The sequence below is a fragment of the Streptomyces puniciscabiei genome (genome assembly GCF_006715785.1).
Classification (GTDB): Bacteria; Actinomycetota; Actinomycetes; order Streptomycetales; family Streptomycetaceae; genus Streptomyces; species Streptomyces puniciscabiei.
The window spans coordinates 4,292,501-4,350,171 of the sequence record NZ_VFNX01000001.1; the positions used below are offsets into that span (position 1 = coordinate 4,292,501).

General features: G+C 71.7%; 49 protein-coding genes and 1 pseudogene (2 of these 50 running past the window's edge). 28 read left to right on the forward strand and 22 right to left on the reverse strand.

The annotated features are described in order from the left end of the window. Nucleotides 1-229 carry the start of a hypothetical protein gene (locus FB563_RS19835; RefSeq protein ID WP_142218822.1) on the reverse strand. The gene continues 233 nt to the left of window position 1, outside the view, so the window shows 229 of its 462 coding nt (coding positions 1-229); it begins with the start codon at nt 227-229; the stop codon falls past the left edge of the window. Between FB563_RS19835 and FB563_RS19840 the strand changes: the two genes are divergently transcribed. From FB563_RS19840 to FB563_RS19855, 4 genes are all read left to right on the forward strand, one after another. Next, nucleotides 228-1,151 (forward strand): serine hydrolase, encoded by a 924-nt coding sequence (locus FB563_RS19840; protein ID WP_055709989.1) that lies wholly within the window; start codon nt 228-230, stop codon nt 1,149-1,151. The genes FB563_RS19835 and FB563_RS19840 overlap by 2 nt on opposite strands. Nucleotides 1,152-1,394: 243 nt before the next feature. Continuing rightward, nucleotides 1,395-2,453: an esterase-like activity of phytase family protein gene (locus FB563_RS19845; RefSeq protein ID WP_142218823.1), complete on the forward strand. Its 1,059-nt coding sequence runs from the start codon at nt 1,395-1,397 to the stop codon at nt 2,451-2,453. 60 nt (nt 2,454-2,513) lie between these two features. Beyond that, the gene (locus tag FB563_RS19850; RefSeq protein ID WP_055710134.1) at nt 2,514-6,233 is read left to right on the forward strand and encodes an ABC transporter ATP-binding protein; all 3,720 of its coding nucleotides are present in this window, start codon (nt 2,514-2,516) and stop codon (nt 6,231-6,233) included. Nucleotides 6,234-6,369: 136 nt separating this feature from the next. After that, on the forward strand, nt 6,370-6,774 hold the full coding sequence (locus FB563_RS19855; protein WP_055710133.1) for a hypothetical protein: 405 nt from the start codon (nt 6,370-6,372) through the stop codon (nt 6,772-6,774). Here the strand turns inward: FB563_RS19855 and FB563_RS42995 are convergent. Next, the gene (locus tag FB563_RS42995) at nt 6,749-6,892 is read right to left on the reverse strand and encodes a hypothetical protein (protein ID WP_159045627.1); all 144 of its coding nucleotides are present in this window, start codon (nt 6,890-6,892) and stop codon (nt 6,749-6,751) included. The genes FB563_RS19855 and FB563_RS42995 overlap by 26 nt on opposite strands. Before the next feature lie 360 nt (nt 6,893-7,252). On the opposite strand from FB563_RS42995, the gene FB563_RS19860 reads away from it, so the two are divergent. Together FB563_RS19860 and FB563_RS19865 are read left to right on the forward strand one after the other, a co-directional pair. Beyond that, nucleotides 7,253-9,082 (forward strand): glycoside hydrolase family 3 protein, encoded by a 1,830-nt coding sequence (locus FB563_RS19860; protein WP_055710132.1) that lies wholly within the window; start codon nt 7,253-7,255, stop codon nt 9,080-9,082. Between the two features lie 111 nt (nt 9,083-9,193). Beyond that, complete coding sequence (locus FB563_RS19865; RefSeq protein WP_142218824.1) at nt 9,194-9,811, forward strand: hypothetical protein; 618 nt, start codon at nt 9,194-9,196, stop codon at nt 9,809-9,811. Nucleotides 9,812-9,849: 38 nt separating this feature from the next. Here FB563_RS19865 and FB563_RS19870 read toward each other — a convergent pair whose 3' ends face one another. The 3 genes from FB563_RS19870 to FB563_RS19880 form a co-directional block, all read right to left on the reverse strand. Beyond that, nucleotides 9,850-11,115 (reverse strand): MFS transporter, encoded by a 1,266-nt coding sequence (locus tag FB563_RS19870; RefSeq protein ID WP_055708642.1) that lies wholly within the window; start codon nt 11,113-11,115, stop codon nt 9,850-9,852. A gap of 183 nt (nt 11,116-11,298) precedes the next feature. Then, complete coding sequence (locus tag FB563_RS19875; protein ID WP_055708641.1) at nt 11,299-12,099, reverse strand: sugar phosphate isomerase/epimerase family protein; 801 nt, start codon at nt 12,097-12,099, stop codon at nt 11,299-11,301. A gap of 62 nt (nt 12,100-12,161) precedes the next feature. Further along, nucleotides 12,162-13,094 carry a bifunctional helix-turn-helix transcriptional regulator/GNAT family N-acetyltransferase gene (locus tag FB563_RS19880; RefSeq protein ID WP_055708640.1) on the reverse strand — a complete coding sequence of 311 codons (933 nt, stop codon included), beginning with the start codon at nt 13,092-13,094 and terminating at the stop codon, nt 12,162-12,164. A 387-nt stretch (nt 13,095-13,481) separates the two neighbouring features. Between FB563_RS19880 and FB563_RS19885 the strand changes: the two genes are divergently transcribed. Together FB563_RS19885 and FB563_RS19890 are read left to right on the forward strand one after the other, a co-directional pair. Beyond that, on the forward strand, nt 13,482-13,784 hold the full coding sequence (locus FB563_RS19885) for a hypothetical protein (RefSeq protein ID WP_142218825.1): 303 nt from the start codon (nt 13,482-13,484) through the stop codon (nt 13,782-13,784). A 141-nt stretch (nt 13,785-13,925) separates the two neighbouring features. Continuing rightward, nucleotides 13,926-15,158: an FAD-dependent monooxygenase gene (locus tag FB563_RS19890; protein ID WP_055709572.1), complete on the forward strand. Its 1,233-nt coding sequence runs from the start codon at nt 13,926-13,928 to the stop codon at nt 15,156-15,158. Nucleotides 15,159-15,319: 161 nt separating this feature from the next. On the opposite strand, the gene FB563_RS19895 is transcribed toward FB563_RS19890, so the two are convergent. Further along, nucleotides 15,320-16,378: a LacI family DNA-binding transcriptional regulator gene (locus tag FB563_RS19895; protein WP_055709571.1), complete on the reverse strand. Its 1,059-nt coding sequence runs from the start codon at nt 16,376-16,378 to the stop codon at nt 15,320-15,322. Between the two features lie 223 nt (nt 16,379-16,601). Between FB563_RS19895 and FB563_RS19900 the strand changes: the two genes are divergently transcribed. Genes FB563_RS19900 through FB563_RS19910 form a run of 3 tightly spaced genes read left to right on the forward strand, consistent with a single transcriptional unit; the run spans nt 16,602 to nt 19,737 of the window. Beyond that, a complete protein-coding gene (locus FB563_RS19900) occupies nt 16,602-17,753 on the forward strand; it encodes a Gfo/Idh/MocA family protein (RefSeq protein WP_055709570.1) in 1,152 nt (383 codons plus the stop codon). Further along, complete coding sequence (locus FB563_RS19905; RefSeq protein ID WP_055709569.1) at nt 17,750-18,901, forward strand: dihydrodipicolinate synthase family protein; 1,152 nt, start codon at nt 17,750-17,752, stop codon at nt 18,899-18,901. Before FB563_RS19900 ends, FB563_RS19905 begins: the two co-directional genes overlap by 4 nt. Then, on the forward strand, nt 18,898-19,737 hold the full coding sequence (locus FB563_RS19910) for a sugar phosphate isomerase/epimerase family protein (protein ID WP_055709568.1): 840 nt from the start codon (nt 18,898-18,900) through the stop codon (nt 19,735-19,737). The genes FB563_RS19905 and FB563_RS19910 overlap by 4 nt, the downstream gene beginning before the upstream one ends. A gap of 3 nt (nt 19,738-19,740) precedes the next feature. Here the strand turns inward: FB563_RS19910 and FB563_RS45475 are convergent. From FB563_RS45475 to FB563_RS19935, 6 genes and pseudogenes are all read right to left on the reverse strand, one after another. After that, nucleotides 19,741-19,821, reverse strand: a pseudogene (locus FB563_RS45475) (DUF1062 domain-containing protein); the annotation flags it as partial. A 363-nt stretch (nt 19,822-20,184) separates the two neighbouring features. Continuing rightward, entirely contained in the window at nt 20,185-20,565 is a 381-nt protein-coding gene (gene rbsD, locus FB563_RS19915; protein WP_055709567.1) for a D-ribose pyranase, read from the reverse strand. Then, on the reverse strand, nt 20,562-21,464 hold the full coding sequence (locus FB563_RS19920; protein ID WP_055709566.1) for a ribokinase: 903 nt from the start codon (nt 21,462-21,464) through the stop codon (nt 20,562-20,564). The genes rbsD and FB563_RS19920 overlap by 4 nt, the downstream gene beginning before the upstream one ends. A 123-nt stretch (nt 21,465-21,587) precedes the next feature. After that, nucleotides 21,588-23,543, reverse strand: coding sequence for an ABC transporter permease/substrate-binding protein (locus FB563_RS19925; RefSeq protein WP_055709565.1), 1,956 nt, complete (start codon nt 23,541-23,543; stop codon nt 21,588-21,590). Beyond that, nucleotides 23,533-25,053, reverse strand: coding sequence for a sugar ABC transporter ATP-binding protein (locus FB563_RS19930; RefSeq protein WP_142218826.1), 1,521 nt, complete (start codon nt 25,051-25,053; stop codon nt 23,533-23,535). The genes FB563_RS19925 and FB563_RS19930 overlap by 11 nt, the downstream gene beginning before the upstream one ends. Continuing rightward, complete coding sequence (locus FB563_RS19935; RefSeq protein WP_142218827.1) at nt 25,050-26,099, reverse strand: LacI family DNA-binding transcriptional regulator; 1,050 nt, start codon at nt 26,097-26,099, stop codon at nt 25,050-25,052. Before FB563_RS19935 ends, FB563_RS19930 begins: the two co-directional genes overlap by 4 nt. A 265-nt stretch (nt 26,100-26,364) precedes the next feature. On the opposite strand from FB563_RS19935, the gene recD2 reads away from it, so the two are divergent. Both recD2 and FB563_RS19945 read left to right on the forward strand, forming a co-directional pair. After that, nucleotides 26,365-28,623 carry an SF1B family DNA helicase RecD2 gene (gene recD2, locus FB563_RS19940; protein ID WP_055709286.1) on the forward strand — a complete coding sequence of 753 codons (2,259 nt, stop codon included), beginning with the start codon at nt 26,365-26,367 and terminating at the stop codon, nt 28,621-28,623. A 240-nt stretch (nt 28,624-28,863) separates the two neighbouring features. Further along, nucleotides 28,864-30,153 carry a citrate synthase gene (locus FB563_RS19945; protein ID WP_055709285.1) on the forward strand — a complete coding sequence of 430 codons (1,290 nt, stop codon included), beginning with the start codon at nt 28,864-28,866 and terminating at the stop codon, nt 30,151-30,153. A 642-nt stretch (nt 30,154-30,795) separates the two neighbouring features. Here FB563_RS19945 and FB563_RS19950 read toward each other — a convergent pair. From FB563_RS19950 to FB563_RS19965, 4 genes are all read right to left on the reverse strand, one after another. Then, nucleotides 30,796-33,084, reverse strand: coding sequence for a heavy metal translocating P-type ATPase (locus FB563_RS19950; RefSeq protein WP_055709284.1), 2,289 nt, complete (start codon nt 33,082-33,084; stop codon nt 30,796-30,798). Nucleotides 33,085-33,174: 90 nt separating this feature from the next. Next, a complete protein-coding gene (locus FB563_RS19955) occupies nt 33,175-33,414 on the reverse strand; it encodes a heavy-metal-associated domain-containing protein (RefSeq protein WP_055709283.1) in 240 nt (79 codons plus the stop codon). Nucleotides 33,415-33,502: 88 nt separating this feature from the next. Further along, nucleotides 33,503-34,441: a PrsW family intramembrane metalloprotease gene (locus FB563_RS19960; RefSeq protein WP_055709282.1), complete on the reverse strand. Its 939-nt coding sequence runs from the start codon at nt 34,439-34,441 to the stop codon at nt 33,503-33,505. Nucleotides 34,442-34,518: 77 nt separating this feature from the next. Further along, entirely contained in the window at nt 34,519-35,163 is a 645-nt protein-coding gene (locus FB563_RS19965) for a TetR/AcrR family transcriptional regulator (protein WP_055709281.1), read from the reverse strand. A gap of 165 nt (nt 35,164-35,328) precedes the next feature. On the opposite strand from FB563_RS19965, the gene FB563_RS19970 reads away from it, so the two are divergent. Both FB563_RS19970 and FB563_RS19975 read left to right on the forward strand, forming a co-directional pair. Beyond that, complete coding sequence (locus tag FB563_RS19970) at nt 35,329-37,590, forward strand: MMPL family transporter (RefSeq protein ID WP_079049038.1); 2,262 nt, start codon at nt 35,329-35,331, stop codon at nt 37,588-37,590. Between the two features lie 20 nt (nt 37,591-37,610). Further along, nucleotides 37,611-38,654, forward strand: coding sequence for a zinc-dependent alcohol dehydrogenase family protein (locus FB563_RS19975; RefSeq protein WP_142218828.1), 1,044 nt, complete (start codon nt 37,611-37,613; stop codon nt 38,652-38,654). On the opposite strand, the gene FB563_RS19980 is transcribed toward FB563_RS19975, so the two are convergent. From FB563_RS19980 to FB563_RS19995, 4 genes are all read right to left on the reverse strand, one after another. Further along, nucleotides 38,635-39,198, reverse strand: coding sequence for a GNAT family N-acetyltransferase (locus FB563_RS19980; RefSeq protein ID WP_055705057.1), 564 nt, complete (start codon nt 39,196-39,198; stop codon nt 38,635-38,637). The genes FB563_RS19975 and FB563_RS19980 overlap by 20 nt on opposite strands. Before the next feature lie 54 nt (nt 39,199-39,252). Continuing rightward, complete coding sequence (locus tag FB563_RS43005) at nt 39,253-39,447, reverse strand: helix-turn-helix transcriptional regulator (protein ID WP_055705056.1); 195 nt, start codon at nt 39,445-39,447, stop codon at nt 39,253-39,255. 348 nt (nt 39,448-39,795) lie between these two features. Continuing rightward, nucleotides 39,796-40,743, reverse strand: coding sequence for a helix-turn-helix domain-containing protein (locus FB563_RS19990; RefSeq protein ID WP_079048638.1), 948 nt, complete (start codon nt 40,741-40,743; stop codon nt 39,796-39,798). Nucleotides 40,744-40,791: 48 nt separating this feature from the next. Further along, the gene (locus FB563_RS19995; protein WP_055705055.1) at nt 40,792-41,709 is read right to left on the reverse strand and encodes a sugar phosphate isomerase/epimerase family protein; all 918 of its coding nucleotides are present in this window, start codon (nt 41,707-41,709) and stop codon (nt 40,792-40,794) included. 125 nt (nt 41,710-41,834) lie between these two features. Between FB563_RS19995 and iolC the strand changes: the two genes are divergently transcribed. The 6 genes from iolC (at nt 41,835) to FB563_RS20025 (ending at nt 49,752) form a co-directional block, all read left to right on the forward strand. After that, complete coding sequence (gene iolC, locus FB563_RS20000; RefSeq protein WP_055705054.1) at nt 41,835-42,785, forward strand: 5-dehydro-2-deoxygluconokinase; 951 nt, start codon at nt 41,835-41,837, stop codon at nt 42,783-42,785. Nucleotides 42,786-42,844: 59 nt separating this feature from the next. Next, the gene (locus tag FB563_RS20005; protein ID WP_055705053.1) at nt 42,845-43,729 is read left to right on the forward strand and encodes a Cgl0159 family (beta/alpha)8-fold protein; all 885 of its coding nucleotides are present in this window, start codon (nt 42,845-42,847) and stop codon (nt 43,727-43,729) included. Between the two features lie 7 nt (nt 43,730-43,736). Next, complete coding sequence (gene iolB / locus FB563_RS20010; protein ID WP_055705052.1) at nt 43,737-44,576, forward strand: 5-deoxy-glucuronate isomerase; 840 nt, start codon at nt 43,737-43,739, stop codon at nt 44,574-44,576. Beyond that, nucleotides 44,573-46,453 (forward strand): 3D-(3,5/4)-trihydroxycyclohexane-1,2-dione acylhydrolase (decyclizing), encoded by a 1,881-nt coding sequence (gene iolD / locus FB563_RS20015; protein WP_055705051.1) that lies wholly within the window; start codon nt 44,573-44,575, stop codon nt 46,451-46,453. The genes iolB and iolD overlap by 4 nt, the downstream gene beginning before the upstream one ends. A gap of 16 nt (nt 46,454-46,469) precedes the next feature. Then, the gene (gene mmsA, locus FB563_RS20020) at nt 46,470-47,972 is read left to right on the forward strand and encodes a CoA-acylating methylmalonate-semialdehyde dehydrogenase (protein ID WP_055705050.1); all 1,503 of its coding nucleotides are present in this window, start codon (nt 46,470-46,472) and stop codon (nt 47,970-47,972) included. Between the two features lie 307 nt (nt 47,973-48,279). Further along, the gene (locus tag FB563_RS20025) at nt 48,280-49,752 is read left to right on the forward strand and encodes an APC family permease (RefSeq protein ID WP_079048637.1); all 1,473 of its coding nucleotides are present in this window, start codon (nt 48,280-48,282) and stop codon (nt 49,750-49,752) included. Here FB563_RS20025 and FB563_RS20030 read toward each other — a convergent pair whose 3' ends face one another. After that, entirely contained in the window at nt 49,753-50,160 is a 408-nt protein-coding gene (locus FB563_RS20030) for a GNAT family N-acetyltransferase (RefSeq protein WP_055705049.1), read from the reverse strand. It lies immediately after the preceding gene. A gap of 115 nt (nt 50,161-50,275) precedes the next feature. On the opposite strand from FB563_RS20030, the gene FB563_RS20035 reads away from it, so the two are divergent. The 6 genes from FB563_RS20035 to FB563_RS20060 all read left to right on the forward strand — a co-directional run bounded on the left by FB563_RS20035 (nt 50,276) and on the right by FB563_RS20060 (nt 55,976). Continuing rightward, nucleotides 50,276-52,924: a CocE/NonD family hydrolase gene (locus tag FB563_RS20035; protein ID WP_055705048.1), complete on the forward strand. Its 2,649-nt coding sequence runs from the start codon at nt 50,276-50,278 to the stop codon at nt 52,922-52,924. Continuing rightward, complete coding sequence (locus tag FB563_RS20040) at nt 52,921-53,775, forward strand: ABC transporter permease (RefSeq protein ID WP_055705047.1); 855 nt, start codon at nt 52,921-52,923, stop codon at nt 53,773-53,775. The genes FB563_RS20035 and FB563_RS20040 overlap by 4 nt, the downstream gene beginning before the upstream one ends. Nucleotides 53,776-54,079: 304 nt before the next feature. Beyond that, nucleotides 54,080-54,373, forward strand: coding sequence for a hypothetical protein (locus FB563_RS20045; protein WP_055705046.1), 294 nt, complete (start codon nt 54,080-54,082; stop codon nt 54,371-54,373). 453 nt (nt 54,374-54,826) lie between these two features. Then, nucleotides 54,827-55,159, forward strand: coding sequence for a hypothetical protein (locus FB563_RS20050; protein WP_055705045.1), 333 nt, complete (start codon nt 54,827-54,829; stop codon nt 55,157-55,159). Between the two features lie 58 nt (nt 55,160-55,217). Then, nucleotides 55,218-55,550 carry a hypothetical protein gene (locus FB563_RS20055; RefSeq protein ID WP_142218829.1) on the forward strand — a complete coding sequence of 111 codons (333 nt, stop codon included), beginning with the start codon at nt 55,218-55,220 and terminating at the stop codon, nt 55,548-55,550. A gap of 93 nt (nt 55,551-55,643) precedes the next feature. Continuing rightward, complete coding sequence (locus tag FB563_RS20060) at nt 55,644-55,976, forward strand: hypothetical protein (RefSeq protein WP_142218830.1); 333 nt, start codon at nt 55,644-55,646, stop codon at nt 55,974-55,976. 142 nt (nt 55,977-56,118) lie between these two features. On the opposite strand, the gene FB563_RS20065 is transcribed toward FB563_RS20060, so the two are convergent. After that, nucleotides 56,119-56,409, reverse strand: a complete 291-nt coding sequence (locus tag FB563_RS20065) for a hypothetical protein (RefSeq protein WP_055705043.1) — start codon at nt 56,407-56,409, stop codon at nt 56,119-56,121. A 285-nt stretch (nt 56,410-56,694) separates the two neighbouring features. On the opposite strand from FB563_RS20065, the gene FB563_RS20070 reads away from it, so the two are divergent. Further along, nucleotides 56,695-57,671: the 5' portion of a glycosyltransferase family 4 protein gene (locus tag FB563_RS20070; protein ID WP_055705042.1), read on the forward strand. It continues 208 nt past the right edge of the window; 977 of the gene's 1,185 nt are visible here — the first part of the coding sequence; it begins with the start codon at nt 56,695-56,697; its stop codon lies beyond the right edge, outside the window.

Below are 57,671 nucleotides of genomic sequence, written 5' to 3' on the forward strand. Positions count from 1 at the left end.
CTCGTGGGTGGTCCCCCGGCCGCCGGTCCTCCGGTGTGCGCAGCCTGGTGTCCTCTCCGGCGGCGAGGCGGAGAACCGCGAGCGCCGCGAACAGCCGTCCCGCCTGGCCGAGTCGGCCCTCCCGCTGTTTCGACATGAGCGAATCATTGCCACGCACCGCACCTCTCGAACTTCCGCCGCCGGAACGCGCGTGCAACTTATCGCCGGCCCCATGCGTCAACTGGTGCATGAATCCCCGGACATCAAGACGTGCCGGCGCGCTCGCCGCCGCGCTCGGCGCCGCCGTGCTCATACCCACCGTGGCCGCCGCAGGCCCCGCCGCCGCGGCCACGCCCACCGTCAGCTGTACGTCCGCGAAGGCGGGCCTCGCCGCCAAGCTGCAGAAGGACATCACGGCCGCGCTCGCGAACCGCAGGAGCACCGTGGCGCTCGGCCTGTACGACCGCAGCACCGACACCACCTGCACCCTGCGCGCCACCAGCTCCTACGACTCGGCCAGCACCGTCAAGGTCACCGTGCTCGCCACGCTGCTGTGGGACGCCAAGAAGCACAACCGCTATCTGACCGACCGTGAGACGTCGCTCGCCAAGGCCATGATCACCCAGTCGGACAACAACGCCACGACCACGCTGTGGAAGCAGCTGGGCATGACGAAGATCAAGGGCTTCCTGGCCGCCGCCGGGATGACGAAGACCGTGCCGGGCGCGAACGGCTACTGGGGCCTGACCCAGGAGAACGTCACCGACGAGCAGAAGCTGCTCAAGCTGATCACCGCCGGCAACAGCGTGCTCAGCGACAACTCCCGCGCCTACATCCTGAAGCTGATGGGCCAGGTCGTCTCCTCGCAGCGCTGGGGCACCCCGGCCGGCGCGCCGTCCACGGTCTCCGTGCACGTCAAGAACGGCTGGCTGCAGCGCGCGACGCACGGCTGGCGGGTGCACAGCCTCGGCACCTTCAACGGCGCCGGGCACGACTACATGATCTCGGTGCTGACCCAGGACAACAGCACCATGGACTACGGCGTCACCACCATCCAGAACGTCGCCAAGGCCATCCACAAGGACATCGTGCCGACCACGGCGGGCACCCAGGTCTACACCCCGACCGGCAAGCCCAGCGAGGCCTTCGTCGCGGTGCCGCCGCAGGGCTGACGCCGCACGAGGCGCTCCACGCGGCGGCCCGCGAGGCGCTCCACGCGGCGGCCCGCGAGGCGCTCCACGCGGGAGCCCACGAGGCGCTCCACGCGGCGGCCCGCGAGGCGCTCCACGCGGGAGCCCACGAGGCGCTCCACGCGGCGGTGCGCGAGGCGGCCCGCGGGGCGGTCACGGGGCGGTCACGAGGCGGTTCACAAGGCGGTCTCCCGCAGGACACCCGCCCGCCCTACGGTGACGGGCATGCGCCTGAGAACCGTACTCGCCTCCCTGACCGCCGGCCTGGCGGCGGCCGCCTCCCTGACCGCCGCCGGGCCCGCGGGCGCCGCCGACTCCACGAGCGGGCACGCCTGTTCGCCGTCCGTCTCCCTCGGCCGCTTCTCCGACGCGCTCGACAAGACGACGTACGACGGCACCTTCGTCGGCAACTTCTCCGCGCTCGCGATGGACCGGGACGGCTCCCTGGCCGCGCTGGAGGACCGGTCCTCCCTGTTCAGCCTGGACCCGACGACCCTCCGGCCGAAGCGAGCCGTTCACCTCGCCGACGAGAAGGGCGCCGACCTCGACTCCGAGGGCCTGGCCGTCGACCGGGACGGCACCCGGCTGATCACCTCCGAGACCGAGCCGTCCGTCCGCCGCTATTCCGCCGACGGCAGGATCCTCGACCGGCTCCCGGTCCCGCCCTCCCTGCTGGTCGCCCCGGCCGGCCGCGCCACCGCCAACCAGACCTTCGAGGGCCTGACCCTGCTGCCCGGTGGCCATACCCTGCTGGCCTCCATGGAGGACGCGATCTCGGGCGACTCGACGGGGATCGTGCGCTTCCAGACCTGGCAGCGGTACCAGGGCCACTTCCGGCTCGGCGCCCAGTTCGCCTACCGCACCGACGCCGGCCTCGGTGTCCCCGAGGTCCAGGCCACGCCCGACGGCCGCCTCCTCGTCCTGGAGCGCGGCTTCACCTCCGGCGTCGGCAACACCGTCCGCCTCTACCTGGCCGACCTCCGCCACGCGACGGACACCAGCGGCATCGAGAACCTGACCGGTCAGCCCTCCGTCCGCCTGATCGGGAAGACCCTGCTGACGGACATGGCCGACTGCCCGAGCCTCGGCGCCACGGCGAAGCAGCCCCAGCCCAACCCCCTGCTCGACAACATCGAAGGCATGACGATCACGGGCCGTGACCGCGCCGGACGCCTGAAGGTCGTGCTGGTGAGCGACGACAACCAGAATCCGGCCCAGACGACCCGGTTCTATTACCTGCGGGTACATGTCCGACCCTGTCGTTCCATTGTTGCGGAGGGATGAAATCCGCTTCCTTTGACGTTGGTGCCTTCCGGTAGAGCAGGTCGACAGGAAGGCACCCGCGTGTCACCGCAACGGGGATGGGCAAGACGGCTCGCGAGCTACGCCTGGCGGTATCCGAAGGACGTCGTCCTCGCCCTCGGCTCGTCCCTGGGCGGCATGGCGGTCATGGCCGTCGTCCCGCTGATCACCAAGGTGATCATCGATGACGTGATCGGGAACCACACCCGCTCCATGGCCCCCTGGGCCGGCGCCCTGATCGGCGCCGCCCTGCTCGTCTACGCCCTCACCTACATCCGCCGCTACTACGGCGGACGCCTCGCCCTCGACGTCCAGCACGACCTGCGGACCGAGATGTACGGCACGATCACCCGGCTCGACGGCCGCCGCCAGGACGAGCTGTCCACGGGGCAGGTCGTCGGCCGGGCCACCAGCGACCTCCAGCTGATCCAGGGCCTGCTCTTCATGCTCCCGATGACCATCGGGAACATCCTGCTCTTCCTGATCTCCCTGGTGATCATGGCGTGGCTGTCGCTGCCGCTGACCCTGGTCGCCCTCGCCGTCGCGCCCGCGCTCGGCTGGATCGCCAGGCGGAGCCGCAGCAAGCTGCACCCCGCCACCTGGTACGCCCAGGCCCAGGCCGCCGCCGTGGCCGGGGTGGTCGACGGCGCCGTCAGCGGCGTACGCGTGGTGAAGGGCTTCGGGCAGGAGGAGCAGGAGACCGGCAAGCTCAGGGAGGTCGGGCGCAAGCTGTTCGCGGGGCGGCTGCGCACGATCCGGCTGAACAGCAAGTACACCCCCGCCCTGCAGGCCGTCCCCGCCCTCGGCCAGGTCGCCATGCTGGCCCTCGGCGGCTGGCTCGCCGTGCGCGGGCACATCACGCTCGGTACCTTCGTCGCCTTCTCCAGCTACCTCGCCCAGCTGGTCGGCCCGGTCCGCATGCTCGCGATGGTGCTCACCGTCGGCCAGCAGGCCCGCGCCGGCACCGAGCGCGTCCTGGAGCTGATCGACACCGAGCCGACGCTGCGGGACGGCACCAAGACCCTCCCCGCCGACGCGCCCGCCACCGTCGAGTTCGACGACGTGTCCTTCGGGTACGACCATGAGCGCCCGGTCCTCCAAGGGCTCAGCTTCGAGATCCGCCCGGGCGAGACCCTGGCCGTCGTCGGCTCCTCAGGCTCCGGCAAGTCCACCCTCTCCCTGCTGCTGCCGCGCTTCTACGACGTCACCCACGGCGCGGTCCTGATCGGCGGCCACGACGTCCGCGAGCTCACCCTGGACAGCCTGCGGTCGGCGATCGGACTGGTCCCCGAGGACTCGTTCCTCTTCTCGGACACCGTGCGCAACAACATCGCGTACGGCCGCCCCGACGCGAGCGAGGAGGAGATCCGCAAGGCCGCCCGCGCCGCCCAGGCGGATCGTTTCATCGCCGAGCTGCCCGAGGGCTACGACACCAAGGTCGGCGAGCAGGGCCTGACCCTGTCCGGCGGCCAGCGCCAGCGCATCGCACTCGCCCGCGCCCTGCTCACCGACCCACGGCTCCTCGTCCTGGACGACGCCACCTCCGCCGTGGACGCCCGCGTGGAGCACGAGATCCACGAGGCGCTGAAGCAGGTGATGGAGGGCCGTACGACCCTGCTCATCGCGCACCGCCGCTCCACCCTCAACCTCGCCGACCGCATCGCCGTGCTGGACGGCGGCCGGCTCGCCGACCTGGGTACCCACGAGGAGCTCCAGGAGCGGTCCGCCCTCTACCGCCGGCTGCTCACCGACCCGGACGAGCTGGGCGGGGTCTCCCCTGGGCACACCGCGCCCGCCGCAGTGCAGGAGGACACCTCCGTCCGCGAGGAGCTGGACGCCGAGTTCGACGCCGAGCGGGGCGTGACCCCCAGGCTGTGGACCGGCGACCGCACTCCGAAGGACCAGGCGCTCAGCGGCACTCCCGCCACGCCGGAACTGCTCGCCCAGGTGGAGGCGTTGCCCCCGGCCACCGACACCCCCGGCGTCGACGAGGCCCGGGCGGTCCTTCCGGAGGACTCCTACGGCCTGCGCCGCCTGCTGCGCGGCTTCGGCCTGCCCCTGCTGCTCAGCCTGCTGCTGGTCGCCGTGGACGCGGGCGCGGGTCTGCTGCTCCCGGTGCTGATACGGCACGGCATCGACGCGGGCGTGACGAAGATGGCCCTCGGTGCGGTCTGGGCGGCCGCCCTGCTCGGCCTGCTGACCGTACTGGTGCAGTGGGCCGCGCAGATCGGCGAGACCCGGATGACCGGCCGTACCGGCGAACGGGTGCTGTACACGCTGCGGCTGAAGATCTTCGCCCAGCTCCAGCGGCTCGGGCTCGACTACTACGAACGCGAGCTGACCGGCCGGATCATGACTCGCATGACAACCGATGTTGACGCTTTGTCGACATTTTTGCAGACGGGCCTCGTCACTGCGTTCGTCTCGGTCGTCACCTTCTTCGGCATCATGGGCGTCCTGCTGGTGATCGACCTCCAGCTCGCCCTGGTGGTCTTCGCCACGCTGCCCCCGCTGATCGTCGCGACCTTCTTCTTCCGCCGGGCGAGCGTGAAGGCGTACGAACTCGCCCGTGAGCGCGTGTCGTTGGTCAACGCCGATCTGCAGGAGTCGGTCGCCGGGCTGCGGATCGTGCAGGCCTTCCGGCGCGAGCGGGACGGCGGGCGGCGGTTCGCCGAGCGCAGCGACAGCTACCGGCGCGCCCGGATCCGGGGGCAGTGGCTGATATCGGTCTACTTCCCGTTCGTGCAGCTGCTGTCGTCCGTCGCCTCGGCCGCCGTGCTGATCGCGGGCGCGGGCCGGGTGGAGGCGGCGACCCTGACGACCGGCGCCCTGGTCGCCTACCTGCTCTACATCGACCTGTTCTTCGCCCCCGTCCAGCAGCTGTCCCAGGTCTTCGACGGCTACCAGCAGGCCACGGTCTCCCTGGGCCGCATCCAGGAACTGCTGCGCGAGCCGACGTCCACCAAGTCGGCGGACGAGCCCCGGGAGGTGCTGTCCCTGCGGGGCGACATCGCCTTCGAGGGCGTGCACTTCGCGTACGGCGCCGACGAGGAGGCCCTGACCGGCATCGACCTGACGATCCCCGCCGGACAGACGGTGGCCTTCGTCGGCGAGACCGGCGCCGGCAAGTCGACCCTCGTCAAGCTGGTCGCGCGGTTCTACGACCCCACCGCGGGGCGGGTCACCGTCGACGGCACGGATCTGCGCGCCCTGGACCTGACGTCGTACCGGCACCGGCTCGGGGTGGTCCCCCAGGAGGCGTACCTCTTCCCCGGTACCGTCCGGGACGCCATCGCCTACGGCCGTCCGGACGCCACCGACGCCGAGGTGGAGGCGGCGGCGCGGGCGGTCGGCGCGCACGAGATGATCGCCACGCTGGAGGGCGGCTATCTGCACGAGGTCGCCGAGCGCGGCCGCAACCTCTCGGCGGGCCAGCGCCAGCTGATCGCGCTCGCCCGCGCCGAACTGGTCGACCCGGACATCCTGTTGCTGGACGAGGCCACGGCCGCCCTGGACCTGGCCACGGAGGCCCAGGTCAACCAGGCCACCGACCGTCTGGCGGGACGGCGTACGACGCTGGTGGTCGCCCACCGGCTGACCACGGCGGCCCGCGCGGACCGGGTGGTGGTGATGGACCACGGCCGGGTCGCGGAGGACGGCACCCACGACGAACTCCTCGCCCGCGACGGGCGGTACGCCGAACTGTGGCGCACCTTCGTCGGCCGCCCCGAACCGGAGGAACCGGTCACGGCCTCCCGCTGAGGCCTCTGTCGCCCCTCCTGCCGAGGCCCCCGCCGACGAGTGTCGCTGACGGCCGTGCAACCATCCGGCATACGTCGTGCGTCCGTACATCAGTACGGCCACAGGGGGATACGACGGTGGTACGGGGAGGACCGAAGTGGACAGTGGTGGGATACGCGGGATACGCAGCCGTCTGGCGCTCGGTGCGGCGGTGCTGGCCGCGAGCGGGATGCTCGGCCTGATGGCCGCCGGCACCGCCCAGGCGAGCACGGTCGCCGGCTGCGCCGGGCGCGAGGTGCGGGCCCTGCCGTTCAGCAGCGGGGTCACCCACGTCTACGAGCGCGACGGGTACGTCTGCGCCGTCACCGTCGCCCGGCATCCCGGCCCCGCCCAGACGATGTCCGTCAGCGTCCAGGCCCGCGGCACCCGCCCGGTCGTCGACACGGGCACCTACCGGCACCACGCGGGGCCGGTGACGGTGCACGCCGGCCACCGCTGCGTATGGATCAAGGGCGCCGTGGGGCCGCACGGGTCGGTCAGCTCGGGGTGGATCCTCTGCTGACGGCGGGTCCGGCCGGCGGCCCGGTCAGCTCGCCCGCGGGAGCCTCGCGAACGCCGCGTGGAACGAAGAGGGCGCGGGCGGTGATGGACTTGGAGCTGGGGATGTCGAGTGCGGGCATGCCCGCATGATGGCCGTTCGTCCGCACCCCGGGCGGTGATGTCCAGGAGCTGGACGCACTCCCGCGGGTTCGGCCGGGCGGGGGAACCCGCAGGGCGCCCGGACCGTCCAACGCGCGAGCTGCCGGACGAGTCTTCCGTGCCGTGGTGTCGGCCCCTCGCGACTGGCCGCGAACGCCGACCCACCCTCTTCGCCACGGCACGGCCGGCAGCCCGCCGCCACCGGCGCGCCCCCCTCCCTGCGCCGGTGGCGGCCCCTCCTGGGGTTACTGTGCACTCCCTTGACGGAAAGAAACTTCCCGGATATTGGTGACTCCTCGGAAGTTTCCTTCAGCGGTACTCCTCCGGAAGGAGCGACGCACGTGCACGACACCAGCACGGGAAACACCGCGCGACCCTCCAGACGCGCCGTCCTCGCCGCGACCGCGGGCCTCACCGCCGCGCTGACCGTACCGACGGCCGCCCGCGCCGCCACGCCCGGCGACGAGAGCCGGCTGCACGCCCTGATCTCCCGGATGACGCTCCAGGAGAAGGTCGGCCAGCTCTTCGTGATGCGGGTCTACGGCCACTCCGCCACCGACCCCGACCAGGCCGACATCGACGCCAACCTCAAGGAGCTCGGTGTCCGCACGGCCGCCGAGCTGATCGCCAGGTACCGCGTCGGCGGCATCATCTACTTCACCTGGGCCCACAACACCCGGGACCCGCACCAGATCGCCGGCCTCTCCGACGGCATCCAGCAGGCCTCCCTGGACCAGCCGCGCGGCCTGCCGGTGCTCATCGCCACCGACCAGGAGCACGGCGCGGTCTGCCGGGTCGGCAAGCCCGCCACCCTCTTCCCCGGCGCCATGGCGATCGGCGCCGGCGGCTCCCGCGCGGACGCGCACACCCTCAGCCGGATCTCCGGCGCGGAGCTGCGCGCGATGGGCATCAACCAGGACTACTCCCCGGACGCCGACGTCAACGTCAACCCGGCCAACCCGGTCATCGGTGTGCGCTCCTTCGGCGCCGACCCGGACGCGGTCGCCGCCCTGGTGGCCGCCGAGGTGAAGGGCTATCAGGCGTCCCGGGTCGCGGCGACCGCCAAGCACTTCCCGGGCCACGGCGACACCGCCACCGACAGCCACACCGGCTTCCCGGTCATCACGCACAGCCGGGAGGTGTGGGAGAAGCTGGACGCCGTGCCCTTCCGGGCCGCGATCGCCGCGGGCATCGACTGCGTCATGACCGCGCACATCCAGTTCCCGGCCCTGGACGACTCCGGTGACCCGGCCACCCTCTCCCGGCCGATCCTCAGCGGCATCCTGCGCGGCGAACTCGGCTACGACGGCGTCGTGATCACCGACTCCCTCGGCATGGAGGGTGTCCGCACCAAGTACGGCGACGACCGGGTACCGGTGCTCGCGCTGAAGGCCGGGGTGGACCAGCTGCTCAATCCGCCGTCCCTCGACGTGGCCTGGAACGCCGTACTGAAGGCCGTCCAGGACGGCGAGCTGACCGAGGCCCGCCTCGACGAATCGATCCTGCGCATCCTGCGCCTGAAGGCCCGGCTCGGCCTCTTCGACGACACGCGCGGTGGCCGTCCGGGCGGCGTCGACCGCACGGTGGGCACCCGGGCACACCTGGCCGCCGCCGACCGGATCGCCGAACGCACCACGACCCTCCTGGTCAACGAGGACCACACCCTCCCCTTCTCCCCGCGCACCGAGCCCCGCCTTCTCGTCGTCGGCGCCGACCCGGCCTCCCCCTCCGGCACCGACGGCCCGCCCACCGCCGTGCTGGCCGCCGCCCTCACCGAGCTGGGCTTCACCGCCACGGCCCTGTCCACCGGCACCGCACCCTCCGCCGCGGCCATCGACCGGGCGGTCACGGCCGCGCAGAACGCGGACGCCGTGGTCGTCGCGACCTACAACGTGACGGCGGGCAACGCCCAACGCACCCTGGTGGAGCGGTTGTCGGCCACGGGCAGGCCGGTCGCGGCACTGGCCGTCCGCAACCCGTACGACGTGGCCCAGTTCCCCGCCCTCAAGGCCTGCCTGACGTCCTACGGCTGGACGGACGTCGAACTGCGCGCCGCCGCACGGGTGATCGCCGGACTCGTGCCCCCGCGCGGCAGGCTGCCGGTGCCGGTGCAGCGGGCCGACGACCCCACGCAGGTGCTGTATCCGATCGGGCACGGGCTGACGTACTAGACGTACGCCACACACCGGGCGCAATACCCCCAACAGGAGGAAAAGGTCCCGGGCGGCTGGCGTGGCGGCTCTGCCAGGGGCCACGCTGGACCGGGGTGTCAGGGGGGTGCCATGCGTGGGAAAGGTGTCGTGACGGCGGTGTGCCTCGCGTGCCTGCTGCCGGCCGCGCTGCTGTCCGGCTGCCGCAGCGGGGCGGGCACCCCCGTCGGTGACGCCCGCCCCACCCCGGCCACGACCGGCGGCTACGGCGCCCAGTTCCTCGCGGTCGGCGAGTGCAGCTCCTTCGGCACCACCAGCTTCACCGAGGTGCCCTGCACGAGCGAGCGGGCGGCGGCCAGGGTCGTCGCCCGCTACGACGGCGCGAGCACCGACGGCCCCCTGTGCCCGGCGACGACCGACTTCGTGCTGCACATCAGCGCCCGGTCCGCGAGCGGCGACGAGGACGGCGACGGCGCGATCCCCCAGGGCTACGCCTGCATGCGCAACCTGGAACCCCCGCACCCCGGCGACCCCGGCGGCGGAGGCGGCCCCCGCACGATCCCCGGCGACTGCGTGTACACCTCCGGCAAGGGCCAGGTCCGCGAGACCCCCTGCGCCGGCACCGGCGCCCACCGCCCGCAGTACCGGATCACCAAGGCGGCAGCGGCGCGGGGGGACTGCCCGGCGTCCACGGCGCTCTACGTCCAACTCGGCGGGAGCGAACCGGTGGGCTGCGCGCGACGGCTGTGACCCCGAGCTGCCCGACCCGGATGCGCGGCTCGGGCAACTCACCCGATGACTGGAGGAGTTGGGGATGGCGCCCCGTCCGGTGCCCGGCCCGGCGCCCGGTCCCGCAGCTCCGGCGTCGTCGCGGCGACCGCGCCCACCGCCAGCAGGCACAGCAGGCCGCCGGTGATCAGCGAGGTCGCGCCGCTGGTCCAGCCGGCGACCAGACCGCCGCGCACATTGCCGAGGCTGGGGCCCGCCTGGCCGACGATCTGCTCGGCCGCCGTGACCCGGCCGAGCAGCGCGTCCGGGGTGCGGGTCTGCACGATCGTGGACCGGGAGACGACCGAGGTGGCGTCCCCGGCGCCCGCGACGGCGAGCAGGGCGAGGCCCGCCCAGGGGTTGGTCGTCAGCCCGAAGAGCACCAGCGCGCCACCCCAGACGGCCGCCGCGCCCAGCATGACCGGACCCGGCCGGCCGAGCCGGGTCACCGCGCCCGACAGGGCGGTGGCCGTGACGCCGCCCACCGCCAGGGCCGACAGGAACAGTCCGAGCGTGCGCGGGTCGTCGCCGAACCGCTCGGCGTCGACCAGCGGGAACAGACTCACCGGGAAGGACAGGACGGTCGCGGCGAGGTCGGTGATCAGCGCGCCCCGCACCACCCGGTGCCCGGCCAGGAACCGCAGCCCGTCCAGCACCCCGTGCAGACCCGTCCGCGACGGCTCGCCCCGCGGTGGCAGCGCGGGCAGCCCGAAGGCGCCGTAGAAGGCGACGCCGAAGCTGAGGGCGTCCAGCAGATAGCAGGTGCCGACGCCCAGCCTGCCCAGCAGCACACCGGCCAGGGCAGGGCCGAGCAGCATCATCGACTGGCCGGTGATCTGGTGCAGCGCCAGACCGGCGGCCACCTGCTCCTCCGGCAGCAGACGCGGCACGAACACCCCGGCCGCCGGGGCACCGAGCGCGCCGAACGCCGACTGCGCGGCGACCAGCGCGAGCACCGCCGCCACCGGGACATGCCCGGTGAAGCCCTGCACGGCCAGCAGCACGGAGCAGGCCGCCTGGCCCACGGTCGCCGTCAGATAGATCCGCCGCCGGTCCGCCCGGTCCACCCAGGCGCCCGCGAACAGCCCGAACACCACCAGAGGCAGCGCCTGCGCGAGCCCGACCGCACCGGTCCACGCCGAGCTGCGGGTCATGCCCCACACCTGGTACATGACCGTCACGATGGTCATGAACCCACCGAGCATGGACACGGCCCGCCCGACCAACAGCCGCCGGAAGAGAGGCGAGGTGCGCAGGGCGCGTACGTCGATGAGCGCTGGAATCACCGGGGGAGGCTAGCCGGGCACCTGAACCCCGGCCACCGAATTAGGAGGCCGGTGCAGCGCCCCGTCAGGGGCGCGGGGCTGTGTTCGATATGCGGCTCCGCCGCGTGGGCGCGACCAGCCACGATGGACCCGCACCCGGCCATGGTCAGCGGTTCCGAGCCAGTAGCCGCCCGTCCACCCCACCTACGCCGCCTCGTCCAGCAGGCGCAGCAAATGCTCCCGCCCCGCCCCCAACAACCCCTCGAGCGGGGCGGCAGCCGCATACCACCGCTTCTCGTACTCCCAGCACAACCACCCGTCCCAGCCGTGCCGGCACAGCACGTCCACGCACTCGGTGAGGGGAAGCACCCCCGAGCCCAGCGGCAGCGGCACCACGTCCTGGGCCGACGCGATGTCCTTCACCTGCACGTACCCCAGATGCGGAGCGAGCGCCGCATACGTGTCGGCGGGCTGCTCGCCGCCCAGCCAGGTGTGCATGACGTCCCACAGCGCCCCCACCTGCCGGTGCCCGACCGGGCCCAGCACCCGGATCGCGTCGGCACCGGTGCGATGCGAGTCATGCGTCTCCAGCAGGATCCGCACGCCCAGCGCGGCCGCGTCCTCCGCGGCGGTGCCGAGCCGCCGGGCGGCCAGCGCGTCGGACTCCTCCAGGGGGAGGTCGGGGTCGGCGCCTGGGAAGACCCGGACGTAGGGCGCGCCCAGGTCGTGGGCGAGGCGGAGGAGGTCCCGGATCTCCGCCAGTACGGGTCCGTCGTCACCCGGCGCGGCGACACGCGCGTACCCGGCGAGGCCCAGCACCTCGACCCCGGCCTCCTTGAACCCGGCCGCGACCGCGGCGCGTTCGGCGGGGGAGAGGCCGGGATGGACCGGCTCCTCCGGGTGGGCGCGCAGTTCGACGCCGTGGTAGCCGTGCGCGGTCGCGAGCGACAGGACCTCAGGGACGGACAGGCCGGGGACACCGAGAGTGGAGAACGCCAGCTTCATGGGCCGGACCCTACTCGTCGCCGGCCCGGTGCGGGACGCTCACCGGTCCGGTGCGTGCCACGTCATTCGCCCGATCCGTGCAGCTCCAGCCGCCAGTCCTGACCCACGAGATCCTTGCCGAAGGAGCGGTGCGGTTTCTCCGCGACGAGGACGAAGCCGTGCCGCTGGTAGATCCGGCGGGCGCCGCTGAGCACGTCGTTGGTCCACAGCACCAGCTCGCGGTAGCCGACCCCCCGCGCGAAGTCGATGACGGCCCGCACCAGCCGGTCGCCGATGCCGTGCCCGCGTGCCTCCGGCTCGACGAGCAGCAGCCGCAGTCGCGCGGTACCGGGCGCGTCGTCCCGTACGCACATCACACAGCCCGCCGGGCGTCCTGCCCGCTCGGCGATCCACACCCGTTCCAGATGCGGGTCGTGGTCCTCGGCGAAGTCGGCGACGATCCGGGCGACCAGTCCCTCGTAGTCGGCGTTCCAGCCGTACTCCGCCGCGTACAGGGCCGCGTTGCGCTGCACGATCCAGCCGAGGTCGCCGGGGCGCGGTTCGCGCAGCTCGACCTCGCCGGAGCGGGCGTCGCCCCCCTCGCCGAGGATGTCCCGGATGGTCCGCATGGCCTCCGCCAGGCGTGGCCGGTCGGCCGGGGCGACGGTGTCGAGCATGGCCCCGACCGTCTCCCTGGCCCGCTCGTCGAGCAGGGCCGCGGCCTCCCGCCCCCGCGCGGTGAGCCGTACCCGCCGCCGGCGTGGATCGCTCTGCGAGGGTCCGCGCTCGAGCAGTCCGGCGTCCTCGAACCTGTTCAGGATCCGGCTCAGGTAGCCCGCGTCCAGGTCGAGCGCGGCGCGCAGATCGGCCGCGTCCAGGTGCGGGGCCTGAGCGAGTTCGTACAGCACCCGGGCTTCGGTGAGGGTGTGCGGGGCGTAGAGATGGCGGCCGTAGTCGAGGGCGCCGATGACGCCCGTGTAGAAGCGGTTGAAGGCGCGGACGTCCTGGACGGTCATGGTCGCCCCCGGATGTTTGACTCAGTCAGAGATGTCGTCCCTCCGAGCCTAGGCGCGCCGCCTGTCCGCGTCCACGGTCCGGGTCGCGGCAGACGAAATGTCCTTACGGCACACGGTCGTTGGACGGAACGGACCAGGGTCCGCTTCTTTGCCTGTTCTTTAGCTGAGGGTCGAATCCTGCTTTTGACTACGTCGGGATCGCGTCGTACGTTGAATGGGAAACGTCACTTATGTCCGTTTTATCCCGGGAAAGTGGCGGTCCGTCGCCGGAACGCGTATCGCGGGCGGCGGGCGGCGCACAGGGCGACGCGCAGGCTCTGGAGCGCACCCGGACGGCCCGTCGAGGCCGCCGGAAAATCAATCACACCCTCCGGAGAGGGGCTCATCATGCGCGCGCACACCACCCGAATCAAGAGAGTGGCCATCGCAGTCTGCTCGGCGCCGATCCTGGCGATCGCGGCCGGAGCCGGAGCTGCCCACGCAGCCACCGCCTCCGCTGCCCCGCAGACCGTCGTCTCGTACCACCAGGACGGCGGCGGCTGGGGCGACGGCGGCGGCTGGGGCTGGGGCGACGGCGGCGGCTGGGGTTGGGGCGACCACGGCGGCTGGGGTTGGGGCGACCACGGCGGCGGCTGGGGTTGGGGCGACGGCGGCGGCTGGGGTTGGGGCGACGGCGGCTGGGGCTGCTGAGCACCAGCGGTGATCGCCACCCCCTGACAACGAAACAAAAGGAGGATTCCGGGTGCCCGACCCCACGGGCACCCGGATCCATATGCCGGAAGCCCTGACAGAAGTGATGTCCCGACGTGGTCCTGACGACGGAGGTACCGGATGAGGATCGTCTGCGTGGGTGGAGGCCCGGCCGGGCTGTACTTCGCGATCTCCGCGAAACTGCGGGACGCCGGCCACAGCATCACGGTGATCGAGCGGGACCCGCCGGAGGCGACGTACGGCTGGGGCGTCGTGTACTGGAACGACCTGCTGGACATCCTGCATGCCAACGACCCCGAGAGCGCCCGCGCGGTGAGCGCCGGCTCGGTGCTCTGGCAGGACCAGGAGATCCGGGTGCACGGCAGCCGGCACGACGGCACCGCGTACTTCGGCGGCTACGGCTACAGCATGGGCCGCGCCGCCCTGCTGGACATCCTGACCCGCCGCGCACGCTCGCTCGGTGTCGAGGTCCGGCACGGGGAGTGGCTCGCCGACCCCGCCGAGCTGCCCGAGGCCGACCTGATCCTGGCCGCCGACGGCGCGGGCAGCCGCATCCGGCAGAGCCGCGCCCAGCGCTTCGGCACCACGGTGGAGACCGGCCGCAACCCCTACATCTGGCTCGGCACGGACCGGCAGTTCGAGAGCTTCGTGTTCGACTTCGAGGAGACCCCCGCGGGCTGGATCTGGTTCCACGCCTACCCGTCGATCAAGGGCAGGATCAGCACCTGCATCGTGGAGTGCTCCCCGCGGACCTGGCAGGGCCTGGGCCTGGACACGCTCGACCCCGAGGACGCCGTCCCCCTGCTGGAGAAGATCTTCCACCGCGCCCTGGACGGTGGCTCCCTGATCAGCAGATCACGCGGCGAACCGGCGAAGTGGCAACGCTTCCAGCACCTCAGCAACCGGACCTGGGTCGACGGCAACGTCGTCCTGGCCGGCGACGCCGCGCACACCACCCACTTCACGCTCGGGTCGGGGACCCGGCTCGCGATGATCGACGCGATCGTGCTGGCCCACAGCCTCTCGCGCTACGCGGATCCACGGGCGGCACTGCGCGCGTACGACGAGCACCGCCGCGCCGAACTGCACACCGTCCAGGCGGGCGCGCGCTCCAGCATGGCCTGGTTCGAGCGCGTGGACGACTACCTGGACCGCGACCCGGTCTCCTTCGCCTACGCGATGTCGGTGCGCCAGGGCCACCAGAGCCCGTGGCGCTACCAGGTCCACCTCGCCACCCAGATCTCCGCCGTACGCAGGGCCCGCAGGGCCTACGACACCGGCAGGCGCTGGTACCGGGACCGCAGGAGGGGCGAGGCGCCGTTGCCGCTGCTGGGGCGCTCACTTCCCGGTTGACCGGGGCACTCCGGAGGACCCCCGCACCATCAATTCGCCGCGAACGCTCGCCACACCCGCCTTACGGCGATCCGCCCGTGCGTGTCCCGGCCTACGACACCGGCAGGCGCTGGTACCGGGACCGCAGGAGGGGCGAGGCGCCGTTGCCGCTGCTGGGGCGCTCACTTCCCGGTTGACCGGGGCACTCCGGAGGACCCCCGCACCATCAATTCGCCGCGAACGCTCGCCACACCCCCCGGCGGGGGTTCCTCCCGCCCCATGGCGATCCGCCCGGCCCGCGCCCCGGCCTCCGCGAGCGGCAGCCGCACGGTCGTCAGCGCGGGCACCGCGTCCACACTGAACGGCAGGTCGTCGAACCCGGCGACCGAGACGTCCTCGGGAATCAGCAGCCCGGAGTCCCGCAGCGCCGCGCACGCCCCCAGCGCGACGGAGTCGTTCGCGGCGACCACGGCGGTCAGGGTCGGGTCACGGCGCAGCAGCTCCAGCGTGGCCTCGTACCCCGACTGCCGGTCGTAGCGGCCGTGCACCGTCCAGCGCGGGTCCTCCTCGACGCCCGCCGCCTGGAGGGCCGCCCGATGACCCTCCAGCCGGTGCCGGGTCGTCGTACGCTCCTCCGGGCCCGCGATGTAGCCGAGGCGGCGGTGGCCCAGGCCGAGCAGGTGCTCGGTGAGCCGGCGCGCGCCGCCCCGGTTGTCGAAGGTGAGCGCGACGGCGTCGGTGTCCGGCGCCGGCGGCCGCCCGCACAGCACCACCCGGGTCCCGGCCTCGGCGAGCTTGCGCAGCTTCGCCGCGACCGCCGCCGCGTGCGGCACGTCCTCCACGGCCCCGCCGGTCAGCACCACGGCCGCCGCCCGCTGCCGCTGCAGCAGGGTCAGATACGTCAGCTCACGCTCCGGCGAGCCGCCCGTGTTGCAGACCACCGCGAGCCGCTCACCGCCCGCCCGGCCGCCCCCGACGCCCCCGATCTCGGCCTGGATGGCGCTCGCCATGATTCCGAAGAAGGGATCGGCGATGTCGTTGACGAGGATGCCGACCAGGTCGGAGGTGGCCGCCGCGAGGGCGCTCGCCGGGCCGTTGAGGACGTAGTCCAGCTCGTCCACCGCCCGCAGCACCCGTTCGCGCGTGGAGGCGGCCACCGGGTAGTTGCCGTTCAGCACGCGCGACACCGTCGCGGGTGAGACCTGGGCGCGGGCCGCCACATCCGCCAGGGTCACCGTCATGTCGTCGTCCTCCGGTCGCGCATCGTGTCGTACGCCCTCGTAGACAGCCAGGCCTTGCTGCTGGTTCCGAGAATCCGTCGAGCAGACCTTAAAGCCATGGCCCCCGGTTGTTCGCCCCCTCGAACAACTCGAAGGGGACACGGTCTTGTCCGGACCGCCGTCCAGAGGCTAGCTTCTCAGTGATAGAAAGCGCTTGCTGCTGGTGTTGACAGAGGGGACTGTTGTGACACGCAAGACGGTGCGTATCGCCATGAACGGCGTGACCGGGCGCATGGGCTACCGCCAGCACCTCGTCCGGTCGATCCTCGCCCTGCGCCGGCAGGGGGGCCTCGATCTGGGCGACGGCACCGTGCTGTGGCCGGAGCCGATCCTGCTCGGCCGCCGCGAGCACGCCCTGCGCGAGATCGCCGACCGGCACGGCCTGGAACACGTCTCGACGGACGTCGACGCGGTCCTCACGGACGACAGCGTCGACATCTACTTCGACTCCCAGGTCACCTCGGCCCGCGAGGAGGCCGTCAAGAAGGCGATCGCCGCCGGAAAGCACGTCTACACCGAGAAGCCGACGGCGACGGGTCTCGACGCTGCCCTGCAACTGGCCCGCCTGGCGCAGGAGAAGGGCGTCAAGCACGGCGTGGTCCAGGACAAGATCTTCCTGCCGGGCCTGCTGAAGCTGAAGCGGCTCATCGACGGCGGCTTCTTCGGCCGGATCCTCTCCGTCCGGGGCGAGTTCGGCTACTGGGTGTTCGAGGGCGACTGGCAGCCCGCCCAGCGCCCCTCCTGGAACTACCGCGCCGAGGACAGCGGTGGCATCGTCGTCGACATGTTCCCGCACTGGGAATACGTCCTGCACGAACTGTTCGGCCGCGTGAAGTCCGTCCAGGCCCTCGCCACCACCCACATCCCGCAGCGCTGGGACGAGCAGGGCAAGCCCTACGACGCGACGGCCGACGACGCCGCCTACGGCATCTTCGAGCTGGAGGGCGGCGCCATCGCCCAGATCAACTCCTCCTGGGCGGTGCGTGTCAACCGCGACGAACTGGTCGAGTTCCAGGTCGACGGCACCGAGGGCTCGGCGGTGGCGGGACTCAGGAAGTGCCGGGTGCAGCACCGGTCCGCCACCCCCAAGCCGGTCTGGAACCCGGACATCCCGGCCACCGAGGTCTTCCGCGACCAGTGGCAGGAGGTCCCGGACAACGGCGACTTCGACAACGGCTTCAAGGCCCAGTGGGAGCTGTTCCTCAAGCACGTCCACGCCGACACCCCGTACCACTGGGACCTGCTGGCCGGCGCCCGTGGCGTCCAGCTCGCCGAGCTGGGGCTGAGGTCCTCGGCCGAGGGCCGCCGCATCGACGTACCGGAGATCGCGCTGTGACCATCCAACTGCCGGACGACCAGGGCCGCTTGCGGACGTACGAGCCCCGCACCGACCCGCCGGCCCTCTCCCCGGGCACCCCCTTCACCTCCCGTACGGTCTTCTCGGCGGCCCACGTCGTCGCCGACCCGTACGCCGACGTCTCGCCCGACTCGCCGGCCGCCGTCGACTGGGACGCCACCCTCGCCTTCCGCCGCCACCTGTGGTCCCACGGGCTCGGTGTCGCCGAGGCCATGGACACCGCCCAGCGCGGCATGGGCCTGGACTGGGCGGGCGCGGCCGAGCTGATCCGCCGGTCGGCGGCGGAGGCGCGCAGCGTGGGCGGCCGGATCGCCTGCGGGGTCGGCACCGACCAGATCACAGGCGGCACTCCGGCGGAGATCCGCGCGGCCTACGAGGAACAGCTCGCCGTGGTGGAGGACTCGGGCGCCCAGGCCATCCTCATGGCGTCGCGGGCGCTGGCCTCCGCCGCCTCCGGCCCCGAGGACTACCTGGAGATCTACGGGCATCTCCTGCGCCAGTCCGCCGAGCCGGTGATCCTGCACTGGCTGGGCCCGATGTTCGACCCGGCGCTGGGGGGCTACTGGGGCTCGGCCGACCTCGACGCGGCGACGGAGACGTTCCTGGAGGTCGTCGCCGCCCACCCGGACAAGGTGGACGGCATCAAGGTGTCGTTGCTGGACGCGGGCCGGGAGATCGAGCTGCGCCGCCGGCTGCCGCGCGGGGTCCGCTGCTACACCGGCGACGACTTCAACTACCCCGAGCTGATCGCGGGCGACGACCAGGGCTTCAGCCACGCCCTGCTCGGCATCTTCGACCCGCTGGGCCCGCTGGCGGCCGAGGCCGTACGAGTGCTGGACACAGGGGACACGGCAGGCTTCCGGGAGCTGCTGGACCCGACCGTCGAGCTCTCCCGCCACCTCTTCCAGACCCCCACCCGCTTCTACAAGACCGGCGTGGTCCTCCTGGCCTGGCTCGCGGGTCACCAGTCGCACTTCACCATGGTCGGCGGCCTCCAGTCGGCCCGCTCCCTCCCGCACCTGGCCCGCGCCTACGAACTCGCCGACCGCCTGGGCCTGTTCCCGGACCCGAAGCAGGCCGAGGAGCGCATGAAGACCCTTCTGTCGCTGTACGGGGTGACCCCATGACGACCGACCTCTCGCGCTTCAGCATCAACCAGATGACGGTGAAGCAGCTGGAGCTGCCGCAACTGGTCGATGCATGCGGTCAGTTGGGCGTGAGCCAGGTGGGCCTGTGGCGCGAGCCGGTCCAGCGGTACGGCCTGGAGGCGACGGCGAAGCTGATCCGCGAGGCGGACCTGGCGGTGACGACCCTGTGCCGGGGCGGCTTCCTCACCGCGACCGACCCGGGCGCCCGCGCGGCAGCCCTGGCCGACAACCGCCGTGCCGTCGAGGAAACGGCCACCCTCGGCACCGACACCCTCGTCCTGGTCTCCGGCGGCCTCCCGCCCGGCAGCAAGGATCTGCGGGCGGCCCGCGAACGCATCGCCGACGCCCTGGCCGAACTGGCGCCGTACGCGGAGGACCACGGCGTCCGCCTGGCCATCGAGCCCCTGCACCCCATGTACGCCTCCGACCGCTGCGTGGTGTCCACGCTGGCCCAGGCCCTGGACCTCGCCGAACGCTTCCCGGCTCGCCAAGTGGGCGTCACGGTGGACACGTACCACATCTGGTGGGACGACCGGGCCCCCGCGCAGATCGCCCGGGCCGGGGCGGGCGGCCGTATCCACGCCTTCCAGCTGGCCGACTGGACGACCCCGTTGCCCGAGGGCGTCCTCAACGGACGTGGCCAGATCGGCGACGGCGCGATCGACATGCGCGAGTGGCGGGGGTACGTGGAGGCGGCCGGCTACACCGGTCCGATCGAGGTCGAGCTGTTCAACGAGGGCCTGTGGGCCCGGGACGGCCGGGAGGTACTGGCGGAGACGGCGGAACGTTTCCACAGCGCATTCACGGTGCGTTGATGAGCTGACACCGCATCCTTCGGCGATCAGTCGCACCGGCCGGACAGCAATCCGTGCCGCGAAGCGGACCGAGACGTCGATCACCGTCGATGAGCTTGTGGTTTGCGTTGACGCGGAATTTACCGCTCGCCCGGAAGCACTCGGGAGGCCTCACAGGGTGTACAACGGCAGATCCTTGACTGGGCGACTCGGTTCGGCAGCACGTTGGTGGCGCGCAGTGGCGCTGTTCCACCGGTTTTCGAGCGCGTCACCGCCGGCGGACGGGCTCGGGCAGAAAATCTTGAGAAGGCGCGCAACCGTTCCCGGGGTCCGAGTGTCGTATCTGTCATCAGAGCCCGGGAGGGGACCCGGGGGGGATTCACGGGGCTCTGATACGGAGGGGAAAGCCGAGGGGGCGTCCCCGGTCGACGGACCGGGGACGCCCCCTCGAAACATCCCGGACGGCGCCTAGAAGAACACCCCGCACCGCAGCAGCACGTTCGCGTACGGCCGGGCCTCGCCCGTGCGGACGACAAGCCGTGCGCCCGCCGACAGCTCCTTCAGGCGGTCGTGCGGGACCAGGGACAGCCCCGGGAAGTGGCCCTCCAGCAGGGTCCGGTTGCGGCCCCGCAGTTCCTCCGCCGCCGTGGCGCCCTCCACGACCAGCTCGGCCAGCAGCCCGTCCACGACCTCCGCGAACGACGGCACCCCGGCGCGGAACGCCAGGTCCACCACGCGCGGCCCGTCCGGGATCGGCATGCCCGCGTCGCACACCAGCACCCCGTCCCCGTGCCCCAGCTCGGCCAGCGCCCCGGCCAGGTGGCGGTTGAGGATGCCCGCCTTCTTCACAGCGCCTCGACCTCCTCCGCCGTCGGGTACGACTCCTGCGCGCCCCGCTTCGTCACGGCCGCCGCGCCCACCCGGGCCGCGTAGGCCGCCGCCTCGGCCAAGGAGGATCCGGTGCCCAGCCGCCAGGCCAGCGCGGCCGTGAACGCGTCCCCGGCACCTGTGGTGTCCACCGCGTCCACCTTCACCGACGCCACCCGCGTCACCTCCGAGGAGTCGCACACCAGCGCCCCGTCCGCGCCCAGCGTCACCACCACCGAGCGCGGCCCCTTGGCCAGCAGCAGCCGCGCCCAGTCCGCCGGGTCCTCGCTCACACAGGCCTCGCCGAGGATCACCCGGGCCTCGTGCTCGTTGACGATCAGCGGGTCGCAGGCCGCGAGCACCTCCGTGGGCAGCGGCCGGGGCGGGGACGGGTTCAGCACGAAGCGGTTGTCCGGGGACAGGTTCCGTACGACCTCCACGACCGTTTCCAGCGGGATCTCCAGCTGCGCCGACACCACCCGCGAGGCCAGGAACAGACTGACCGCCGCCCCGATGTCCGCCGGGGTGAGCCGGGCGTTGGCGCCCGGCGACACCACGATGCTGTTGTCCCCGTAGGGGTCCACGGTGATCAGCGCGACGCCCGTCGGCGCCTCGCCCACCAGCACGCCGACCGTGTCGACGCCCGCCGCGTGCAGGGAGTCCAGCAGGAGCCGGCCGTGGCCGTCGTCGCCTACCCGGGCCAGCAGGGCCGTGTCCGCGCCGAGCCGGGCGGCGGCGACGGCCTGGTTGGCGCCCTTGCCGCCCGGGTGGACGGCCAGGTCGCCGCCGAGCACCGTCTCACCGGCGGCCGGCCGCCGCTCGACGTCGATCACCAGGTCGGCATTGGCCGAACCCACGACCAACAGGTCGTAGTCGTACATCAGTTGACTCCCCTGACTCCCCTGAGAGATGACCCCGGGCGGGCGGCCGTCATCCATGGTGACCCCTTCCGGGTTTCCCATGGGTGTCCATCGTGTACGACCGCCCGCCCGCGTCGCCCGTCGTCAGCCGCTGAACCCGGCCACGTTGTCCTTCGTGACCACCTTCACCGGTACCTTCACCGTCGGCTCCACCTTCTTGCCCCGGACCGCCTCCAGCGCGTTGTCCACGGCGATCCTCCCCAACTGGGTGGGCTGCTGGGCGACCGACGCGTACAGCGTGCCGTTCCTTACCGCCGTCAGCCCGTCCGGGGTGCCGTCGAAGCCGACGACCTGCACGGACCTGCCGGCCTTGGAGCCGAGCGCCTTGATCGCGCCGAGGGCCATCTCGTCGTTGGCGGCGATGACGCCCTGGACGTCGGGGTGGGCCTGGAGCAGGTTCGACATCACGTCGAGGCCCTTGGTGCGGTCGAAGTCGGCCGGCTGCTGGGCCAGTACCTGGATGCCGGGGTAGGCCTTCAGGCCCTGCGCGAAGCCCTGCGCGCGTTCCCGGGCCGCCGAGGTGCCCGCCTGGCCCTGCAGGATCACGATCCTGCCCTTGCCGCCCAGCTTCTCGGCGATGGTCTTCGCGGCCAGCTCGCCGCCCGCCACGTTGTCCGAGGCCACCAGGGCGTCCACGTCGGCCTTGTTGACACCCCGGTCGACGGCGATCACCGGGATCCCCGCCTTGTCGGCGGCCTTCACCGAGTTGCCCGCCGCGTCCGAGTCGACGGGGTTGACGATGATCGCACCGAGCCCCGAACTGGTGAAATTCTGCAGCTGGTTGGCCTGCTGGGAGGCGTCGTTCTGGGCGTCGGTCACGGTCAGGTCCACGCCCAGCCGCTTCGCCTCGGCCTGGGCACCGGCCCGGATCTGCACGAAGAACGGGTTGTTGAGGGTGGACAGGGACAGGCCCATCCTCGGGGCCGTCGCGGACGAGGACCCGCTGTGCAGGAAGGAGGTCGCGCCGACGATCGCGACGGTCACGACAGCCGCCAGCGCGTAGGTCGCCGCCTGCCTGCCCTTGGGCCCGCCCGCGCCGGACGCCACCGGGGTCGCCCCGGCCCTGCGGCGCACGGTGTCCAGCAGCACCGCCAGCGCGATCACGACACCGATCACGACCTGCTGCCAGAACGCGGAGACGTTGAGCAGGTTGAGGCCGTTGCGCAGCACCGCCAGGATCAGGGCGCCGATCAGCGTGCCGGACGCCTTGCCGGTGCCGCCCGCGAGCGAGGCACCGCCGATGACGACCGCGGCGATCGCGTCCAGCTCGTAGCCGTCGGCGGCCTGCGGCTGCGCCGAGGACAGCCGGGATGCCAGCACGATGCCCGCGACGGCCGCGAAGACACCGGACAGCGCGTAGATGGCGAGTTTCTGCCGCTGCACCCGCAGACCGGACAGCCGCGCGGCCTCCTCGTTGCCGCCGATCGCGTACATCGAGCGGCCGATGTACGTCCGCCCCAGCACCAGCGCGGCGATCAGCCCCATGACGACCATGACCAGCACCGGCACCGGCAGCCACCCGCCGAGCGTGTCCCCGAGGTGCGAGACGGAGGCCGGGAAGGCGATGGGGGAGCCCTGCGAGATCACCAGGGCGAGGCCTCGGCCCACCGACAGCAGGGCCAGCGTCGCGATGAACGGCGGCAGCTTGCCGTAGGCGATGAGGAAACCGTTCACCAGGCCCGCCACGACACCCGTGGCGACGGCGAACAGCACCGCCACGGCCACCGGCACGCCGTGCTGCGTGGCGCTCCAGGCCAGCACGGTCGCCGACAGCGCGGCCACGGACCCGACCGACAGATCGATGCCCGCCGAGACGATCACGAAGGTCACACCGAAGGCGAGGACGGCCGTCACGGCCGCCTGGACGCCGATGTTGAGCAGGTTGTCGGTCGTCAGGAAGTCCCCGGACAGCGCCGACAGCGCGATGACGAGGACGATCAGCGCGGTGAGCGCGCCGTTGTCGAGGAGCAGCCGGCGCAAGGTCCCCGGGGCGCCGGCGCCACTCGCGCCCGCCCGGCTCCTGAGCGTGTCAGTGGCCACGGGTGGCCTCCTTCTGGGTGGTGGGAGTGGAGACGGCGAGCTCCATGACGGCGTCCTGGGTGGCCTCGGCGGCCGCGAGTTCACCGGCGATCCGGCCCTGGGCCATCACCAGCACCCGGTCGCTCATGCCGAGCACCTCCGGCAGATCGCTGGAGATCATGAGCACGGCGGCACCCTGGGCGGTGAGTTCGTTGACGAGCTGGTAGATCTCGACCTTGGCGCCGACGTCGATGCCCCGCGTCGGCTCGTCGAGGATCAGCACCTTGGTGTCGGCCAGCAGCCACTTGCCGATGACGACCTTCTGCTGGTTGCCGCCCGACAGCGTCCGCACCTGCTGCCCCAGCCCCGCCATCCGCACGCCCAGCTGCCCGGAGATCCGCTCGGCGGCCGCACGCTGCGCCCTGCGGTCGACGAGCCCGGCCCGGGTGGCGGCGCGCAGGGTGACGAGCCCGAGGTTCTCCTCGACGGAGGCGTCCAGCACCAGCCCCTGCCCCTTGCGGTCCTCCGGCACGAGCCCGATCCCGGCGGCCATCGCGGCGTTCACGTCGTGGCGCCTGAGCCGGTCGCCGCAGACCTTCACCACCCCGCCGTCGTACGGGTCCGCCCCGAACACGGCCCGCACGACCTCGGTACGGCCCGCGCCGACCAGCCCCGCGATCCCGACGACCTCACCGGCGTGCACCTCGAAGCTCACGTCGTGGAAGACACCGTTGCGGGTGAGCCCCTCGACGGACAGCAACGCCGGTCCGCGCTCGGGCCGTTGCCGCGGATACTGCTGCTCGATGGACCGCCCCACCATGAGCCGTACGAGCTCGTCCTCGGGCGTGGCGGCGGGCACCTGCCCGACGCTGCGCCCGTCGCGGATGACGGTGACCCGGTCCCCCAGGGCGGCGATCTCCTCCAGATGGTGCGTGATGAAGACGATCCCGACGCCGTCCTCGCGCAACGACCGCACGATGCCGAAGAGCTTCTCCACCTCGTCCGAGGTGAGCACGGCCGTCGGCTCGTCCATGATGAGCACGCGCGCGTCCAGGCTGAGGGCCTTGGCGATCTCGACCATCTGCAGCCGCGCGATGCCGAGTTCACGGACACGCGCGCGTGGGGACACGGGGACGCCCACGCGCGCGAGGAGCGTCTCGGCGTCGGCCTCCATCCGCTTCCGGTCGATCATCCCGAAGCGCCGCGGCTGCCGTCCGAGGAAGATGTTCTCGGCGACGGTCAGATCGGGAACGAGGTTGAACTCCTGGTAGATGGTGGCGATGCCGAGCCGCTCGGCGTCCTGCGCGCCCTGGATGCGCACCTCCTGGCCACCGACGCGAATGCGGCCGCTGTCGGGCGTGTGGGCACCGGAGAGCATCTTGATGAGCGTGCTCTTGCCGGCGCCGTTCTCACCGAGCAGCACATGGACCTCGCCCCGGCGCAGGTCGAAGTCGACGCCGTCGAGCGCGACCACGCCGGGGAAGGTCTTGCGTATGCCCTCGATGCGCAGCAACTCGTCCGGGTTGCTCACGACGTGCTCCTTTGCACTGGGGAGGGGGACTGCGTGGGGGGTTGCGGAGGTGCGGGGGACTCGCCGCACGAGCGGCGCACGACGAGCCGGGCGGTGAGGGTGACGGACGCGGCCGCACGCCCCTCGATGCGGTCGACCAGGGCGCGTACGGCGGCCCGCCCCAGCTCGCCGGTCGGCTGGGCGATCGCGGTGACGGGCGGGTCGGTGTGCACGAACCACGGGATGTCGTCGAACGCGGCGAGCGCCAGGTCGTCCGGTACCCGCAGCCCACGCGCGCGTACGGCGTCCAGGGCACCCAGTGCCATGAGGTTGTCGGCGGCGAAGACGACCTCCGGTGGTTCCGGCAGGTCCAGGAAGCCCTCGGTGACCCGCCGCCCGCTCTCGGCCTGGAAGTCGCCCTGGCCGATATAGGCCTCCGGAAGCGGAAGCCCGTACTCGCCCAGCGCCTCCCGGAAGGCCTCGACACGCTCGCTGCCGGTCGTGGTGGCGGCGGGCCCCGCGATGATCGCGAGCCGCCGGTGCCCGAGCGCGTGCAGATGCGCGACCAGATCCCGTACGGCACCCCGCCCGTCGGCCCGTACGACGGGCACGTCGACGCCCGGGATCCACCGGTCCACGAACACCATCGGGGTCCCGGCGCGGGCGGCGTCCAGCATGAGCGGGGAGCCGCCGTCGGTGGGCGACACGAGCAGCCCGTCGATCCGCCGGTCCAGCAGGTTCCGCACGTGATGGTCCTGCAGATCGGGCCGTTCGTCTGCGTTTCCGATGATCACGCTGTAACCGAGCGCACGGGCCTCCTCCTCCACGGAACGGGCCAGCTCGGTGAAGTAGGGGTTCAGCACATCGCTGATGACGAGCCCGAGGGTGTGGGTCTGGTCGGTGCGCAGGGACCGGGCGACGGCATTGGGCCGGTACCCGAGCGCCTCGACGGCGGCCAGCACGCGCGTGCGCGCGTCGGCGCTGACCGACGGGTGCGCGTTCAGGACGCGCGAGACCGTGGCCACGGAGACCCCGGCCGCAGCGGCGACGTCCTTGATGCCCGCCATCGCCGGCTCACCTCCTCGTGAGTCGTGGAATCGATTACACGAACTTCCGCAGGAAGGATTGGAATCGATTCCACGGGGAGGGGCAAGAGGTTGAAGGTTGACCGAAACCTAATCGTGACCGGGGTGGGGCGGGGTCAGGAAGCCGCCCACTTCAGCTAGGAGGCGGTCTCCTGGAACCCGAGCCCGCGAGAGCGCACGGCGGTCCCGCGCGCCCCTTGCCCGGGATCGGTGACCGACTGTCACACCCCGCCGGTACCGTCGAATCATGGCTCGACAGGCGGGGACCCAGAGCGGTGAGCGGCGGCTCGCGACGCTGGAAGGCGTGCTGGAACGGATCACGTACGCCAACGAGGAGAACGGATACACCGTCGCCCGGGTGGACACCGGCAGAGGCGGCGGCGACCTGCTCACGGTCGTCGGCGCGCTGCTCGGTGCCCAGGTGGGGGAGTCCCTGCGGATGGAGGGGCGCTGGGGGTCCCATCCCCAGTACGGCAAGCAGTTCCACTGCGAGAACTACACGACCGTCCTGCCCGCCACCGTCCAGGGCATCCGGCGTTATCTCGGATCCGGCCTCGTCAAGGGCATCGGACCCGTGTTCGCCGACCGGATCACCCAGCATTTCGGGCTCGACACCCTCCGGATCATCGAGGAGGAGCCCAAGCGGCTCGTCGAGGTTCCCGGTCTCGGCCCCAAGCGGACCAAGAAGATCGCCGAGGCCTGGGAGGAGCAGAAGGCGATCAAGGAGGTCATGCTCTTCCTGCAGACGGTCGAGGTGTCCACGTCCATCGCCGTGCGGATCTACAAGAAGTACGGGGACGCGTCGATCCGGATCGTCAAGGAGCAGCCGTACCGCCTCGCCGCCGACGTCTGGGGCATCGGCTTCCTCACCGCCGACAAGATCGCCCAGTCCGTCGGCATCCCGCACGACAGCCCGGAGCGGGTGAAAGCCGGGTTGCAGTACGCCTTGTCCCAGTCCGCCGACCAGGGCCACTGCTTCCTTCCCGAGGAGCGGCTGATCTCCGACGCGGTGAAGCTGCTCGCCGTCGACACCGGGCTTGTCATCGAGTGCCTCGCCGAGCTGGCCCAGCCACCGGACGACGACGGCGACCCCGGTGTGGTGAGGGAGAAGGTACCCGGGCCGGACGGGGACGCCTCCGAACCCGTCACCGCCGTCTACCTGGTGCCCTTCCACCGCGCCGAGCTCTCCCTCTCCTCCCAGCTCCTCCGCCTCCTGCGCACGGACCAGGACCGGATGCCGGGGTTCCGGGACGTGGCGTGGGACAAGGCCCTCGGCTGGCTGAAAGGCCGTACCGGCGCCGACCTCGCCCCGGAGCAGGAGGCCGCGGTCAGGCTCGCGCTCACCGAGAAGGTCGCCGTGCTCACCGGCGGACCCGGCTGCGGCAAGTCCTTCACCGTCCGCTCCATCGTGGAGCTGGCCCGGGCCAAGCGTGCCAAGGTGCTGCTCGCCGCGCCCACCGGGCGGGCCGCCAAGCGCCTGTCCGAGCTGACCGGCGCCGAGGCCTCCACCGTCCACCGGCTGCTGGAGCTGAAGCCCGGCGGGGACGCCGCCTATGACCGGGACCGGCCGCTCGATGCCGATCTGGTCGTGGTCGACGAGGCGTCCATGCTCGATCTGCTGCTCGCCAACAAGCTGGTCAAAGCCGTGCCGCCCGGCGCCCATCTCCTCTTCGTCGGTGACGTCGACCAGTTGCCCAGTGTCGGTGCCGGCGAGGTGCTGCGCGACCTGCTCGCGGAGGGCAGTCCCCTCCCCGCCGTCCGGCTCACCCGGGTCTTCCGGCAGGCCCAGCAGTCCGGTGTGGTCACCAACGCGCACCGGATCAACGCGGGGCAGCATCCGCTCACCGACGGGATGAAGGACTTCTTCCTCTTCGTGGAGGACGACACGGAGGAGGCCGGGCGGCTCACCGTGGACGTGGCGGCCCGGCGGATTCCGGCCAGGTTCGGTCTCGATCCGCGCCGGGATGTGCAGGTGCTCGCGCCGATGCACCGGGGGCCGGCCGGCGCCGGAGTGCTGAACGGGCTGCTCCAGCAGGCCATCACGCCCGGCCGGCCCGATCTGCCCGAGAAGCGGTTCGGCGGCCGGGTCTTCCGCGTCGGCGACAAGGTCACCCAGATTCGCAACAATTACGAGAAAGGGAAGAACGGTGTCTTCAACGGCACCGTGGGTGTCGTCACCTCGCTCGATCCGGTCGACCAGCGGCTCACGGTGCTGACGGACGAGGACGAGGAGGTTCCGTACGAGTTCGACGAACTGGACGAACTGGCCCATGCGTACGCGGTGACCATCCACCGCTCGCAGGGCAGTGAATATCCCGCTGTGGTGATTCCCGTCACGACCGGGGCATGGATGATGCTGCAGCGGAACCTGCTGTACACGGCGGTGACACGGGCCAAACGGCTGGTCGTCCTCGTCGGTTCACGCAAGGCGATCGGACAGGCGGTGCGCACGGTGTCCGCGGGACGGCGTTGCACGGCACTGGACTTCCGGCTGCACGGCTCCTGACCTGCCGCTGAGCAGGTGCTGCGACCCGCATCACAAAAAATGATCGATCAAATGAGTCGTGAAGGTCACAGAGCACTTCCAGATGCCGTTCGGAGGGGGCAGGATGAGCAGGTTGGCGGCACTGAGTGCCGCCAATAGGCCCAATGGTCGACCCCGAGTGCACTCTCCTGAGCCAAATGGGGGATGGTAGAGACAGTCAGGGCACCTCGAAGATGAGGCACTACGTCGGTGAGGGAAGACGTGAGCGACAACTCTGTAGTACTGCGGTACGGCGACGGCGAGTACACCTACCCGGTGGTCGACAGCACCGTCGGCGACAAGGGCTTCGACATCGGGAAGCTCCGCGCCCAGACCGGGCTGGTGACCCTGGACAGCGGGTACGGCAACACGGCCGCCTACAAATCCGCGGTCACCTACCTCGACGGCGAGGCGGGCATCCTCCGCTACCGCGGCTACCCCATCGAGCAGCTGGCGGAGCGCTCCACCTTCCTCGAGGTGGCGTACCTGCTGATCAACGGTGAGCTGCCCACCGTCGACGAGCTCTCGACGTTCAAGAACGACATCACGCGGCACACCCTGCTGCACGAGGACGTCAAGAACTTCTACAAGGGCTTCCCGCGCGACGCCCACCCGATGGCCATGCTGTCCTCGGTGGTCTCGGCGCTGTCCACCTTCTACCAGGACAGCCACAACCCGTTCGACGAGAAGCAGCGCGACCTCTCCACGATCCGGCTGCTCGCCAAGCTGCCGACGATCGCGGCGTACGCGTACAAGAAGTCGATCGGTCACCCGTTCGTCTACCCGCGCAACGACCTCGGCTACGTCGAGAACTTCCTGCGCATGACCTTCTCGGTCCCGGCGCAGGAGTTCGAGCTGGACCCGGTCGTCGTCGCCGCGCTGGACAAGCTGCTGATCCTGCACGCCGACCACGAGCAGAACTGCTCGACCTCGACGGTCCGCCTGGTCGGCTCGTCGCAGGCCAACATGTTCGCGTCGATCTCGGCCGGCATCAGCGCGCTGTGGGGCCCGCTGCACGGCGGCGCCAACCAGTCCGTGCTGGAGATGCTGGAGGGCATCCGCGACTCCGGCGCCGACGTCGACACCTTCATCCGCAAGGTGAAGAACAAGGAGGACGGCGTCCGCCTGATGGGCTTCGGCCACCGGGTCTACAAGAACTTCGACCCCCGCGCCAAGATCATCAAGGCCGCCGCGCACGACGTGCTCTCCGCGCTGGGCAAGGAGGACGAGCTCCTCGACATCGCCCTGAAGCTGGAGGAGCACGCGCTGTCCGACGACTACTTCGTCGAGCGCAAGCTGTACCCGAACGTGGACTTCTACACCGGTCTGATCTACCGGGCCATGGGCTTCCCGACCGAGATGTTCACGGTCCTGTTCGCCCTCGGCCGCCTGCCGGGCTGGATCGCCCAGTGGACCGAGATGATCAAGGAGCCGGGCTCCCGCATCGGCCGCCCGCGCCAGATCTACACGGGCGTGGAGCTGCGTGACTTCGTCCCGGTCGAGGAGCGCTGACACCTGTCGGTGGAGGGGCGCCGCTTCGCTGGTGCCCCTCGCTGTACAGGTCGGACCGGCGGCGCCGTCGTAGCCGTAGGCGCATAAGCGGAAGCCGTAGACACATAAGCGGAAGGCGCCCTGGCGCCGGTCCCCCCACGGGCCGACGTCCAGGGCGCCTTCCCATGTCCCGGTGCGGATTCCCCCCACGGGATCCGGCCGGGCGCTCGGAGAGGACAGCGCCTGAATCGCTGTCGTCGAGCAGAACGAGCAACACTCGTCCTGCTCCAGTGACACGCTGCGATCTGCCGGGACAACACACGCTGGGAGGGCCGCTCAAAGCTTCCCGGCGCGCGTGCCCCGGCAACGCATCTCTGAGGAAGTCCCCCAAGACATCCCCAGATGTCAGCCGGCGCCCCCCAAGACGCTGGTCTGACATCGCCAACTTAGACCTTCGAACCCCTTCGATGGTTACGTTCGCATCACTGTGATCTGCGTCTCTTGCATATGTCCTTTAGGTGCGCAAGAGCCCCGATACGGCGATCGGGGTCCAAGCGTAAGGATGATGCGCGAGCCTTGTGAAGAGCTTATGTGAGGCTCGCGCCGGACTCTAGAGGGTCTCTTACTTCAGCTGCGGCGAACCGCCGGTAACCTCCCGGGACTTCAGCGGAAGCGGCGCAGCCGCAGGCTGTTGGTCACCACGAAGACCGACGAGAAGGCCATCGCGGCGCCGGCGATCATCGGGTTGAGCAGTCCCGCGGCGGCCAGCGGCAGGGCGGCCACGTTGTAGCCGAAGGCCCACACCAGGTTGCCCTTGATGGTGGCCAGCGTCCGCCTGGACAGCCGGATGGCGTCGGCCGCGACCCGCAGGTCGCCGCGGACCAGGGTCAGGTCGCCGGCCTCGATCGCCGCGTCCGTGCCGGTGCCCATGGCGAGGCCCAGGTCCGCGGTGGCCAGCGCGGCCGCGTCGTTCACGCCGTCGCCGACCATCGCCACGGTCCGCCCCTCGCGCTGCAGCCGTCGTACGACGTCCACCTTCTCCTCGGGCAGCACCTCGGCGAACACGTCCGAGGGCTCGATGCCGACACCGCGCGCGACCGCCTCGGCGACCGTGCGGTTGTCCCCGGTGAGCAGCACCGGCCTGAGGCCCAGCGCACGCAGTTCGCGCACCGCCTCGGGGCTGGTCTCCTTGACCGCGTCGGCGACGGCGAGAACCCCGCGCGCCCGCCCGTCCCAGCCGGCCACGACGGCCGTACGGCCCTCCCGCTCGGCCTCGCCCGCCACGCGGGCCAGGTCCTCGGGTAGATCGTCGTAGAGGCGCCCCACGGCCACCTCGCGGCCGTCCACGCGTCCGCGTACGCCCCGCCCGGGGACGTTCTCGAAGTGCTCGACCGGCGGAAGGGTGCCGGCTTGCTCCTCGGCGCCGGCGGCGATCGCGCGGGCGACGGGGTGCTCGGAGGCGTGCTCCAGGGCGCCGGCGAGCCGCAGCAGCTCCTTCTCGTCCTCGCCGTCGGCGACGTGCACCGCCTGGAGGGTCATCCGGCCGGTGGTGACGGTGCCGGTCTTGTCGAGGACGACCGTGTCGACCCGGCGGGTGGACTCCAGCACCTCGGGGCCCTTGATCAGGATGCCGAGCTGGGCGCCGCGGCCGGTGCCGACCATCAGCGCGGTCGGCGTGGCCAGGCCCAGCGCGCAGGGGCAGGCGATGATCAGGACGGCGACGGCGGCGGTGAACGCGGCGACCGTGTCCCCGGTGACGCCCAGCCAGACGCCGAAGGTGCCCAGCGCGACGAGGATGACGACGGGCACGAACACCGCGGAGATCCGGTCGGCGAGCCGCTGCACCTCGGCCTTGCCGTTCTGCGCGTCCTCCACCAGCCTCGCCATCCGGGCGAGCTGGGTGTCGGCGCCGACCCGGGTCGCCTCGACGACGAGCCGGCCGCCCGCGTTGACCGTGGCGCCGGTGACCCGGTCGCCCGGGCCGACGTCCACCGGCACCGACTCGCCGGTCAGCATGGCCGCGTCCACCGCGGAGACGCCCTCGACCACCGTGCCGTCGGTGGCGATCTTCTCGCCGGGCCGTACGACGAACCGGTCGCCCACGGCCAGATCCGCCACCGGAACGCGCACCTCACGCCCGCCCCGCAGCACCGCCACGTCCTTGGCGCCCAGCTCCATCAGCGCCCGCAGGGCCGCGCCCGCGCGCCGCTTGGAGCGGGCCTCCAGATAACGGCCGAGCAGGATCAGCGCGACGACTCCGGCGGCGACCTCCAGGTAGATGGTGGAGGCGCCGTCCATCCGCGCCGTGACATCAGTCGCTACCGCTCCGGGGGTGAGGCGGAACTCGTCGTGCATCCCGGGCATGCCCGCGGTACCGAAGAACAGGGCCCACAGCGACCAGCCGAACGCGGCCAGCGTGCCGACCGAGACCAGGGTGTCCATGGTGGCGGCGCCGTGCCGCAGGTTGGTCCAGGCGGCCCGGTGGAAGGGGGCACCGCCCCAGACGACGACCGGCGCGGCGAGCGTCAGGGAGAGCCACTGCCAGGTGTCGAACTGCAGCGAGGGGACCATCGCGAGCAGTACCACGGGCACGGCGAGCAGCGCGGAGACGAGCAGGCGGTGCCGCAGGGCGCCGAGTTCGGCATCGTGCCCGCCGGCCTGCTCGGAGGCCGGTGCGGACGCCTCAGGTGCGGGCTCCGGCGGTGCCGGCTGCTCGGCGGTGTAGCCCGTCTTCTCCACGGTGGCGATCAGGTCGGCGACCCGGACGCCCGCGCCGTACGTGACCTTCGCCTTCTCGGTGGCGAAGTTGACGGTGGCGCTGACGCCCTCCATCCGGTTGAGCTTCCGCTCCACGCGGGCGGCGCACGAGGCACAGGTCATCCCGCCGATGAGCAGCTCTACGTCGGAGGTCTCTCCAGGGGTTATGGCCGTCTCTGCGGTGGTGCTGGTCATGTCCGGACTCCAGACATCGGACCGGACCGCACGGAGCCAGTATCAGCTGGTCGGCACGGCCGGTCGGGGAATGAGGGAGTGAGGGAACGTTCAGGCCCGGCCGGCCAGCTCGAAGCCGGCCTCGTCCACGGCGGCGCGCACGGCCTCGTCGTCCAGCGGGGCCGCGGAGACCACGGTCACCTCGCCGGTGGACGCGACGGCCTTCACCGAGCTGACGCCGGGGATCTGGGAGATCTCGCCGGAGACGGAACCTTCGCAGTGGCCACAGCTCATGCCGGTCACCTTGTAGACGGTGGTGACGGAGCCAGGAGTGTCGGTGTGGGCGGTCATGTCAGTACTCCTCGTCGAGGCGTGTGGGGCCGGTGGGGCCCGCGAGCGAACCCCACGCTTCCCCCACACTATACCCCTAGGGGGTACCTCACCAAGGGGAGTCCCGGCGCGCCAGCGACCGCACCCAGCCCACCCCGGCCAGGGACACCAGCGCCGGCCCGCCGACCGAGAACAGCGTGAACAGGTGCTCCTGTACGGCACTCGGCCGGACGAGGTACCCCGGTGAGAACAGCCGGCCCGCCGGTCCGGTGCCGGTCAGCCGGGCGACCACCCAGATCGCGATGCCGTGCGTGGATTCCCACAGCGCGTGCAGCAGGGACACGCCCAGCCAGGTGCCGGCGACCGGCGCCGAGACGCGGAAGTGTCCGTTCAGGCGGCGCCGGGACAGCAGCACGCCACCGGCGATCGCGGTCCACACCCCGTGCCCGAAGGAGGCGAGCAGCCCGCGCACGATCTCCGTCTCCAGCAGGGTGCGCAGATCGATGCCCTGGGCGGAGACGGCCGCGTTGACGGCGCACCCGGCGCTCTCCAGCGCGGCGAAACCGAGGCCGACGGCCGCGCCGAGCACCAGTCCGGCGCGCAGTCCGCGCACGGCCGGCTGCCGGCGCAGGGCGAACACCAGCGCCCCGAGCTTGGCGGCCTCCTCGATCAGGCCGACGCCGACGAACATCGCCGGCGAGGGGCTCACCGGATACGGCCCCGTCAGCGGGGCGCCGAGCACGCCGAGGGCCCCGCCGGCCAGGAAGCAGCCGAGGATCGCGCTGACACCGAGGTCACGGCCGTGCCGCTCGTACGCCCACAGCACGAAGGCGACCGGTACCAGAAAGCTGCCGAGCAGGATCAGCGTCGGCAGCAGCACGCTGTTCCGCGTCTCGTACGTGACCCACGCGGTCAGCGCCCACAGGGCGAGCCCCCCGCCCAGACAGCGCCGCCACAGACCCGCGGCGATACGGGGGTACGGCGGTGGCGGCTGCTGTGGGCCGGGGATGCGGGCCCTGGGTGTGCCGGGAGGCGGGGAGTGGCTCAAGGGAGTCCCCTCGGACAGCGGCTGGGCGATTCATCCGCACTCTAGGCAGATGTGCCGGGGGTCGCAGTCCGGGCGGATCAACCGCCGCCGAGCTGGTCGCCCACCAGCGGTCGCAGGTAGCGGACCAGAACGTTCTTGATCTCCTGGACGTAGGCCGCCCGTTCGGCGCCCTCGTGGGCGAGGACGAGTTCCAGGCCGGACTTGTAGATGCCGAGGCAGATGTGCGCCGTGCGGGTGACGTCGGCCGGGGAGGCGCCGGGCATGAGGGAGCCGAGCAGGTCCTCGATCCGGCCGGTCAGCGTGGTGTGCAGCTGGTCGTGGGTCTCGGCCATCCGGCCCGGGATGTCGGGACCGTGCATCAGCGCGAAGAACACCGGGTGCTCGGTGTTGAAGGCCATGAACCGGTCGATGGCGGAACCGATGGCCTCCTCCAGCGGGGTGGCGGGGTCGACGGGGGCCAGCGCCTCGCCGTAGGTCTCCCGCATCTCGTGGACGAGCCGGTCGCCCAGCTCGATCGCGATCGCCTCCTTGTTCGGGAAGAACTGGTAGAGCGTGCCCGGCGAGACGCCGGCCTCGCGGGCGATGGCGTTGGTGCTGGCGGCGGTGTAGCCGGTGGTGCAGAAGACCCGCGCGGCCGCCTCGAGCAGCTGGGCGATACGGCGCTCCCCGCGGGCCTGCCGGCGACGCGGCTGCTCCTTCTGTGTGTGCGGGTGATCGGGCACGCGTTATCCCCAGCTCTCCGAACGTGATTGACAAACACGAGTGGTCGCTCGCATTCTGGAGAAACGCGAGCGATCTCTCGTGTTTGCCAGTCTATGGCCCATGAGCGACTCATGCTGCCTGCCTGCCTGCACGGGCATGGGTCATGGTGAAGGGGACACCGCACGATGACCGAAGTCAACACGCAGCCCCGCACGGGGAAGGGTGCGCCCGAGGGGGCACCGGACGGGGCGCGGGACGGGGCGCCGCCCCGCCCCGGGCGCTACACCCGCTTCGTGACCGCCCGCCCCCGCCTGTCGCTCCTGGTGGCCCTGCTGCTCACCGCGCTCGCCGTGCTGGCCGGCAGCGGGGTCGCGGACCGTCTCGGCAGCGGCGGCTGGGAGGACCCGGCCGCCGAGTCGACGTACGCCACCAAGGCCCTGGAGCGCGAGTTCCCCGGCTCCCAGCCGAACCTGCTGCTCCTGGTCGACTCGGGCCGCGCCTCGGTCGACGATCCGGCGGTCGCCGCCGAGGCCCGCGACCTGGCCGGCCGCCTGGCGGGGGAGAAGGGCGTGACCGGCGTCGGCTCCTACTGGCAGAGCAGGTCACCGGCCCTGCGCGCCAAGGACGGCCATGAGGCGCTGATCGCCGCCCGCATCACCGGCGACGACAACACGATGGGCAGGACGCTCGACCGACTCGCCCCGCACTACCGGGGCATGCACGGCCCGGTCCAGGTGAAGGTCGGCGGCATCGTCGCGGTGCGGCACGAGATGCAGACGATCATCAAGGAGGATCTGGCCCGCGCCGAGATGATCGCCCTGCCGATCACGCTGGTGCTGCTGGTGATGGTCTTCGGCAGCGCGATCGCCGCCCTGCTGCCGCTCGGCATCGGCATCGTCGCCATCCTCGGCACCAACGCCGTACTGCGCGGCCTGACGGCCTTCACCGACGTCTCCGTCTTCGCGCTCAACCTCACCACGGCCCTCGGCCTGGGCCTGGCCATCGACTACGCGCTGTTCATCGTCCGCCGCTTCCGCGAGGAACTGTCCAGGGACGCCGACCCGTTGACGGCGGTCGGCACGACCCTGCGCACCGCCGGCCGCACGGTCCTGTTCTCCGCGCTCACGGTAGCGGTGTCCCTGGCCGCCATGATGGTCTTCCCGCAGTACTTCCTGCGCTCCTTCGCCTACGCCGGCATCGCCGTGGTGCTGCTCGCCGCGGCCGCCGCCCTGATCCTGCTCCCGGCCGCGCTGGTCCTGCTCGGCCACCGGGTCAACTCCCTGGACCTGCGGCGCCTGTTCCGCCGACGCCGCGACCCGGATTCCGCCGAGCGGCCCACCGGGACCACCTGGGCCCGCGCGGCAGGCCTGGTGATGCGCAGGGCCCCGTTGTTCGCACTCGGCACCACCGTTCTGCTGGTGACGCTCGGACTGCCGTTCCTCGGAGTGAAGTTCGGCACCGCCGACGACCGTCAGCTTCCCTCGACCGCCGAGTCCCACGTGGTGCAGGAGCACATCCGCGAGGGCTTCCCGGGCAGCCCCGGCGGCGGTCTCGAGATCCTCGCCGAGGGCAGGGCCACCGCCGGCCAGTACGCCGCCTACAAGCAGCAGGTGGCCGCCCTGCCCGAGGTGGCCCGCGTCGACGGCCCGCTGGTCAAGGGCGATGCCGCCTACTTCGCGGTGCAGCCGAGGGGCGAGGCCGTCGACGACCCGGCCCAGCGCCTGGTCGGCGATCTGCGTGCGCTGCACGCCCCCTTCGACGCCAAGGTGACCGGCACGGCCGCGGTCCTCGTCGACACCAAGCACGCGATAGCCCAGCGCCTGCCGTGGGCCGCCGCGTTCATCGCCGTCGTCACGCTCCTCCTGGTCTTCCTGCTCACCGGGAGCGTGCTGATACCCGTGCAGGCCGTGGTGCTCAACGCGCTCAGCCTGACCGCGATGTTCGGCGCCGTGGTCTGGGTCTTCCAGGACGGTCACCTCTCCGCCGCCCTCGGCTTCACCAGCTCCGGCTCCATCGAGACCACCCTGCCCGTGCTGATGTTCTGCGTGGCCTTCGGCCTCTCCATGGACTACGGCGTGTTCCTGCTCTCCCGCATCAAGGAGGAGTACGACCGCACGGGCGACCACGACGCGGCGGTGCGGCACGGACTCCAGCGCACCGGCGGGCTGATCACCGCGGCGGCGGTCATCCTCGCGGTGGTGATGGTCGCCATCGGCACCTCCCGGGTGACCAACACCAAGATGCTCGGCCTGGGCATCGCCCTGGCGGTCCTGATGGACGCGATGGTGGTCCGCAGCCTGCTGGTACCGGCGATCATGCGGCTGACGGGGAGGGCCACTTGGTGGGCGCCGGCGTCGTTGCGGCGCATGCACGCACGGTTCGGTCTGAGCGAGGGCGGCGAAGAAGGGCCGGCACAGCCCGGCCCCCAACCGTCTAGTCTGCGCTGAGGTTTCCGGAAGGAGTGCGGATGCGCGCGGTGGTGTTCGAGCGGTACGGCGAGCCGGCCGAGGTGCGGAACATGCCCGACCCGGACCCCGCCGAGCACGGCGTGGTCGTCCGTGTGGAGGCCACCGGGCTCTGCCGCAGCGACTGGCACGGCTGGATGGGGCACGACCCCGACATCACGCTGCCGCACGTGCCCGGGCACGAACTCGCCGGTGTCGTGGAGTCGGTGGGCTCCCGGGTGTCGGGGTGGCGGCCCGGCGACCGGGTCACCGTGCCCTTCGTCTGCGCCTGCGGCACCTGCCCGGCCTGCGCGGCGGGCGACCAGCAGGTGTGCGAACGCCAGACCCAGCCGGGCTTCCACCACTGGGGTTCCTTCGCCGAGTACGTCGCCCTCGACCACGCCGACGTCAACCTGGTCGCGATCCCGGACGACATGGCGTACGGCACCGCCGCCGCCCTCGGCTGCCGTTTCGCCACCGCCTTCCGCGCGGTGGTGCAGCAGGGCCGGGTGGCGGCGGGGGAGTGGGTCGCGGTGCACGGCTGCGGCGGGGTGGGGCTGTCGGCGGTGATGATCGCGGCGGCGTCGGGGGCGCGCGTGATCGCCGTCGACGTGTCACCCCGGGCCCTCGACCTGGCGCGTCAGTTCGGCGCCGCGCACTGCCTGGACGCGACCGGCACCGAGGACACGGCCGCCGTCGTCCGTGAGCTGACCGACGGCGGCGCCCATCTCTCCCTGGACGCCCTCGGCTCGCCCGCCACCTGTGCCGCTTCCGTGAACGGCCTGCGCCGCCGCGGCCGGCATGTCCAGGTGGGCCTGCTGCCCTCCGCCGACGGCACCACCCCCGTACCGCTCGCCCGTGCTGTCGCCCTGGAGCTCGAACTCCTCGGCAGCCACGGCATGGCCGCCCACACCTACCCCGAGTTGCTCCGACTGGTCCGCGCCGGCGTTCTGAGCCCCGACCTCCTGGTGACGTCCACCCTCACCCTCGGCGCCGCACCGGCGGCGCTCGCGGCGATGGGTACGGCGCCGGGGGCCGGGGTCACGGTCATCGAGCCGTGGCGCTGAGCGCGGCCCACTCCCGGTCCAGGATCGACATGATCACCTCGTCGGCCCACTCACCGTCACGCCGCTGCACCTCCCGTCGCACGCCCTCGACCACGAATCCGACCTTCTCGTAGACCCGCCTGGCCCGCGCGTTGTGGCCGTACACCTCCAACTGCACGCGATGCAGCCCGAGTTGCTCGAAGCCGTAGCCGACGATCAGCCGGGTCGCCTCGGTGCCGATCCCACGGCCGCGGCCCCGGGGGCCGATGAGCGTGCGGAAGGTGCAGTTTCCGGTGGCGGGGTCGTAGTCGTGGAGGACGGCCTCGCCCAGGAGCTCGCCGGTCTCCGGGTCCGTGACGGCCAGGTCCAGGCGGTCGGGCACGGTGGCCCGGGAGCCGTACCAGGACCGCAGGCGCTCCAGGGTGAGTTCGCTGGACGGCTCGAAGGTGAAGCGGACGACCTCGGGGTCGGCGATGATCTCCCACATCACCTCGGCATCGGCCTCGGTGAAGGGCCGCAGGACGGTCTTCCGGCCGGTCAGGGTGGGTTTGACGGAGAAGTTCATGGTGGCGACTGTGCCCCACGCGGCCGGTGGGGCACAGCCGATTTCCGGTGCGGGTCACGTACGGCCGCGGTTGCTCGGCCGGGAGGCGACCCAGGCGCGGACGGTGTCGGCGTACCAGTAGGGCTTGCCGCTCTCCACACGGTCGGGCGGGGGGAGCAGCCCGTGCTTGCGGTAGGACCGAACGGTGTCCGGCTGCACCTTGATGTGCGCCGCGATCTCCTTGTAGGACCAGAGCCTTTGGTCGGTCATGAGTTGCACCTCCCTGCGCGCGCCACAGCGGCGGCCGGGGGGGCGGCCGTCGGGGGAGCCGGGCGCTGCGCTGGCGATCACCGAGCCTGTGCCCGGTGAACGACGCAGAGTGATCAGGGGACAGTGCCTGTCGGCAGGATGTGACGCACGGCCCGCGTACACGCGACATGTGTGACACAGAAGGGGTGTTTGTGACACAGCTGCCGCAAAGGCGTACGCAGGCGTGTCGGCGCGGCGCGTTGATTCCGCGCGGGCCGGAAGGGCGGGCCGGGTCCGCTGCGTCAGACCCGGCCCGCCGGCTTCCCCGCACCCTCCGGCGGTCGCTTCACCCAGGAGTGCCCTCCTGGATCAGTCCCCCTGGCCGCCGGAGGCCCCCGCTTCCCTCGGGAGCGTGCCGGCCGGGTGATCAGCGTGCCGGGCCCTGCCCGCGCGGGTCTTGGAAAAAAGCGCACCGCGGCCTGAGGTGAGGAGCAGGCTGGTGGGCTCGCCCGCCAGCCGGTCGGTCACGGCGCCCGCCGCCGGCAGCCGCCGGGCCGCCAGGAACTCGCCGGGAGTGCAGCCCGTCATGGCCCTGAACTCGCCGCTGAAGTGCGCCTGGTCGTAGTACCCGCAGACCGCCGCGGTCTCCGCCTGCCCGTGGCCCGCGGCCAGCAGCCGCCGCGCGCGCTGCAGCCGCAGCACCCGGGCCGCCGCCTTCGGGGACAGGCCGATCTGCTCCCGGAAGCGGTACTCCAGGTGCCGTACGCTCCAGCCCACTTCCTCGGCCAGCCGGGGCACCGGAAGCGCGCCGCCCTGGCGTCGCAGCAGCGACCAGGCGTGCACCACCCGCTCGGAGGCGGGCGCACCGGCACGGAACCGCTCCAGCAACACCCGGTCGAGCAGCGCGAACCGCTGCGGCCAGCCGGGCAACGCGGCCAGCGCGCCGGCGAGTTCACCGAGACGGAACTCCTCGGCGTCCACCGACCGATCGGCCAGCTCGAACTGAGGCGTACCGAACAGCGTGAACGCGGCCCACGGAGCGAGCAGCACCTCGATGCCGGACAGACGGCCGCCGTGCTCGCCGAGGGCGGGCGTGGTGGTCAGCCCGTTGACCACGGACACCAGTGACACCGGGGGCCGGCCGGCCCGGGAGATGCGCACCGGCTGCTCGAACCCCAGCAGCAGGGTGGCCGCCCCGATCGGCGCCTCCAGCCGACGGCGCGGCCGGCCGAGGTGCACCCGGACACCGCGATAGCTCAGCACTCCCGGGCGCAGCGCCGGATGCGGCCGCCGAGCGACGGTCTCCCAACTCGCCATTCCCTCATCGTCCTACGGCGGGGCAACGCCCCGTAAGGGGCGCGGCGCCTACACCCCGCAGGACCGGAGAAACGCCCGGGTCCGCCGGGCGATCGGCAACGGCGCGTCCGGGGCACAGGGATACATGTCCTGCTCCACGATCGCGAACAGCTCCACCCCCAGCCGCTGCGCAGCGGCAAGCACAGGACCCAACTCCGGTACGCCGCGCGGTGGTTCGCACATCACTCCCTGTGCCACCGCCGGCCCGAACGGCGTCCCCTTGGCCCGTACGTCCGCCAGGATCTCCGGATCCACCTGCTTGAGGTGCAGGTACCCGATCCGCTCCCCGTACGTCTCGATCAGCTTCACGCTGTCCCCGCCGCAGTACGCGTAGTGCCCGGTGTCCAGGCACAGCGACACCAGGTCGGAGTCCGTGCCGTCGAGGAATCGGCCGACGTTCCCCTCGCTGTCGATGTGGGTGTCGGCATGCGGGTGGACGACGATCGTCAGCCCGTACCGCTCCCGCACCTCCCGCCCCAGCCGCTCGGTCAGCGAGGTCAGGTTCCGCCACTGCTCGGCGGTCAGCGTGTCCGGCTCCAGCACCTCGCCCGTCTTGTCGTCCCGCCAGAAGGACGGGATGACGACCAGGTGGCGAGCCCCCATCGCCTGGGTCAGTGCCGCGATGTCCGACACGTGCGCCCAGGTCCTGTCCCATACGGCCGCACCGTGGTGCAGTCCGGTGAAGACGGTGCCGGCCGAGACCTTCAGGCCGCGCCGCGCGGTCTCCTCCGCGAGCACCGCGGGGTCGCTGGGGAGGTAGCCGTAGGGGCCGAGCTCGATCCACTCGTAGCCGGAGCCGGCCACCTCGTCGAGGAAGCGCTGCCAGGGCACCTGGCGGGGGTCGTCGGGGAACCACACGCCCCAGGAGTCGGGCGCCGATCCGATCCGGATCCGGGACAGTGAGGAGGAGGGTGACAGCGACGTCATGGGCGCCAGCGTGCGGGCGGCCGGAAAGCGGTGTCAAGAGCTGGTCCGAATGTCTGGACAAAACATTGACAGGGTTCGCCGTACGGGACTAGAAAGCCGGGGAGAGCCATGACGAAGGGAAGCCGATGGCGTACGACCTGATCACGATGGGGCGGATCGGAGTGGACCTCTACCCGCTGCAGACCGGCGTCCCGCTCGCCCGCGTGTCGTCCTTCGGCAAGTTCCTCGGCGGGTCGGCGACGAACGTCGCGGTCGCCGCGGCCAGGCTCGGCCGGCACACCGCCGTGATCACCCGCACGGGCGACGACCCGTTCGGCGCCTATCTGCACGAGGCGCTGCGCGGTTTCGGCGTGGACGACCGCTGGGTCACCCCGGTCCAGGGGCTCCCGACCCCGGTCACCTTCTGCGAGGTCTTCCCGCCGGACGACTTCCCGCTCTACTTCTACCGCCGGCCCAAGGCGCCCGACCTGGAGATCGACGCCCACGAGCTCGATCTCGACGCGATCCGTGACGCCCGTATCTTCTGGATGACCGGCACCGGCCTGAGCGAGGAGCCCAGCCGTACGGCCACCCTCGCGGCCCTCGCCCACCGGGCGAAGGCGGGCACCACGGTCTTCGACCTCGACTGGCGGCCCATGTTCTGGACCGACCCCGACGCGGCCCGCCCCTTCTACGCCGAGGCCCTGCGCCACACCACGGTCGCCGTCGGCAACCTGGACGAGGTGGAGGTGGCGACCGGGGTGCGCGAGCCGCATGCCGCCGCCCGGGCGCTGCTCGCCGCCGGCGTGGAGATCGCCGTGGTCAAACAGGGCCCCAAGGGTGTCCTGGCGGTCAGTGCCTCGGGGGAGTCCGCCGAGGTGCCGCCCCTGCCCGTCAACGTCCTCAACGGCCTCGGCGCCGGCGACGCCTTCGGCGGCTCCCTGTGCCACGGTCTTCTCGCAGGCTGGGACCTGGAGACGATCATGCGGCACGCCAACGCGGCCGGCGCCATCGTCGCCTCCCGCCTGGAGTGCTCCTCCGCGATGCCCACCCCGGACGAGGTGGCCGCCGCGCTCGACGCCGGAGCGGTGCTGTGAGGGCGGGCCGGGTCACGGGGACGCACACGGAGGGCGGGGACGCGCGACGGCGGTCACGCGTGGACGTCGCCGAGCTCGTCCGTATCCGCACCCACCACCCCGAGGCGATCGCCGAGGCCGCCACCCGCCGGGCCCGCAGGCCGCTCCTGAACGAGAACGGCAAGCTGATGATCGTCGCCGCCGACCACCCCGCCCGGGGTGCCCTCGGCGTCGGCGACCGCAAGCTCGCCATGGCCAACCGCGCCGATCTCCTCGAACGCCTCTGCCTGGCGCTGAGTCGCCCCGGAGTCGACGGCGTCCTCGCCACCGCCGACATCCTGGACGACCTGCTCCTGCTCGGCGCCCTGGACCACAAGGTGGTCATGGGCTCCATGAACCGCGGCGGACTGCAGGGCGCCAGCTTCGAGCTGGACGACCGGTTCACCGGGCATCGCCCCGAGGACATCCAGCGGCTCGGGTTCGACGCGGGCAAACTGCTGCTGCGCATCGACTACGACGACCCCGGCTCCCTGACCACCCTGGAGTCCACCGCCCGCGCCATCGACGAGATGGCCGCGCGCCGGCTGCCGGTCTTCGTGGAACCGTTCATCAGCCGCCGCACCCCCGAGGGCAGGGTGCGCAACGACCTGTCCGCCGAGGCGGTCACCCGGTCCATCGCCATCGCCTCCGGCCTCGGCGGCTCCTCGGCCTACACCTGGCTGAAGGTGCCGGTCACCGAGAACCCCGACGACATGGCCCGGGTCATGGAGACCTCCACCCTGCCGGCCGTGCTGCTCGGCGGGGACATCGGCGACTCGCCCGAGGACCAGGTCGCCGCCTACGAGAAGTGGCGCGGCGCGCTGCAACTGCCCACCGTGCGCGGCCTGGTGGTCGGCCGCTCGCTGCTGTACCCGGCGGACGGCGATGTGGCCGCCGCCGTGGACACCGCCGTAGGACTGCTGTGAGGGCCGCATGACCAGCACCGATCTGCATCTGCCCAGGGGCGCCACCGCGAACGCCCAGTACGCCGTCGACATCGACCCCAAGGTGGCCGGCTGGACCCACAGCAGTCTGCGTGTGGTCGAACTGGTGCCTGGCGCCAGCCATACGTTCACCACGGGGGACAGCGAGTGGATCGTGCTTCCGCTGGAAGGCGGATGTACCGTACAAATCGAGACCGCATCAACGGAGAAGGGCGAGTTCCAACTCCTGGGCCGGGAAAGCGTGTTCACCGGAGTCTCCGACTTCGTGTACGCGCCCCGGGACGCCCGGGTCCAGATCGCCTCCGGCGCGGGAGGCCGCTTCGCCCTGGCAGGAGCGAAGTGCGAGCGACGACTCCCCGCCCGCTACGGCCCCGCGCCGGAGGTCCCCGTCGAGGAGCGCGGCAGCGGCAGCTGCGCCCGCCGGGTGCGCAACTTCGCCTCGGCGGACTCCTTCGACTGCGACAAGCTGATCGCCGTCGAGGTGATCACACCGGGCGGCAACTGGTCGTCCTACCCGCCGCACAAGCACGACGAGCACCGGCCGGGCGAGGAGTCCGAGCTGGAGGAGATCTACTACTTCGAGATCGACGGCCCGCACGGAATCGGCTACCAGCGCGTGTCCCCCTCGCGGGAGGGCGGCTCGGACGTTCTCGCCGAGGTCCGTTCCGGCGACGCCGTCCTCGTCCCGGACGGCTGGCACGGCCCGTCCATCGCCCAGCCCGGGCACGACATGTACTACCTGAACGTCATGGCGGGCCCGGGGGAGACCCGGGAGTGGCGGATCTGCTTCCACCCGGCCCACGTAGAAAGCACAGAGGGGTACCGATGACGACGACCCGGCTGACCGTCGCGCAGGCGCTGGTCCGTTTCCTCGCCGCCCAGTACACCGAACGCGACGGCGCACGGCAGCGGCTGATCGGCGCCACCTGGGGCATCTTCGGCCACGGCAATGTCGCGGGGCTCGGCCAGGCGCTGATCGAGTACGCCGACGTGATGCCGTACCACCAGGGCCGCAACGAGCAGTCCATGGTGCACGCGGCCGTCGGCTACGCCCGCCAGTCGAACCGCCTGTCCACGCACGCGGTGACGACGTCGATCGGCCCGGGCGCGACCAACCTGGTCACGGGCGCGGCCCTGGCCACCATCAACCACCTCCCGGTCCTGCTCCTGCCCGGCGACGTCTTCGCCACCCGGCCCGCCGACCCGGTCCTGCAGCAGCTGGAGGTGCCGTACGCGGGCGATGTGTCGGTCAACGACACCCTGCGTCCGGTGTCGAAGTACTTCGACCGCATCACCCGCCCCGAAGCCCTGATCCCGAGTGCCCTGCAGGCCGTGCGGGTCCTCACCGACCCGGTGGAGACCGGCGCGGTGACCCTCGCTCTGCCGCAGGACGTGCAGGCGGAGGCCTTCGACTGGCCGGAGGAGTTCTTCGCCGAGCGGGTGTGGACCGTACGACGGCCGGGTGCGGACCCGACCGAGCTGGCCGAGGCGGTCCGGGCGATCCGGGAGGCCCGCAGGCCGCTGGTCATCGCGGGCGGCGGAGTCCACCACAGCCGCGCCGAGCTGGCGCTCGCCGAGTTCGCGGCGGCGACCCGCATCCCGGTCGCCTCCACCCAGGCCGGCAAGGGCTCCCTGCGCTACGACCACCCGCAGGACGTCGGCGGCGTCGGCCACACCGGCACCGCGACCGCCGACGAGCTGGCCCGCACCGCCGACCTGGTGATCGGCGTCGGCACCCGCTACACCGACTTCACCACCGCCTCCGGCACCCTCTTCGAGAACCCGGACGTCCGCTTCCTCAACCTCAACATCGCGCCCTACGACGGCCACAAGCTGGCCGGGCTCCCGCTGGTCGCCGACGCCCGCAGCGGACTGGGCGAGCTGACCGAGGCGCTGGTGATGCACGGGCACAAGGTGGCGGAGGCGTACGTCACCGAGTACAGCGAGGACAAGGAGCGCTGGGAGCAGCGTGTCGACGCCTGCTTCGAGGCCGAGGAGATCGACGTACGGCCCACCCAGCCGCAGGTCATCGGCGCCCTGGACGCCCTGGTGGACGAGTCCGACATCATCATCAACGCGGCCGGTTCGCTCCCCGGCGACCTGCACAAGCTGTGGCGGGCGCGCTCGGTGGACCAGTACCACCTGGAGTACGGCTACTCCTGCATGGGCTACGAGATCCCGGCCGCGCTCGGGGTGAAGCTGGCCGCGCCGGAGCGGAACGTGTGGGCGCTGGTCGGCGACGGCACCTATCTGATGATGCCGACGGAGATCGTGACGGCCGTGCAGGAGGGCGTCGCGATCAAGATCCTGCTGGTGCAGAACCACGGGTACGCGTCCATCGGCGGGCTCTCGGAGTCGGTGGGCGGCGAGCGGTTCGGCACCGCCTACCGGTTCCAGGCCGGGGACGGGACGTTCACGGGCGCCCCGCTGCCGGTCGACCTCGCCGCCAACGCGGCCAGCCTCGGCATGCGGGTGCTGCGCGCGAAGACCGTACGGGAGCTGCGCGAGGCGCTCGCCGAGGCGCGGGCCGCCGACACTCCCACATGTGTCTACGTGGAGACCGAAACGTCCGACACTGTGTCGGGCGCGCCCCCGGCGCAGGCCTGGTGGGATGTTCCTGTGGCCGAGACCGCGACCCGACCGTCCGCGGTCAAGGCACGAGAGCTGTACGAACGGCACGTCTCGACCCGACGCCGCCATCTGTAAGAAGGAGTCTCTGGGCATGACGAAGATCGTCAACCACTGGATCGGCGGGAAGACCGTCGAAGGCGCGTCGGGCACGTACGGGCCGGTCACCGACCCGGCGACCGGCGCGGTCACCACGAAGGTCGCGTTCGCGTCGGTGGAGGAGGTGGACGCGGCCGTAGCGGCGGCCAAGGACGCCTTCACCACCTGGGGCCAGTCCTCGCTGGCCCAGCGGACCACCATCCTCTTCCGGTTCCGTGCGCTGCTCGACGCGCACCGCGACGAGATCGCCGAGCTGATCACCGCCGAGCACGGCAAGGTGCACTCGGACGCGCTGGGCGAGGTCGCGCGCGGTCTGGAGATCGTGGACCTGGCCTGTGGCATCAACGTGCAGCTGAAGGGCGAGCTGTCCACGGAGGTCGCCGGCCGCGTGGACGTCTCCTCCATCCGCCAGCCGCTCGGTGTGGTCGCCGGCATCACGCCGTTCAACTTCCCGGCGATGGTCCCGATGTGGATGTTCCCGATCGCCATCGCGTGCGGCAACACGTTCGTGCTGAAGCCGAGCGAGAAGGACCCGTCGGCGTCCATCCGGATCGCCGAGCTGCTGAGCGAGGCCGGGCTGCCGGACGGCGTCTTCAACGTCGTGCACGGCGACAAGGTGGCCGTCGACCGGCTGCTGGAGCACCCGGACGTCAAGGCGGTGTCGTTCGTCGGCTCCACCCCGATCGCCCGCTACATCCACACCACGGCCTCCGCCAAGGGCAAGCGGGTGCAGGCGCTGGGCGGCGCCAAGAACCACATGCTGGTGCTGCCGGACGCCGACCTGGACGCGGCGGCCGACGCGGCGGTGAGCGCGGCCTACGGCTCGGCGGGCGAGCGCTGCATGGCGATCTCGGCGGTCGTGGCGGTCGGTGCCATCGGTGACACGCTGGTGGAGAAGATCCGCGAGCGCGCCGAGAAGATCAAGATCGGTCCGGGCAACGACCCGACGTCCGAGATGGGCCCGCTGATCACCGCCGCCCACCGCGACAAGGTGGCGTCGTACGTCTCCGGTGCCGCCGCCGAGGGCGCCGAGGTGGTGCTCGACGGCACCGGCCACACCGTCGAGGGCTTCGAGGACGGCCACTGGATCGGCATCTCGCTGCTCGACAAGGTGCCGACCACCGCCAAGGCCTACCAGGACGAGATCTTCGGCCCGGTGCTGTGCGTGCTGCGCGTCGACACCTACGAGGAGGGCGTGGCGCTCATCAACGCCTCGCCGTTCGGCAACGGCACCGCGATCTTCACCCGGGACGGCGGCGCGGCCCGCCGCTTCCAGCTGGAGATCGAGGCGGGCATGGTCGGCGTGAACGTGCCGATCCCGGTGCCGGTGGGCTACCACTCCTTCGGCGGCTGGAAGGACTCGCTCTTCGGCGACCACCACATCTACGGCAACGACGGCACGCACTTCTACACCCGCGGCAAGGTCGTCACCACCCGCTGGCCCGACCCGGCCGACGCCCCGGCGGGCGTGGACCTGGGCTTCCCGCGCAACCACTGAGCGCCTGACCGGGCCTGACAGGGCCGTCCGCTATGCGGACGGCCCTGTTTTTTTGGGCCGCCGGGCTGCGATTCTCGTACAGCCCCAACAGCCCGAGATTGTGGACCGTTGATACGGGAATCCGTTGTTGATCGCTTTTTCGCTGCGGATTCCGTAGGTGAACACCCATTGACGCGGCGGTTTTCGTCGGGGTTCCCTATGCACCGCCGGGAGCGGACGAGACATTACACGCAGCACGATCCGCCGGAGGCGATAGCGCGCTCCCGAGCCCCACCCTCACGTCACACGAGTCGATCGGAACCGCCGCATGACCGACACGCTCCGCCCTGTCGATACAGCCGTCATAGACGCTTCTGACAGTCCCCAGAAGCTCAAGCGTTCCATCGGTGTCGTCGGCGGCACCCTGCTGACTCTCTCCTGCGTCACGCCCGCCTCCACGCTCTTCGTGATCGTGCCCGACCTGTTCTCCAGCCTGGGCACGGCGACGGCGCTCTGCATCGCCATCGGCGCGCTGCTCTGTATCCCCGTGGCGTTCTGTTACTCCGAGCTGGGCACCCTCATTCCCAGCGCGGGTGGCGAGTACGCCATCGTCTCCACCCTCGCCGGACGGCTCGCCGGCTGGCTGGCCTTCGTGATGTCGCTCCTCGTCGTGATGATCGTCCCTCCGGTCATCGCCATGGGCACCGCCGACTACCTCGCCCCGGTCGTCCACCTCGACCCGTCCATGACGGGCGCCGGCGTGATGATCGCGGCCACCCTCGCCGGTCTGCTGGACCTGCGCGCCAACGCCTGGATCACCGGCATCTTCCTGGTCCTGGAGGTCGTCGCCGCGGGAGTCGTCGCGATGCTCGGCTTCACCCACTCCCACCGGGGCGCGGGCAGCCTAGTGAGCTCCCTGCAGGTGGCCGGAGACCACGCGCACGTCAGCCCGGTCACGGCCATGATGGTCCTCTCCGGGCTCGCCATCGCCCTCTTCGCCACCCAGGGCTTCTCCACCGCCATCTACCTCTCCGAGGAGCTGGAGAACCCGCGCCGCAGCGTCGCCCGTACCGTCCTCGCGACCCTCGCCATCTCCAGCGTCGTCATCCTGGTGCCGGTCGTGGCGATCACCCTGGGCGCCGGTGACCTGAAGACCCTGACCGGCGGCGACATCTCCAGCATGGTCATCGCCTGGAGCAACTCGGCCGTCGGCACCTTCGTCAGCCTGTGCGTCGCCCTCGCGATCATCAACGCGGGCATCGTCATGGTCATCCAGAACTCCCGCGTCCTGTTCGCCTCCGCCCGCGACAAGGCCTGGCCCGCCCCGGTCAACAGCGCCCTCGCCAAGCTCGGCCGGTTCGGCTCCCCCTGGGTCGCCACCCTCGTCGTCGGTGTCCCGGGTGCCTTCCTCTGCTTCGTCAACCTGGACACGCTCTACGGCGTCACCGGCGTCGCCGTCACCGGCCTGTACCTGCTGGTCGCGATCGCCGCGCTGCTCTCCCGGCGCGGCGTGCACGGCACCAGGAAGGCGTGGCGGATGCCGCTGTGGCCGGCGATGCCGGTCCTGCTGATCGCCGTCCTCCTCTACATCCTGGTCGAGCAGGACCCGTCCTACCTGTGGTGGACCGGCGGCATCACCGCGGTCGCCACCCTCTACTGGGCCTTCTACCTGCGCCCGCGCCGCGAGACCCGCTGGCTGGTGTCCCTGCCGGAGGACGTCCGCGCGGCCGAGGAGGAGCAGGCGGCCGAGGGCACGCCGGTCACGACGGCCGGCCCGGCGGCCGAGAGCGCGCAGGCGTAGTCAGAACCCCCAGGTCATCACCGTGCACGAACCGTCGTCCTCGCCGCCCGCACTGCGATAGGCGGCAAGGGCGACGTCGTTCCCGGCCTCGACCCCCACCCACATGCCGTAACAGCCCCGCTCCCGGGCCAGCGCGGCGAGGCGCAGGACGAGCGCCCGGCCGATGCCCCGGCGCCGGTACGGCTCGTCCACGGCCAGCTCGTACAGGAACATCTCGGTGCCCTTGTCGGGGTGCACGGTCTCCACGCCGCTGACGAAACCGGCCACCGCGTCCTCCTCGTAGGCCAGCAGCAGGTGGTGCCCGGCGGTGGTGAGGAAACGCTCCGCCCACTCCGGGCGCGCCGGGTTGTCGAACAGGTGCCCGGCGGCGACGACTTCGGTGACGGTGGTGGCCCGGCGAATCTCCATGGGCCTTCGTACCACGGCTGCGGTACGCCGGGCAGGCCCCGTACGCCTGGGGGAGGGCCGGGGGTTCAGCCCACCGGCTCCCTCGGTTGTCGGTGGCGGCCCGTACCGTTGAGGCATGGATCTTCGGGTGCCCTCCTGGCGAGGGCTGCTCAAGGGGCCGCGCCGGCTCGTCGCCGCCGCGGCCGCCGTCGTGGTGCTGGCCGGCGCCGGCACATGGACGGCCGCCGCATCCGGTGACACGCCCCCGCCGCACCGGACCGACCAGGTCATGGCGGTCGACGGCGTCCGCCTGGACACCTCGTTCTTCACCCCGGCCACCGCCGGACGGCACCCTGCCATTCTGCTGGCGCACGGCTTCGGCGGCAGCAAGGACGACATGCGGCAGCAGGCCGAGGACCTCACCCGGGACGGGTACGCGGTCCTGACCTGGTCCGCGCGCGGCTTCGGCAGGTCCACCGGGAAGATCGGGCTCAACGACCCGCAGGGCGAGGTCGCCGACGCCTCCCGGCTCATCGACTGGCTGGCGCGGCGGCCCGAGGTCCAGCTCGACAAGCCCGGCGACCCGCGCGTGGGCATGGCCGGCGGCTCCTACGGCGGCGCGATCTCCCTGCTCACCGCGGGGTACGACCACCGGGTCGACGCCATCGCCCCGGCCATCACGTACTGGAACCTCGCCGACGCCCTGTTCCCGGACGGCGTCTTCAAGAAGCTGTGGGCCGGCGTCTTCTTCAACACCGGCGGCGGCTGTGCCCGCTTCGAGCCGGCGCTGTGCCGCATGTACGACAGGGTCGCCGAGTCCGGCACCCCCGACGCGGCCGCTCGCGAGCTGCTCCAGCAGCGCTCGCCCTCGGCCGTCGGCGCCCGCATCAAGGTGCCCACGCTGCTGCTGCAGGGCCAGACCGACTCCCTGTTCACCCTCGGCCAGTCCGACGCCGCCCAGGAGGCGATCCGGGCGAACGGCGCACCCGTCGACGTCGACTGGATCGCGGGCGGCCATGACGGCGGGGACATGGAGACCGGCCGGGTGCAGGCACGCGTGCGTGCGTGGTTCGACCGGTACCTGAAGCGCGACGCCTCGGCCGACACCGGCCCGGCCTTCCGGATCACCCGCACCGGAGGCGTGAACTCCACCGACGGCACCGCCCAGTTGCGCGGCGCGACCGCCGCCGCCTACCCCGGCCTGCGCGCCCACCCGCACGCCCTCCCGCTGACCGGCGGCACGCAGAAGGTCACCAACCCGGCCGGCGCCAGCCCGCCCGGTGTCTCCGCGCTGCCCGGCCTCGGGGGCTCCGGCGGCCTGTCCCAGCTGTCCGCGCTCGGCCTCGGCGTCTCCCTCGACTTCCCCGGGCAGTACGCCAGGTTCGACTCCGCGCCGCTCACCCGCGACCTGCAGATCACCGGCACCCCGACCGCGACCGTCCACATCACCTCGACCAGCGCCGACGCCGTCCTGTTCGGCAAGGTCTACGACGTCGGCCCCGGCGGCACCCGGCAGGTGCTGCCCGCCCAGCTCGTCGCCCCCTTCCGGGTGACCGGCGCCCGGGCCGGCAAGGACGTCGCCGTCACCCTCCCGGCCATCGACCACAAGGTGCAGAAGGGCCACCGGCTCCGCCTGGTCCTCGCCTCCACCGACCTCGGTTACGCCTCACCGGCCGCCCCAGCCACGTACACCGTCTCCCTCAGGGGAGACCTGAGCGTGCCGACGGCGCCCGCCGTCACCACCGCCGCGGCACCCCTGCCCGCCTGGGTCTGGTGGCTCCCGGCGGCCGGCGCGGCGGTCGCGCTCGCCCTGCTGCTCACCGCCCGCCGCCGTACGGCCGGCCCCGCACCCGACCCCGAGCTGGCCGAAGTGCCGCTCGTCATCAAGGACTTGAGCAAGCGGTACGCGAAGTCCGCCGACCGGTACGCGGTGCGCGAGCTGTCCTTCCGGGTGGAGAAGGGCCAGGTGCTCGGCCTGCTCGGACCCAACGGCGCGGGCAAGACCACCACCCTGCGCATGCTGATGGGCCTGATCACCCCGGACGACGGTGAGATCCGCGTCTTCGGCCACGCGATCCGGCCCGGCGCGCCCGTGCTGTCGCGGGTCGGCGCCTTCGTGGAGGGCGCGGGCTTCCTGCCGCACCTGTCCGGCCGGGAGAACCTGGAGCTGTACTGGAAGGCCACCGGCCGCCCGCTTCAGGACGCCCACCTGGAGGAGGCCCTGGAGATCGCCGGGCTCGGCGACGCGCTCGCCCGCGCGGTGCGCACCTACTCGCAGGGCATGCGCCAGCGCCTCGCCATCGCCCAGGCCATGCTCGGCCTGCCCGACCTGCTCATCCTCGACGAGCCCACCAACGGCCTCGACCCGCCGCAGATACGGGAGATGCGCGAGGTGATGATCCGCTACGCGGCCGGCGGCCGTACGGTGATCGTCTCCAGCCATCTCCTCGCCGAGGTCGAGCAGTCCTGCACCCACCTGGTGGTGATGGACCGCGGCCGGCTCGTCCAGGCCGGTCCCGTCGGTGAGATCACCGGCTCCGGTGACACGCTGCTGGTCGGCACAGCGGCCCCCGTGGAGGAGCCGGTCGTGGAGAAGGTGGCCGTGCTGCCCGGCGTCGCCTCCGCCGCGCGCACCGACGGCGGGCTGCTGATCCGGCTGGACCCCGGCGGCACGGCCGAGCGGCTGGTCGCGGAGCTGGTCCGGCTCGAGGTGCCCGTCGCCTCGGTAGGCCCGCACCGCCGCCTCGAAGACGCCTTCCTCACCCTGATCGGAGGTTCCGCATGAGCACGCTCGCCGAGGTCGCCTCCGGTTACCGGACGCGGCACACCCTGCCCCTGCGGGTGGAGCTGGTCCGCCAGCTCAAGCGGCGCCGCACCCTGATCATGGGCGCCGTCCTCGCCCTGCTGCCGTTCGTGCTGCTGATCGCCTTCGCGATCGGCGGCGACCCGTCGGACCGCAACGGCCGGATCACCCTGATGGACACGGCCACCGCGTCCGGCGCCAACTTCGCCGCGGTGAACCTGTTCGTCTCGGCCGGCTTCCTGCTGGTGATCCCGGTCGCCCTGTTCTGCGGGGACACGGTCGCCTCGGAGGCGAGCTGGTCCTCCCTGCGCTATCTGCTCGCCGCGCCCGTGCCGCGGGCCCGGCTGCTGTGGTCCAAGCTGGCCGTGGCGCTCGGGCTGAGCCTCGCCGCGATGATCCTGCTCCCGCTGGTCGCCCTCGCGGCCGGTACGGCCGCCTACGGCTGGGGCCCGCTGCAGATACCGACGGGCGGTGCGCTGGACACCGGGACGGCGGCGGCGCGCCTGGCGGTGACCGTGGCGTACATCTTCGTGTCCCAACTGGTCACCGCCGGGCTCGCGTTCTGGCTGTCGACGAGGACGGACGCCCCGCTCGGCGCGGTCGGCGGCGCGGTCGGTCTGACCATCGTCGGCAACGTCCTGGACGCCGTCACCGCGCTCGGCCACTGGCGCGACTTCCTGCCCGCGCACTGGCAGTTCGCCTGGGCCGACGCCGTCCAGCCGCGCCCTGAGTGGTCCGGCATGATCCAGGGCACCGCGATCTCGGTGACGTACGCGCTGGTGCTGTTCGCCCTGGCCTTCCGGGGATTCTCCCGAAAAGACGTGGTGTCATAGTTTTCTTTTACGATCAATCGATTCGCCGACCACATGTGAATAACTTCAGGGAATCCAGAGTAATGCGCTTCTTCACTCCCTTTGTATTCACGCGTATGGAGTAGTGCCTCGCTTTGAATCGACTGCGGACTGCTATGTTCTGCGTCTGTCGGATCAGAGGTAACTTCAAGTGAGGTGAATCATGAAGAAGGCAGTTTTCACCACTGCGGCATTGGCCATTGGTGCGGGTCTTGTGGGTGGTTCCGCCGTGGCGGCTTCGGCCGCCACCAAGGCACCTGCCCCCCAAACCGGCCCGCTCGGCCTCATGTCCCAGACCGAGGTGACTCCGGCGCTCGTGCCCGCGGCGGACACGGTGATGCGGGTGGCCAAGCAGGGCAACCTCACCAAGGGCAGCGCGTTCGACGCCCAGTCGTCGACGGTCACCGGCAAGAACAAGGCGGCCAAGGTCTCCGGGGTGTACCTGGACGGTATGGGCCGCAGCAGCAACAAGAAGCCCGCGATTCCGGTGAAGAATCCGCTCGGCTCGGGCTCCGTTCAGCTCCACCCGCTCAACGGGCCGACCAGCTCCGGCGTCGGCAGCCTGCTCAACCAGGGGTGACACGGAAACCGCTCGCAAGACAGAGACGGGACCGGAATTCCGACACTCTGATCCGGTTCTGGTCCGCCGAAGACCCCGACCCGCGGCCGACGCCGCAGTGCCGCGGGGTGGGAACGCCCCGGTGGACGCCTGGTTCGACCCCCGTTCGGCGCCTCTGAGCCACCAGCTCCAGAGGTCGCGGCCGGACCGGTGGCTCCGTACCCGCCCGGCGCCCGATGCGTGCCGGAAAATACGCCTCAAGCCTGTCCGGCCCACTGGACTCCTCCTTGCCAGTGGGCCGGACGCACGTCGGGCTTATTACGGTGCATACGGTCGGGGTAATGGGCGGACGGAGTTGTTCCGCCATCCGGTGGAATCCGCTCCGAATGAGCGTTGTCCGCGTGACTTTTCGCCACATATTTCGGTTTCTTGCTATGTAAGCGCGGCTTACCGTGAATCCAGGAAGGAACCGAGTTGACCAGGAAGTTCGCGGTCGTCACTGCCCTCGCCCTCAGCGCCCTCTGCGGCAGCGCCGGCGTTGCCTCCGCCCACTCGAACACGACCGACGTCACTGGCGGTGGCGGCTTTTCGGAGTCCCCGGTCGTCGTGAACGCCCCCCAGCAGGGTGTGGTTGTCGTCAACGGCTCGCTCATCGACGGCCGCTGCATCGCGCCGTGGTCCAACGGTGCCGTCGGCGTCCTCGGCGGCGCCGCGACCATCGCGCCGAACTCGCACTACGCCGCCTGCAACACCGCGACGGTCGACCAGTCACAGAAGGCCCCTTACCAGGGCGGCTGGCTCTTCTGACCCCTGCTCCGAGTCGTCCGAGCAGGTGAACCCCCTCGCAGTCCGGAAAGGACACTCCATGCGTAACAAGGTTACGGCCATCTCCGCCCTCGCCGCGGGCGTCGTCCTCGCGGCCACCGGCACTGCCGCAGCCGACAACTGCACGACGGTCACCGGCGGCAACGGCTTCTCGTCGTCCCCGGTTGTCGTGAACGCCCCGCAGCAGGGCGCCGTGATCTCCAACGGCACGCTCGTCGATCTGCGCTGCGTCGCGCCCTGGTCCAACGGCGCCGTCGGCGCCGTCATCGGTGGCGCCGCGACCATCGCGCCGAACTCGCACTACGCCGCCTGCAACACGGCCAAGGTCGACCAGTCGCAGAAGGCTCCGTACACCGGCGGCCTGTTCTTCTGAGCCCCCCTTTGCGCTCCGAACCATCCGGAGCTGGGCGGGGACGTCGGCAGACGTTCCCGCCCGACCCGCCCCTCCCATCTGAAAGGCGCATCCATGCGTAAGAAGGTTACGGCCCTGTCCGTCCTGGCCGCAGGCCTCGTCCTGGCGGCCGGTGGCGCCGCTGCGGCCGATGACAACAACACCAACGTCACCGGCGGCGACGGCTTCTCGGAGTCCCCGGTCGTCGTGAACTCCCCTCAGCAGGGCCTCCTCGTCTCCAACGGCTCGCTCGTCGACGGCCGCTGCATCGCGCCGTGGTCCAACGGTGCCGTCGGCGTCCTGGGCGGCGCCGCGACCATCGCGCCGAACTCGCACTACGCCGCGTGCAACACGGCGCCGGTCGACCAGTCGCAGCTCGGCTCGTACACCGGCGGCCTGTTCTTCTGAGCAGTCCTCAGCAGCCTGGCGGCCCGCCGACGCTCGGCGGGCCGCCATCTGCTTTTCCCGCACACCGCTTTTCCCGCAACACGAAGAAGGCCGGCTCCGCGGCAGGCGGAGCCGGCCTTTGCGGCCCGGCAGGGCATGTCCTCTACTTGAGCGGAAGCGCCACGGGCGGCTTGCCGTTGAGGGGGTTCGGCAGGGCGCCGCCGAAGACGGGCGTCTTGACCACGCCGGACTTCTTCACGCCCTGCGCCGTCTGCTTGACGTTGCTGGCCAGTTCACCCGTCGGCATCTCGGCTGCGTGGGGGAGGGTGCGGGCGACCGACTTCCCGTCCTCGAGGAGGCCCTGACCCGGCAGGTCCGCGGCAACAGCGGGCGCCGCAGCGCCGGCGATGGCCAGAGCGCCGGCCATGAGCGCGGCAGCCTTCAGATTCTTCATTGGGTTCCTTTCATCTGGCTTCCGCTGGGCTAACGAGTGAAAGTCGCCGCGGGAAACTCCGGGGCGACAAGTTCCCGGAACTCATACATCCTGAATGACTAGGCGACATTTTTATCGGATTAATCCCCTGAATGAGGGCGTGTTTTCGACACGGTTGACGGCTTCCCGGGAAAAGACGGATAAGCGGCTAGTGTTGCCTACTGAATCCGATGCGTTTATGCCGAAACTGCGTTCACGCGCTCCGTGACGCGTTCGGAATGTTTCTTCGGAAGGGAAGCCCTGGTCATGCGCATTCCCCTCGGTTCCGTCCCGCGCCGTGCGACGCGGTCCGCCGCACGCGAGCCGCACGTCCTGCACATCACGCAGCCCGTGGAGGGCGGCGTCGCCCGGTTCGTGGCGGATCTGGCGGCGGCACAGCGCGCCGCGGGACTGCGTGTCGCCGTGGCCTGCCCACGGGGCGGCATGCTCACGGACGCCCTGCGCACGGCCGGCTGCCGGGTCCTGCCCTGGGACGCGACCCGCGCGCCGGGGCCCCAACTCCCCGGTGAGGTGGCGAGACTGGCACGGCTCCTGCGCGAGGTGCGGCCCGACGTGGTGCACGCGCACAGCGCGAAGGCGGGGCTCGCGGCACGGCTCGCGGTGCGCGGCCGGCTCCCGACCGTCTTCCAGCCGCACGTGTGGTCGTTCGAGGCCGTGGACGGCGTCATGGCCCAAGCGGCGCTGCGCTGGGAGCAGTTCGGGGCGCGCTGGGCGACGCGTGTGCTGTGCGCGAGCGAGGCGGAGCGGCGTACCGGGGAACAGAGCGGTATCACCGCCGAGTGGCAGGTGATTCCCAACGGCGTCGACACGAGCAGGTTCCGGCCGGAGGGCAGCACCGCCCGGTCCACGGCGGGCCCACTCGTCGTGTGCGTGGGGCGGTTGTGCCGGCAGAAGGGCCAGGACGTGCTCCTGGAGGCCTGGCCCGCCGTCGTGCGGCAGGAGCCCGCCGCCCGGCTGGTGCTGGTCGGCGACGGTCCGGACGCCGACCGGCTGCGGGCGCTCGCGCCCGCGTCGGTGGAGTTCGCCGGCCCGGCACCCGACGCCGCCCCCTGGTACCGGGCCGCCGACGTCGTCGTCCTGCCGTCCCGCTGGGAGGGCATGGCACTCGTGCCGCTGGAGGCGATGGCCTGTGCCCGGCCCGTCCTGGTCACGGACGTGGACGGGGCACGCGAGAGCCTGCCGCCCGGGCATCTGCCGCACTGCCTGGTGCCGCCGGAGGACCC

Coding starts and splice junctions, on each gene's coding strand:
- FB563_RS19995 (WP_055705055.1), bottom strand. CDS start 41,709: ATGACGTCGCTGTCACCCTCCTCCTCACTGTCCCGGATCCGGATCGGA.
- FB563_RS19950 (WP_055709284.1), bottom strand. CDS start 33,084: ATGACCAGCACCACCGCAGAGACGGCCATAACCCCTGGAGAGACCTCC.
- iolD (WP_055705051.1), top strand. CDS start 44,573: ATGACGACGACCCGGCTGACCGTCGCGCAGGCGCTGGTCCGTTTCCTC.
- FB563_RS19880 (WP_055708640.1), bottom strand. CDS start 13,094: ATGACCGTCCAGGACGTCCGCGCCTTCAACCGCTTCTACACGGGCGTC.
- recD2 (WP_055709286.1), top strand. CDS start 26,365: ATGGCTCGACAGGCGGGGACCCAGAGCGGTGAGCGGCGGCTCGCGACG.
- FB563_RS20045 (WP_055705046.1), top strand. CDS start 54,080: ATGTCCCAGACCGAGGTGACTCCGGCGCTCGTGCCCGCGGCGGACACG.
- iolB (WP_055705052.1), top strand. CDS start 43,737: ATGACCAGCACCGATCTGCATCTGCCCAGGGGCGCCACCGCGAACGCC.
- FB563_RS43005 (WP_055705056.1), bottom strand. CDS start 39,447: ATGACCGACCAAAGGCTCTGGTCCTACAAGGAGATCGCGGCGCACATC.
- FB563_RS19885 (WP_142218825.1), top strand. CDS start 13,482: ATGCGCGCGCACACCACCCGAATCAAGAGAGTGGCCATCGCAGTCTGC.
- FB563_RS20035 (WP_055705048.1), top strand. CDS start 50,276: ATGGATCTTCGGGTGCCCTCCTGGCGAGGGCTGCTCAAGGGGCCGCGC.
- FB563_RS20065 (WP_055705043.1), bottom strand. CDS start 56,409: ATGAAGAATCTGAAGGCTGCCGCGCTCATGGCCGGCGCTCTGGCCATC.
- FB563_RS19865 (WP_142218824.1), top strand. CDS start 9,194: ATGCGTGGGAAAGGTGTCGTGACGGCGGTGTGCCTCGCGTGCCTGCTG.
- FB563_RS20025 (WP_079048637.1), top strand. CDS start 48,280: ATGACCGACACGCTCCGCCCTGTCGATACAGCCGTCATAGACGCTTCT.
- FB563_RS19845 (WP_142218823.1), top strand. CDS start 1,395: ATGCGCCTGAGAACCGTACTCGCCTCCCTGACCGCCGGCCTGGCGGCG.
- FB563_RS19910 (WP_055709568.1), top strand. CDS start 18,898: ATGACGACCGACCTCTCGCGCTTCAGCATCAACCAGATGACGGTGAAG.
- FB563_RS20040 (WP_055705047.1), top strand. CDS start 52,921: ATGAGCACGCTCGCCGAGGTCGCCTCCGGTTACCGGACGCGGCACACC.
- FB563_RS42995 (WP_159045627.1), bottom strand. CDS start 6,892: ATGCCCGCACTCGACATCCCCAGCTCCAAGTCCATCACCGCCCGCGCC.
- FB563_RS19980 (WP_055705057.1), bottom strand. CDS start 39,198: ATGAACTTCTCCGTCAAACCCACCCTGACCGGCCGGAAGACCGTCCTG.
- iolC (WP_055705054.1), top strand. CDS start 41,835: ATGGCGTACGACCTGATCACGATGGGGCGGATCGGAGTGGACCTCTAC.
- FB563_RS20030 (WP_055705049.1), bottom strand. CDS start 50,160: ATGGAGATTCGCCGGGCCACCACCGTCACCGAAGTCGTCGCCGCCGGG.
- FB563_RS19990 (WP_079048638.1), bottom strand. CDS start 40,743: ATGGCGAGTTGGGAGACCGTCGCTCGGCGGCCGCATCCGGCGCTGCGC.
- FB563_RS19840 (WP_055709989.1), top strand. CDS start 228: ATGAATCCCCGGACATCAAGACGTGCCGGCGCGCTCGCCGCCGCGCTC.
- FB563_RS19935 (WP_142218827.1), bottom strand. CDS start 26,099: ATGGCGGGCATCAAGGACGTCGCCGCTGCGGCCGGGGTCTCCGTGGCC.
- FB563_RS19955 (WP_055709283.1), bottom strand. CDS start 33,414: ATGACCGCCCACACCGACACTCCTGGCTCCGTCACCACCGTCTACAAG.
- mmsA (WP_055705050.1), top strand. CDS start 46,470: ATGACGAAGATCGTCAACCACTGGATCGGCGGGAAGACCGTCGAAGGC.
- FB563_RS19975 (WP_142218828.1), top strand. CDS start 37,611: ATGCGCGCGGTGGTGTTCGAGCGGTACGGCGAGCCGGCCGAGGTGCGG.
- FB563_RS20055 (WP_142218829.1), top strand. CDS start 55,218: ATGCGTAACAAGGTTACGGCCATCTCCGCCCTCGCCGCGGGCGTCGTC.
- FB563_RS19895 (WP_055709571.1), bottom strand. CDS start 16,378: ATGACGGTGACCCTGGCGGATGTGGCGGCCCGCGCCCAGGTCTCACCC.
- FB563_RS19970 (WP_079049038.1), top strand. CDS start 35,329: ATGACCGAAGTCAACACGCAGCCCCGCACGGGGAAGGGTGCGCCCGAG.
- FB563_RS20060 (WP_142218830.1), top strand. CDS start 55,644: ATGCGTAAGAAGGTTACGGCCCTGTCCGTCCTGGCCGCAGGCCTCGTC.
- FB563_RS19875 (WP_055708641.1), bottom strand. CDS start 12,099: ATGAAGCTGGCGTTCTCCACTCTCGGTGTCCCCGGCCTGTCCGTCCCT.
- FB563_RS19890 (WP_055709572.1), top strand. CDS start 13,926: ATGAGGATCGTCTGCGTGGGTGGAGGCCCGGCCGGGCTGTACTTCGCG.
- FB563_RS19920 (WP_055709566.1), bottom strand. CDS start 21,464: ATGTACGACTACGACCTGTTGGTCGTGGGTTCGGCCAATGCCGACCTG.